The sequence below is a fragment of the Corynebacterium sp. HMSC034H07 genome, assembly GCF_001815175.1.
In the GTDB taxonomy this organism is placed as follows: Bacteria; Actinomycetota; Actinomycetes; order Mycobacteriales; family Mycobacteriaceae; genus Corynebacterium; species Corynebacterium hiratae.
The window spans coordinates 144,914-193,985 of the sequence record NZ_KV819499.1 but is presented as its reverse complement, the minus strand read 5'-3'; the positions used below and the strand labels follow the sequence as shown (position 1 = coordinate 193,985).

At 59.8% G+C, this 49,072-nt stretch carries 45 protein-coding genes and 1 tRNA gene; 13 read left to right on the top strand and 33 right to left on the bottom strand.

Features of this window, described 5'->3' with window-relative positions:
- Positions 1-147: 147 nt before the first annotated feature.
- From HMPREF3009_RS13390 to uvrA, 26 genes are all read right to left on the bottom strand, one after another.
- A complete protein-coding gene (locus tag HMPREF3009_RS13390; protein WP_158010557.1) occupies positions 148-384 on the bottom strand; it encodes a hypothetical protein in 237 nt (78 codons plus the stop codon).
- Positions 385-621: 237 nt separating this feature from the next.
- Entirely contained in the window at positions 622-1,881 is a 1,260-nt protein-coding gene (gene tyrS, locus HMPREF3009_RS02645; protein ID WP_070679830.1) for a tyrosine--tRNA ligase, read from the bottom strand.
- A 37-nt stretch (positions 1,882-1,918) separates the two neighbouring features.
- The gene (locus HMPREF3009_RS02640) at positions 1,919-2,098 is read right to left on the bottom strand and encodes a Trm112 family protein (RefSeq protein ID WP_049154615.1); all 180 of its coding nucleotides are present in this window, start codon (positions 2,096-2,098) and stop codon (positions 1,919-1,921) included.
- Positions 2,099-2,109: 11 nt separating this feature from the next.
- Positions 2,110-2,703, bottom strand: coding sequence for a hypothetical protein (locus HMPREF3009_RS02635; protein ID WP_070679827.1), 594 nt, complete (start codon positions 2,701-2,703; stop codon positions 2,110-2,112).
- A gap of 35 nt (positions 2,704-2,738) precedes the next feature.
- A complete protein-coding gene (locus HMPREF3009_RS02630; RefSeq protein ID WP_070679824.1) occupies positions 2,739-4,304 on the bottom strand; it encodes a vWA domain-containing protein in 1,566 nt (521 codons plus the stop codon).
- Positions 4,305-4,340: 36 nt separating this feature from the next.
- Positions 4,341-5,465 carry a hypothetical protein gene (locus HMPREF3009_RS02625; RefSeq protein ID WP_070679821.1) on the bottom strand — a complete coding sequence of 375 codons (1,125 nt, stop codon included), beginning with the start codon at positions 5,463-5,465 and terminating at the stop codon, positions 4,341-4,343.
- A gap of 89 nt (positions 5,466-5,554) precedes the next feature.
- Positions 5,555-6,592 carry an ornithine cyclodeaminase gene (locus tag HMPREF3009_RS02620; protein ID WP_070679844.1) on the bottom strand — a complete coding sequence of 346 codons (1,038 nt, stop codon included), beginning with the start codon at positions 6,590-6,592 and terminating at the stop codon, positions 5,555-5,557.
- Positions 6,593-6,606: 14 nt separating this feature from the next.
- On the bottom strand, positions 6,607-8,160 hold the full coding sequence (locus HMPREF3009_RS02615) for an amino acid permease (protein WP_070679817.1): 1,554 nt from the start codon (positions 8,158-8,160) through the stop codon (positions 6,607-6,609).
- 215 nt (positions 8,161-8,375) lie between these two features.
- Positions 8,376-9,800 carry an argininosuccinate lyase gene (argH, locus tag HMPREF3009_RS02610; RefSeq protein WP_070679814.1) on the bottom strand — a complete coding sequence of 475 codons (1,425 nt, stop codon included), beginning with the start codon at positions 9,798-9,800 and terminating at the stop codon, positions 8,376-8,378.
- A gap of 32 nt (positions 9,801-9,832) precedes the next feature.
- Positions 9,833-11,047, bottom strand: a complete 1,215-nt coding sequence (locus tag HMPREF3009_RS02605; protein ID WP_046648520.1) for an argininosuccinate synthase — start codon at positions 11,045-11,047, stop codon at positions 9,833-9,835.
- Positions 11,048-11,123: 76 nt separating this feature from the next.
- Positions 11,124-11,609 (bottom strand): arginine repressor, encoded by a 486-nt coding sequence (locus HMPREF3009_RS02600; RefSeq protein WP_046648521.1) that lies wholly within the window; start codon positions 11,607-11,609, stop codon positions 11,124-11,126.
- A 4-nt stretch (positions 11,610-11,613) separates the two neighbouring features.
- Positions 11,614-12,531 (bottom strand): ornithine carbamoyltransferase, encoded by a 918-nt coding sequence (gene argF, locus HMPREF3009_RS02595; RefSeq protein ID WP_049154610.1) that lies wholly within the window; start codon positions 12,529-12,531, stop codon positions 11,614-11,616.
- Positions 12,528-13,706 carry an acetylornithine transaminase gene (locus HMPREF3009_RS02590; protein ID WP_049154609.1) on the bottom strand — a complete coding sequence of 393 codons (1,179 nt, stop codon included), beginning with the start codon at positions 13,704-13,706 and terminating at the stop codon, positions 12,528-12,530. The genes argF and HMPREF3009_RS02590 overlap by 4 nt, the downstream gene beginning before the upstream one ends.
- Positions 13,703-14,638, bottom strand: a complete 936-nt coding sequence (gene argB / locus HMPREF3009_RS02585) for an acetylglutamate kinase (RefSeq protein ID WP_070679811.1) — start codon at positions 14,636-14,638, stop codon at positions 13,703-13,705. The genes HMPREF3009_RS02590 and argB overlap by 4 nt, the downstream gene beginning before the upstream one ends.
- Positions 14,639-14,657: 19 nt before the next feature.
- Entirely contained in the window at positions 14,658-15,815 is a 1,158-nt protein-coding gene (argJ, locus tag HMPREF3009_RS02580; protein WP_070679809.1) for a bifunctional glutamate N-acetyltransferase/amino-acid acetyltransferase ArgJ, read from the bottom strand.
- Between the two features lie 76 nt (positions 15,816-15,891).
- Positions 15,892-16,935: an N-acetyl-gamma-glutamyl-phosphate reductase gene (gene argC / locus HMPREF3009_RS02575; protein WP_070679806.1), complete on the bottom strand. Its 1,044-nt coding sequence runs from the start codon at positions 16,933-16,935 to the stop codon at positions 15,892-15,894.
- 101 nt (positions 16,936-17,036) lie between these two features.
- Complete coding sequence (locus tag HMPREF3009_RS02570; RefSeq protein ID WP_046648527.1) at positions 17,037-17,489, bottom strand: hypothetical protein; 453 nt, start codon at positions 17,487-17,489, stop codon at positions 17,037-17,039.
- A 214-nt stretch (positions 17,490-17,703) separates the two neighbouring features.
- On the bottom strand, positions 17,704-20,217 hold the full coding sequence (pheT, locus tag HMPREF3009_RS02565) for a phenylalanine--tRNA ligase subunit beta (RefSeq protein ID WP_049154604.1): 2,514 nt from the start codon (positions 20,215-20,217) through the stop codon (positions 17,704-17,706).
- Positions 20,218-20,244: 27 nt separating this feature from the next.
- Positions 20,245-21,291 (bottom strand): phenylalanine--tRNA ligase subunit alpha, encoded by a 1,047-nt coding sequence (pheS, locus tag HMPREF3009_RS02560; protein WP_070679803.1) that lies wholly within the window; start codon positions 21,289-21,291, stop codon positions 20,245-20,247.
- Between the two features lie 96 nt (positions 21,292-21,387).
- Positions 21,388-22,188 (bottom strand): TrmH family RNA methyltransferase, encoded by an 801-nt coding sequence (locus tag HMPREF3009_RS02555; RefSeq protein ID WP_070679841.1) that lies wholly within the window; start codon positions 22,186-22,188, stop codon positions 21,388-21,390.
- Positions 22,189-22,301: 113 nt separating this feature from the next.
- Complete coding sequence (locus tag HMPREF3009_RS02550; protein WP_053089068.1) at positions 22,302-22,778, bottom strand: TM2 domain-containing protein; 477 nt, start codon at positions 22,776-22,778, stop codon at positions 22,302-22,304.
- 206 nt (positions 22,779-22,984) lie between these two features.
- Positions 22,985-23,368, bottom strand: a complete 384-nt coding sequence (gene rplT, locus HMPREF3009_RS02545) for a 50S ribosomal protein L20 (protein WP_005323264.1) — start codon at positions 23,366-23,368, stop codon at positions 22,985-22,987.
- Between the two features lie 56 nt (positions 23,369-23,424).
- Positions 23,425-23,619 carry a 50S ribosomal protein L35 gene (gene rpmI, locus HMPREF3009_RS02540; protein ID WP_010190075.1) on the bottom strand — a complete coding sequence of 65 codons (195 nt, stop codon included), beginning with the start codon at positions 23,617-23,619 and terminating at the stop codon, positions 23,425-23,427.
- Positions 23,620-23,655: 36 nt separating this feature from the next.
- Positions 23,656-24,177 (bottom strand): translation initiation factor IF-3, encoded by a 522-nt coding sequence (infC, locus tag HMPREF3009_RS02535; protein WP_080975058.1) that lies wholly within the window; start codon positions 24,175-24,177, stop codon positions 23,656-23,658.
- Between the two features lie 253 nt (positions 24,178-24,430).
- Positions 24,431-25,357, bottom strand: a complete 927-nt coding sequence (locus HMPREF3009_RS02530; protein ID WP_158396629.1) for a serine hydrolase — start codon at positions 25,355-25,357, stop codon at positions 24,431-24,433.
- Positions 25,357-28,194 carry an excinuclease ABC subunit UvrA gene (uvrA, locus tag HMPREF3009_RS02525; protein WP_070679800.1) on the bottom strand — a complete coding sequence of 946 codons (2,838 nt, stop codon included), beginning with the start codon at positions 28,192-28,194 and terminating at the stop codon, positions 25,357-25,359. The genes HMPREF3009_RS02530 and uvrA overlap by 1 nt, the downstream gene beginning before the upstream one ends.
- Positions 28,195-28,270: 76 nt before the next feature.
- Here uvrA and HMPREF3009_RS02520 point away from each other — a divergent pair, with 76 nt between their 5' ends.
- From HMPREF3009_RS02520 to HMPREF3009_RS02505, 4 genes are all read left to right on the top strand, one after another.
- Positions 28,271-28,873, top strand: a complete 603-nt coding sequence (locus tag HMPREF3009_RS02520; protein ID WP_049154601.1) for an MBL fold metallo-hydrolase — start codon at positions 28,271-28,273, stop codon at positions 28,871-28,873.
- 95 nt (positions 28,874-28,968) lie between these two features.
- Complete coding sequence (locus tag HMPREF3009_RS02515) at positions 28,969-29,892, top strand: DoxX family protein (protein ID WP_049154600.1); 924 nt, start codon at positions 28,969-28,971, stop codon at positions 29,890-29,892.
- Between the two features lie 176 nt (positions 29,893-30,068).
- The gene (locus HMPREF3009_RS02510) at positions 30,069-32,309 is read left to right on the top strand and encodes a HelD family protein (protein ID WP_070679797.1); all 2,241 of its coding nucleotides are present in this window, start codon (positions 30,069-30,071) and stop codon (positions 32,307-32,309) included.
- A gap of 10 nt (positions 32,310-32,319) precedes the next feature.
- Positions 32,320-33,336, top strand: a complete 1,017-nt coding sequence (locus HMPREF3009_RS02505; RefSeq protein ID WP_070513280.1) for an App1 family protein — start codon at positions 32,320-32,322, stop codon at positions 33,334-33,336.
- A 91-nt stretch (positions 33,337-33,427) separates the two neighbouring features.
- Here the strand turns inward: HMPREF3009_RS02505 and HMPREF3009_RS02500 are convergent, their stop codons facing one another.
- The 4 genes from HMPREF3009_RS02500 to HMPREF3009_RS02485 all read right to left on the bottom strand — a co-directional run bounded on the left by HMPREF3009_RS02500 (position 33,428) and on the right by HMPREF3009_RS02485 (position 37,107).
- Complete coding sequence (locus HMPREF3009_RS02500; RefSeq protein WP_046648537.1) at positions 33,428-33,868, bottom strand: universal stress protein; 441 nt, start codon at positions 33,866-33,868, stop codon at positions 33,428-33,430.
- 139 nt (positions 33,869-34,007) lie between these two features.
- Entirely contained in the window at positions 34,008-34,454 is a 447-nt protein-coding gene (locus HMPREF3009_RS02495; RefSeq protein WP_010190093.1) for a universal stress protein, read from the bottom strand.
- A gap of 110 nt (positions 34,455-34,564) precedes the next feature.
- A complete protein-coding gene (gene uvrB / locus HMPREF3009_RS02490; protein WP_070679794.1) occupies positions 34,565-36,658 on the bottom strand; it encodes an excinuclease ABC subunit UvrB in 2,094 nt (697 codons plus the stop codon).
- Between the two features lie 86 nt (positions 36,659-36,744).
- Complete coding sequence (locus HMPREF3009_RS02485; RefSeq protein ID WP_046648539.1) at positions 36,745-37,107, bottom strand: DUF4259 domain-containing protein; 363 nt, start codon at positions 37,105-37,107, stop codon at positions 36,745-36,747.
- Between the two features lie 104 nt (positions 37,108-37,211).
- Here HMPREF3009_RS02485 and HMPREF3009_RS02480 point away from each other — a divergent pair, with 104 nt between their 5' ends.
- A complete protein-coding gene (locus tag HMPREF3009_RS02480) occupies positions 37,212-38,588 on the top strand; it encodes a DUF4185 domain-containing protein (RefSeq protein ID WP_070679792.1) in 1,377 nt (458 codons plus the stop codon).
- A 14-nt stretch (positions 38,589-38,602) separates the two neighbouring features.
- On the opposite strand, the gene coaE is transcribed toward HMPREF3009_RS02480, so the two are convergent.
- Positions 38,603-39,217, bottom strand: coding sequence for a dephospho-CoA kinase (gene coaE, locus HMPREF3009_RS02475; RefSeq protein WP_049154593.1), 615 nt, complete (start codon positions 39,215-39,217; stop codon positions 38,603-38,605).
- 73 nt (positions 39,218-39,290) lie between these two features.
- Positions 39,291-40,751: a 30S ribosomal protein S1 gene (gene rpsA / locus HMPREF3009_RS02470; protein ID WP_010190105.1), complete on the bottom strand. Its 1,461-nt coding sequence runs from the start codon at positions 40,749-40,751 to the stop codon at positions 39,291-39,293.
- 241 nt (positions 40,752-40,992) lie between these two features.
- Between rpsA and HMPREF3009_RS02465 the strand changes: the two genes are divergently transcribed.
- Positions 40,993-41,733 carry a class I SAM-dependent methyltransferase gene (locus HMPREF3009_RS02465; protein WP_049154592.1) on the top strand — a complete coding sequence of 247 codons (741 nt, stop codon included), beginning with the start codon at positions 40,993-40,995 and terminating at the stop codon, positions 41,731-41,733.
- A gap of 60 nt (positions 41,734-41,793) precedes the next feature.
- Positions 41,794-42,264 (top strand): RDD family protein, encoded by a 471-nt coding sequence (locus HMPREF3009_RS02460; protein ID WP_049154591.1) that lies wholly within the window; start codon positions 41,794-41,796, stop codon positions 42,262-42,264.
- Between the two features lie 16 nt (positions 42,265-42,280).
- Here HMPREF3009_RS02460 and polA read toward each other — a convergent pair whose 3' ends face one another.
- Positions 42,281-44,932 (bottom strand): DNA polymerase I, encoded by a 2,652-nt coding sequence (gene polA, locus HMPREF3009_RS02455; RefSeq protein WP_049154590.1) that lies wholly within the window; start codon positions 44,930-44,932, stop codon positions 42,281-42,283.
- 91 nt (positions 44,933-45,023) lie between these two features.
- Between polA and HMPREF3009_RS02450 the strand changes: the two genes are divergently transcribed.
- From HMPREF3009_RS02450 to HMPREF3009_RS02425, 6 genes are all read left to right on the top strand, one after another.
- A tRNA-Leu gene (locus tag HMPREF3009_RS02450) sits at positions 45,024-45,097 on the top strand.
- 67 nt (positions 45,098-45,164) lie between these two features.
- Positions 45,165-45,440 (top strand): hypothetical protein, encoded by a 276-nt coding sequence (locus tag HMPREF3009_RS02445; protein WP_046648545.1) that lies wholly within the window; start codon positions 45,165-45,167, stop codon positions 45,438-45,440.
- Between the two features lie 136 nt (positions 45,441-45,576).
- On the top strand, positions 45,577-46,392 hold the full coding sequence (locus HMPREF3009_RS02440) for a DUF368 domain-containing protein (protein ID WP_070513265.1): 816 nt from the start codon (positions 45,577-45,579) through the stop codon (positions 46,390-46,392).
- 3 nt (positions 46,393-46,395) lie between these two features.
- Positions 46,396-47,280 (top strand): ABC transporter substrate-binding protein, encoded by an 885-nt coding sequence (locus tag HMPREF3009_RS02435; RefSeq protein ID WP_049154587.1) that lies wholly within the window; start codon positions 46,396-46,398, stop codon positions 47,278-47,280.
- Positions 47,273-48,226 (top strand): amino acid ABC transporter permease, encoded by a 954-nt coding sequence (locus HMPREF3009_RS02430; protein WP_070513263.1) that lies wholly within the window; start codon positions 47,273-47,275, stop codon positions 48,224-48,226. The genes HMPREF3009_RS02435 and HMPREF3009_RS02430 overlap by 8 nt, the downstream gene beginning before the upstream one ends.
- A complete protein-coding gene (locus HMPREF3009_RS02425; RefSeq protein ID WP_049154586.1) occupies positions 48,226-48,990 on the top strand; it encodes an amino acid ABC transporter ATP-binding protein in 765 nt (254 codons plus the stop codon). Before HMPREF3009_RS02430 ends, HMPREF3009_RS02425 begins: the two co-directional genes overlap by 1 nt.
- The last annotated feature ends 82 nt before the right edge of the window (positions 48,991-49,072 follow it).

Here is a 49,072-nt window from a genome sequence, read left to right as displayed (position 1 = left end):
AGCCCAAACCTAACAAACAGACAAACCACACCGCATGATGCGAACACATCACGCACACACCACACGGACTGGCTATCCAAAAATTACATAAAGAAAAAAAATCCAACCAACCCCCAACCCGACGGGGCAAAAAGGGAGCTGGCCTAGTCAGAAGATTTCAACCATATGCCCAAACAACTTAATATTATTTACAATGACGCCGCTTAAAGGAAAAGCGCCATCCGGCATACACCAACCGCGATACGCATACGGCGTATCGCAGCCAAAATGATAAAAATCAGCCAACAAAAAAGTACATTGGCACACTATTGAGTTCTCAAACATCATCCGCACACCCGTCACATCGAATTCATCTACTCTCTGCTCTGAGCGGCTGGAGTTCATACTCTAGCTAACAAGTTTATCCCTTGTCAACTAGGAGTTAATCTCCGTGTCACCAGCGTCTCGCGGCGACTTCGATAAATATACGCACAGCCCCAAGCTTCAACAAATCGCCTGGTTAACAGCACTTTCCTTAACCTTCGGCGGCCGGTGCAGATACTCTGTCCCAGAAACGACGAATCCCGCCGCACAAGGCGACGGGATTCGCATGCAGTCATCTAGCGAAGTCGAGAGCTCTAATTAGTTCAGCTTGGCACCGGCAAAGTTCTTCTTACCGCGACGAAGCACCAGCCACTTACCGTGAAGCAAGTCTTCGTCCGCCGGCTCCCAGTCATCGGCTTCAATACGCTGGTTATTGACGTAGGCGCCACCTTCCTTGATGGTGCGTCGAGCCGCGCCCTTGGAATCTGCCAGACCAGAAGCAACCAACAGATCAACGATGGAGCGCGGTTCACCGGCAGCTCCCTCGGCCACGGTGGTTTCAGAAAGCGCACCCGCCAGCGTCTGCTCATCAAGGTCAGCAAGCTCTGCTTTACCGAACAGCGCTTGAGCAGCAAGCTCGACAGCCTTGGTGGCTTCCGCGCCGTGGACCAGTGTGGTCATCTCCTGGGCGAGACGGCGTTGTGCCTCGCGACGGAAAGGTTCATTAGCAACCTTCTCCTCGTATTCAGCGATCTCTTCCTTCGACAGGAAGGTAAACCACCGGAGGTAGTCAATAACCACGGAGTCACCGGCATTGAGGAAGTACTGGTACCACGAGTAAGGCGACGTCTTTTCCGGATCGAGCCAGAGCTTTCCGCCGCCGGTAGACTTGCCAAACTTTTGCCCCTGGGCATCCGTCACCAACGGGACGGTGAGTCCGTGAACCTTGACGCCCTTGACGCGGCGATTGAGGTCGACGCCAGACACGATGTTGCCCCACTGATCGCCACCGCCAATCTGCAGGACGCAGCCGTACTCCTCGTGGAGGTGAACGTAGTCATTGGACTGGAGGAGCATGTAGGAGAACTCGGTGTAGGAAATACCGTCGGACTCCAAGCGGCGCTTGACGGTATCACGGTCCAACATGGTATTCAGCGAGAAGTTCTTGCCGACATCACGCAGGAAATCGATGACGGTCATCTGCGAGGTCCAGTCAGCATTGTTGACCATGGTGGCTGCGTTCTCGCCCTCAAAGTCAATAAACTGACGTAGCTGTTTCTTGATAGCCACCATGTTCTCGTTGATGGTCTCCTGCGACAGCATGGTGCGCTCCCCTACGTCGCGTGGGTCACCGATTTGGCCCGTTGCGCCACCGGCCAAAGCAATCGGGTGGTGGCCAGCTTTTTGGAAGCGGCGCAGCATAATCATCGGAACGAGGTGACCAGCATGGAGGGAGTCACCGGTTGGATCAAAACCGCAGTACAAGGTAATGGGCTCTTCGCAAGCCTCGCGCAGTGCGTCAAGGTCGGTGGACTGGTTAATGAGGCCGCGCCACTGCAGCTCATCGATGATGTTCATGAATGCTCCTTGGAAAGTCGATTCGGTGCTGTGAGAATTAGTTCTGGGGTGGCCACGGTACTGCGTGGTCTACCAGCATGACGGGAATGTCGTTCTCAATGGGATAGGCCACGCCGAGGCGTTCGTTGACCAAAACCTGTTCTTCGGCCAGATAGTTCAGCGGACCTTTATCCTGCGGACATACCAAGATGTCGAGCAGCTTCGAATCGAGACTCATAACCGCTAACCCTACACCTCCTTGGATTCGATGGATGGAAGGGTCCCGCCGTATTCGAGTTTGAGAGCCATGGAATGGTTGCGCAGGTTGCGTACCGAGTTTTGGGCAATGGCGTCTCGAATCTCACCCATCTCTCGGCCTAGGATCCCCAGCGATTCGCTCATTTCCTCGACAGCCACTGGATTCTTCAAGTCCGTGACGTCGAGGTAAGAATTCACCAGCTCCTTAGAGTGTTCTTCAATCATGTCCCGCACGAGGGCTTGCTGGTGTGGGGCATCGTCGAGGCGGTGCCAATTGTCTAGGACCCACACGGCCGAGTCATCGAACGAGTCCCACGCTTTCTTAACAGGTCCGGGCACTTGGGACTGCTTCAGGTTGTATCGGACGCCCTCCAATGAGCTAATCAGTTGACCTGCACCCGAGGTGGGGGCCTCAATAGCTTTCTCCTGCTTTGGCGGCGTCACGAATCCCGCAGCCGCACCTGTGCAGACCGCGACCAGTGGCCACAAGAAACCTAAACCGCCACCAGTCAACACGTGAAGGACGATAACGAGCGCCGTTACCGCAACGCCGACGACGATCTTCCGCGAGTTCAGTGTGTTCATAAGGTGTAGGTCCTCCTGGGGATAGGTGGAGATTTTTACTGGTAAGCGCGGATTTCCTCGAAGGCCGCGGCGAGGTCACCGTTGAGCGCATCGAATGTCTTGCCGCCCGTGAGCTGAGCAAGCTCCTCCATCTCTTGAATGTTGGCTTCACCATACAAGATGACAAAGACCGGGATCTCCTTTTTCTCTGGGGGAAGCTGCTCATAGGCCTCCTTAAATTGTGCAAAAGTACGCCCACGCGTCACTTCGCCATCAGTCATGAGCACCACGGTCCCAATCTCGCCGCTGCTGGTGTCTACCTCGTTGAAGGCATTGAGCACAGCCTCGAACGTCGCCGTATCGCCATCCGCCACGAGTCGATCTACGCGATCAGCAAGCTCTTTTGTGGTTGCCGGGTTCTGCAAATCGACTCGCGCGCGAGTCGGCTGCTGCGGCTCAGAAGAATATGGGATGAGCTTGATCTGCTCACGGTTACGGAAGGCTACCTGGCCTTCGCCGTCTGGAGAGCCGTCAGCTGAGCCGTCGATCAGCGGGCGCAGACTATTCTTGAGCAAATCAATGCGCTCGCCCTCCATGGAGCCCGAGGTATCCAAGACCAGCGCCGTGTTGCCAGGGTTACGCAGCTCGTGAGCAAAGGCATCCTCCAGTGCGCTTACGGTTTGTTCATTGGCCGGGTACGGCAGCTCGAAGATGGTCCCGGGCATGTCAGAATCGTCCACACGCAGGTGGTAGCTCCTCAGCTTCTCTGGGTGTTCAGCAAACCATTCGGCAAGTGCCTGCACCTTACCTTCAGCCTCCTCGTCCGGGGAGCTGGCGAGAGCCGACAAAGGGTAGTCCGCCGAAATCACGCCGTCGGAGGGGATGACCACCTCAAGATCGACGCCCTCATCCTTGAGCTGGTACAGCACTGATTCATAGTTAAGGATGGCGTCGGCCTGCTCCGGATGCTCGCGGAACCTATCAGCCAGCCAACCCGACGATCCCGACGTTAAAGTCTGGTTACTGAAGAGTTTCTGGACCTTGCCCGTGGCCTGGCGGATATCCTTCTCCGTAAGCGCGCGCCCGGTGTCCGCGAAAGCAGTGGTCGCAGCCGATAGCGCGGAGAAGCCCGAGTTTGAGGTCGAAGGATCGGTCATACCGAAGGTAATCCCCGAGTCAGCAATCTCCTGCCACGTTGGTTGCTTCGTGGTCCAGCCCTTTTCCTTAGCCACGGAAGGCTGCACACCGAGTACCACGGGGGATCGCGCCACACTGTGTTCTTTGCGCAGCTTCTCATCGGCACCAATGATGCGCGCATAACGATTGGTGGCAAACCACGTGGCATCATAGGATCCGTCGAAACCGCCTTGTTTCAGGCTGCGGGAATTCGCCAGCGTCCCATCCTCGGTGGTCATGGTGATATCGAAGCCGAGGTCCTGGGAGGCGTCGTCAAGCACCGGCTCCAGAGGCTTAAGCTCCGTGGCCGCCACAATGTTGAGGCCACCGCTGAAGGACGAGCCGGAACCCGGCATATCCACATCATCGAACAAGTCACCTGCCGAACAAGCCGTCAGCGCCATGGCGCTCAGCATGACGAGCAGGACTTTTAAAGACCGAAACATTCCCTTGTACCTTCCTGATGCTTTCCTTGCGGGGCCTTAGCCAACCACTCGCAAAATCTCTTCATAATCCGCCCACCGCAGTGGGGTGGTATCGCCACCATCCACCGGGATCTGGTAGTTATCTGAAGGCTCAATATCGGCAATGAAGTCCGAATTCTGCGAGCCCAAGCCAAGGTTCTCCGCGACTGCTGGGATTGCGTCATTCATTGCTGTGACGAACAATGCGCCCTCCTCAGTGAGTGGAAGAACGATGCTGCTTAGTTTCGTCGCCGGTTTCAACGCCAACAGCGTATAGCCGGATAGGTCCTTGCCCGCACGTTCTAGGTACACGTACTGCTCCGCGGTGGTCAATACCATAGGCATTTCGCCCTTATCCACACGGAGGAAAGCATCGAGGATGCCCTGATCAGTGGTTTCGCCATACCCCTGATCAGCAACGAGGCGGCGCATGATGTCATCCGCCTGCGCGTTGATCTTCTCCTTGTTATCGCTGCCCAGGTCCTTTTCCGCATAGTTCGCGGCCGCGGTGTGTACGACCCGGGCATAGCGCAGTGCGGCAAAGGACTGGTCCACCTGTGGCACGGCCACATCCACCACGCGCGGCGAGCCGAAGGACGGACTGATGTCCCGCCAGCGAGTGTCTTTCTGGGACATCTCCACCAGCGTCTCCATGTCCAAAGCCGCCTGGTTGTCGTATCCCGCAACCAAACCGTGGTCCCTCATGTCCTCGACAAGCTCGCTATGTACCAGCACCAACAGCGGCTTACCAAAAAACATCGGGGATAGGTCATCCCTTCCGGCTAAATCCGGATGGGCATCGCGCACATCGGAGGTCCATGTAGCGCCGTTAGGATCCGCGAGCACAAAGTCATAATCTTTGTCCAAGCTACTGCTTCCCTCAACGAAGTCCCGTGCCGGCAGGATATCGAGCTCGAGCTCGATATCGTGCTTTTCCATCGCCTTCGTTGTGGCTGGGTCCTTAAAAACAGCCTCCAGCTCCGGGCTAATGGCGCCCTTAACGTGATGCGTGCCTGTGGAAAAGCCAAAGCTCGGAAGGGAGCTACCTCCGCGCCCCACCACGATGGATGCCACAGCAATCACGAGGAAAACCGCGGCGATCACGAAGGACTTGGTGCGCTTCTTCGACGATGAGCTGCTCATGACCTAAATCATAAAGTGATTTTCTTCCCACCGCTGGATTCACGGCGGGGCAAGGGGCGAAACAGGCACCCCCTTGCCTTGCGCTCTGGCTAAAGAAGGGAAGGTACGTTCGCGACCAAGGAGAAAAGATCCTTGGGGTCGTCGGGGTTCGCGATGATGTCGATTTCGGATTCCAAATCTGTGCCCTTGACAGAATCGCGCAGGTAGCGGAGAGCCGAAAAATCATTGATAGCGAATCCGACATCATCGAAGAGCGTGATCTGCTCGTCATTATCGCGCCCGGTGGCCTGGCCGGTGAGTACCTGATAGAACTCGACCACGGGGAAGTCCTCCGGCTTCTGCTGAATCTCTCCTTCGATGCGTGTCTGCTCTGGGAATTCAACAAAGACCTTGGATTTATCCAGGATGGAGCTTTCGAGCTCGGTCTTGCCCGGGCAATCACCACCGACGGCATTGAGGTGCACGCCCGGTGCAACGTGGCGCTCGGCCAGAATCTGGTTTTGAGCCTTGTCCGCAGTGCAGGTGGTAATGATATCCGCGCCCACAACGACCTCGTCAACGCTCGAAACGGCCGTAATGTTGAAGCCCAGCGGTTCCAGATTGCGTCGGAATTTCTCTACGGCCTCAGGGTCAATATCGTAGATGGCAATGTCATCGATTCCCATCACTCCGCGGAAGGCAAGGGCCTGGAACTCGGACTGGGAGCCGGCACCCACCATGGCCATGCGCTTAGAATCCTTGCGGGCTAGGTACTTGGCCACCATGGCGGAGGTCGCGGCCGTGCGTAGTGCAGTAAGAAGCGTCATTTCAGCTTCGAAGGTGGGGTATCCATTGTCGACGTCTGCCAACACGCCGAAGGCAGTAACCGTTTGAAAGCCGCGGGCGGGGTTGGACGGGTGACCGTTAACGTATTTGAAGGAGTACTCCTTGCCATTGGAGGTCGGCATGAGCTCGATAACACCAAAGGGGGTGTGGGAGGCAACGCGCGCAACCTTGTCGAAGCGCTCCCATTCGCGGTAGTCGACTTCAAGGTAGTCCACCATCCCGGTGATGATGTTCTCGACGCCTTCGCGCTGAATCCAGCGCGCCATATTCTCTACATCAACAAACTTAACTACAGGCTTCATCAAAGTCTCCATTCTTAGTTCTTGTCTTGGTTCTTGCTGTTCTGTGCGTTTCGGTTCCTGGGGTGAAGGTCCGTTTGCGGTGCGGCCGGGAAGCGCGAGGTCGGCAGGTGCTTGGCCTTCCTCTCCGCCGCAATCGCGTAGATCCGCTCACGCCAGGCAAACCACATTGCCGCAAACACTGGGATGAGAAGTAGCGTTGAGGCCAAAGCGAAGGTTCCGATGGGGTAATCGAAAGCCATGAGGATGATGACCACGCCGATGAAAGCGAGAACGGACCAGTCACCAGCTTGGCCGAATGGCGAGCGGTAGTTCGGGCGGGTATAGCGCCCCTTCTTGGCCAGCTGCACGAACTTGATGTGTGACAAGGCCACTGCAGCCCACGACGCCAGTGTGCCCAGCGCCGCCAAGTTCAGCACGATTTCGAAGGCCATTTCAGGCACAACATAGTTGAGGAACACACCGGCAAGGCCGACGAAGGCGGCCATCACGATGCCACCATAGGGCACACCGGACTTGGACATACGCGCGCCGAACTTCGGCCCGGAGCCGGCAGTAGACATGTTGTACATGATGCGGCCCGTCGAATACAGTCCAGCGTTCAGCGAGGAAATTGCCGCGGTGATGACAACCAGCTGGAAGATCGGTGCGGCATAACCAACGCCGAGGGATTCGAAGAAGGTCACGAACGGCGATACTTCCGCAACGTAGCTGGTGTACGGCAGCACCAGGGTCAGCAGCAGCACACTACCGAAGTAGAAGACCACGATGCGGAACAGGACGCTGTTGACCGCGCGTGGGATGTGCTTCTCCACGTCCTTGGTCTCACCGGAGGTGGTGCCCACCAGCTCGATACCGGCGTAAGCGAAGACCACACCCTGGATGACGATGACTGCGGGAAGCAGGCCATTGGGCAGCCAGCCACCGGCATCGGATATCAGGCTAAAGCCCGTCGGGTCACCATTCGGGTGACCCATAATCACCACGCCGATAGCCACGACCATGAAAATCAACAGCGCGATGATCTTGATCATGGAGAACCAATACTCCAGTTCACCGAAGATCTTCACCGACAACATGTTGAACAACAGGATGCTGCACACCACGCCGAGAGCGAGCAACCACTGCGGGACAGCGTCGAGCCAGGAAGTGTACTGGCCAAACCACTTGATGTAGATGGCCACGGCTGTGCCGTCGGCCACCAAGGTCGCAGCCCAGTTGCCCCAGTAGAGCCATCCGGTAACGAAGGCAGTCTTCTCGCCGTAAAACTCACGCGCATAGGACACGAAAGAACCCGAACTTGGGCGGTAGACAATGAGCTCTCCGAGCGAGCGCAAGATAATGTAACCGAAGAAACCGCAGACCAAATACAAAACTGCGAGAAATGGTCCAGCGGTTTGCAAACGGCTGCCGGTACCGAGCAACAAACCGGTACCGATCGCAGAGCCGATGGCAATCATCTGGAGCTGGCGATTGCCCATCCCCTTCTGAAGTCCGTGGTCTTCCGAAGCATAGACCGCTTTCTCCTTCTCGTGAGACTCCGTGTTGGGCGGGCGAAGTGTATCAGCCATTAGGAAGGTAGTCCTTTCAAAGTTGCGAACGTGCCTTTCTTCACATTCCCTAAGAAAACGTTATAACAACCTAATGAGACTTCCGTCACTTCAATACCCCCACAGTGCAACCCAGCACATCGCTGCCCAGTAGTAATAGGTTCGTTTTCTACCCCCACACACAAAAGAACCGCATGGCCTGAAAAGACCATGCGGTTACTCATTCTCTGTGCGGACTAGCGCAGGGCAGTTTTCGCCCACTCCCGCGCGGCGCCAGCGCGCTCGCGAACCTTGTCACGCTGCTCCACCACGCGAACGCCAGCGGTGCCGCCCTTGGTGGAGCGGGATGCCACTGCCCCATCGATGGTCAGCACCTCACGAACTTCCGGAAGCAGGCGCTTGTCGACGCCCGCCAGTTCCTCATCCGTAAGATCCACCAGATCCACACCGCGAGACTCCGCGATCTGCACGCAGGCACCGGAAGCTTCATGCGCCTCACGGAATGGCACACCCTGGCGCACCATCCATTCGGCCAGGTCGGTGGCCAAAGTAAAGCCACGCGGGGCCAGCTCACGCATGCGGTCTTCATGGAAGGTCAGGGTTTCCACCAGCCCAGTCATGGCAGGCAGCAAGAGGTTCAGCTGCGCCACCGAGTCCACGATGGGCTCCTTATCCTCCTGCAGGTCTCGGTTATAGGCCAAAGGCTGCGCCTTGAGCGTTGCCAACAGGCCGGTGAGGTTACCGATGAGTCGGCCGGTCTTACCGCGGGTCAGCTCCGGAACGTCCGGGTTCTTCTTCTGCGGCATGATCGAGGAACCAGTCGACCAGGCATCATCCAGGGTGACGTAGCCGTACTCCGGGGTGCACCAGTAGATGATCTCTTCCGACAGTCGGGACATGTCCACCGCGATCTGGGTGAGCACGAAGGCCGTCTCGGAGGCGAAGTCACGCGCTGCCGTACCGTCTAGCGAGTTCTCCGCGGAAGAATCGAAGCCCAGCTCCTCGGCAATCGCCTCCGGATCCAGGTGCAGCGAGGAGCCCGCGAGCGCACCAGAACCATAAGGGGACACCGCCAAGCGCTTATCCAGATCTTGCAGGCGCTCGATATCGCGCAGCAGCGGCTGGGCATGAGCGAGCAGCTCGTGTGCCAGCAGCACCGGCTGCGCCGCCTGGGAGTGGGTCTTGCCCGGCATAATGGCATCCGGGTGGGCCTCGGCCTGGCTAGCCAGAGCCTCCACCAAATCCGTGACCTGAAGTGCGATATCGCGAATGGCATCGCGAATCCACATCCGGAACAGCGTTGCCACCTGGTCATTGCGGGAGCGCCCAGCGCGCAGGCGGCCGCCGACCTCAGGTCCTACGATGTCGATGAGACCGCGCTCCATCGCACCGTGGACGTCTTCATCCGTCGGCAGCGGGGTGAATTCACCAGAAGCGACCTTCTCCCCTAGTTCACTCAGGCCGTTAAGCATGGTGTCCAAGTCGGCGTCGGATAGCAATCCGGCCTTGTGCAGGACCTTGGCGTGAGCCTTGGAGGCCAGCACGTCATAGGGGGCGAGGACCCAGTCGAAGTGGGTGGATACGGACAGGGCAAACATCGCCTCGGAGGGGCCGCCCGAAAAGCGGCCACCCCACAGCGCACCCTCGTTAGTCTTATGCATCGATTCCTTACCTTGACCTTGGCTGTGCTGGTTTACTTACCGGTGGGGAAACCGCCGTCGCGGTCACGCTGGTTCGAGATCTGCGTCGACAGACCGTGCAGCTGGACAAAGCCCTTGGCCGCGGTTTGATCGAAGGTATCGCCGGTGTCGTAGGTAGCCAGGTCGAAGGAGTACAGCGACTGGCCAGAGCGACGGCCATTGACGGTGGCGGTGCCAGCATGCAGAACCATGCGGATATCGCCGGTGACGTTCTCCTGGGTGGACTCGGTGAAAGCATCCAGGGAGCGCTTCAGCGGCGAGAACCAGAGGCCATCGTAGACCTCCTCGGACCAGCGAGCGTCCGTGAGGCGCTTGTAACGGGCCAGCTCGCGTTCCACGGTGACGTCTTCCAGCGCCTCGTGAGCCTTGATGAGCACCATGGCACCAGGGGCCTCGTAGACCTCGCGAGACTTGATGCCTACCAAGCGGTCCTCCACCATGTCGAGGCGGCCAATGCCCTGGGCACCAGCGCGGCGGTTAAGCTCCTCGATAGCCTGGAGGACGGTCACCGGCTTGCCGTCAATAGCAGTGGGAACACCCTTGTCAAAAGTGATGGTCACCTCGTCCGGGGCATTGCCCAGGTCCGGCTGCTCGGTGTAGGCGTACAGGTCCTTCGTCGGCGGGTTCCACAGGTCCTCTAGGAAGCCGGTCTCTACCGCGCGGCCCCAGACGTTCTGGTCAATGGAGAACGGGGATGCTGCGGACTGCTCAATCGGCAGGTTAATTTCCTCGGCGAAGGCGATAGCCTTATCGCGGGTCCAGGCGTAGTCACGCGCCGGGGCGATGATCTCCAGAGCCGGATCCAACGCGCGGAAAGAGACCTCAAAGCGCACCTGATCGTTACCCTTGCCGGTGCAACCGTGGGAGACGTGGGTGCCGCCGTGAGTCTGAGCAGCCTCAACGAGGTGCTTGACAATGAGCGGGCGGGAGATGGCCGATACCAGCGGGTACTGCTTCATGTACATGCCGTTTGCCTTGATGGTGGGCAGACAGTACTCCTCTGCGAACTCATCCTTGGCATCAACGACGATGGACTCGACCGCACCGCAGTCGAGGGCGCGCTGGCGCACGGACTCCATGTCCTCGCCACCCTGGCCGAGGTCAAGAGAGACGGCGATGACTTCGCCGCCGGTCATCTTGGCCAGGTAAGGAATGGCGACAGAGGTATCGAGACCGCCAGAGTAGGCAAGCACAACGCGTGCAGTCATAGTAATTTGCTCCTTTAAGACAAACAGGTGCTAAAAAATCGAACTTATTTATATTATACAGACTTACGTATAAATGTTAAATGCTGCGGTTGGTGAGTTTCTCACCAAGCTCGCGGCCGGTCAACCCTTCGCGCGCGAGGACGAAGATCGTGTCATCGCCCGCGATGCAGCCGACCACGTCTGGAAGTCCCACGCGGTCGATGAAGGAGGCCAAGTACTGCGCAGCGCCCGCCGGGGTGCGCAGCATGGCGATGTTGCCAGAGAAGTCATGGGACACCACCAGTTCATCAAGCATGCGCCGGAGCTTCTCTCGCGGGCCGTTGAGCTGATCTTCGAATTGCTCCAACTCACCGCCCACCACGTAGAAGGACCGCCCGCCATCGCGCTTGACCTTCTTGGCTCCCAGCTCATCGAGATCACGCGACAACGTAGCCTGCGTGATATCAATCCCCTCATCGAGCAGGAGCTCTGAGAGCTGAACTTGGCTGGTGACCCGGGTGCGATCCAAGATCTCCAAGATCTTGGCTTGGCGGGCGTTGCGTGTAGTTGGGGTCGTAGTCATTCGTTTAGTTCTCCTTTTGAGCCGCAAGGAGCCAGACCAGCAGCGCCTTCTGCGCATGGAGGCGGTTTTCTGCCTCGTCGAAAACGCGCGACTGGGGCCCATCAATTACCTCAGCAGTTACTTCGTTGCCGCGGTAGGCCGGCAAACAGTGCAGGAAGATTGCCTCGTCCTTAGCGCGGGACATCACATCCGCGGTCACCTGATAGGGCAAGAACGGTGTGCGGCGGTCCTTGCCGTCATCCTCCTGGCCCATGGACACCCACGTGTCTGTAATGACAACATCAGCGCCGTCCACGCCGTCAAGGGAATCGGTCACCGTCACCGTACCGCGCTTTCGGGCACGCTCAACAAACTCCGCCTGCGGCTGGAAACCCTCTGGGGCAACAATGGTCATCTCCATGCCGGCAGTAGCAAACCCCAGCATGTAGGAATTTGCCATGTTGTTGTTGCCATCCCCTAGGTAGACGGCCTTCAGTCCAGTAAGGTCCCCGAAGTTCTCACGGCAGGTCACCAAGTCCGCCAAGATCTGGCAGGGATGGAGATCATCGGACAAGGCGTTGACAATCGGTACCGTCGCAGTCTCCACCATGTCCAGAAGGTTTTGATGCGCATATGTGCGCCACACGATCGCCTCAACGAAACGGGAGAGCACCGCTGCGGTGTCCTGGTAGGTCTCCCCTTTGCCCATCTGCGTCGACTTAGTTTCCGTCACGATGGCGTGGCCGCCCAGGTGAGCAATTCCCGCCTCAAAGGAGAAACGCGTGCGCGTCGACGTCTTGTCAAAAAGCACCGCCACCGACTTCGGCCCCTCTAACGGGCGCTCGGAGAAGGGATCCTTCTTGAGCCTTAGAGCCAGGTCGAGCACCTCGGCTTGCTCCTGCGGCGTGAGGTCATCATCGGCCAAGAAATGGCGCACACTCATGCAACTTCCTCCAGTACCTTATGCAGGCGTTCCACCGCCTGGGTGAGTTCTTCATCGGTGATCACCAGCGGCGGGGTCAAGCGTACGACCTCGCTACTTGGGGCGTTGAGGATTAGTCCATGCTGCAAACCTGCAGCCACGACGTCCTTGGCCACCGACTTATTTAATACAACACCTAGCATAAGCCCTCGTCCCCTCACCGACTGCACCGCAGGGGATTTACCAATCTCCTGCCGCAACCACTCGCCCTTGCGGGTGACTTCGGCGAGGAAGGGGACGTCGACAAGCTCCAGCACCGTTGACGCCGCCGCACACGAGACAGGATTGCCGCCAAACGTCGTGCCGTGGGAGCCCGGAGTGAAAAGGTCTGCGGCCTGACCACGCGCAATGGTGGCACCGATAGGCATGCCAGCACCCAGCCCCTTCGCCATGGTGATGACATCCGGGAGGATGCCTTCATGCTGGAAGGCGAAGAAGTCACCGGTACGCCCCACACCCGTTTGCACCTCATCCACGACCATGAGGATGCCGTGCTTGGTGCAGAGCTCACGCACCGCCGTCAGGAAACCTTCAGGTGCCGGGATGACACCCGTCTCCCCCTGGATGGGCTCCAAGATAATGGCGGCGGTGTCCTCCGGATCTTGCTCCACCAAAGCGGTCAGGTAGTCGATGTCGCCATAGGTATAAAACTCCACTCCGCCCGGGAAAGGTTCAAAGGCTTTGCGTTTGCTGGGCTGCCCAGTCATGGCCAAAGAACCCATTGTCCGGCCATGGAAACCATGGTGCGCCGCAAGGATGCGGCGGCGGCCGGTCAGACGAGCCAGTTTAAAGGCCGCCTCATTCGCTTCCGCGCCAGAGTTGGAGAAGAAGACGCGTGCCTCGCTATCTCCCACCTTGTCCAGGAGTTTCCCGGCGGCTTCAACCACGGGCTCGCTGGCAAAAAGATTGGACACGTGGCCTACGGCGGCCACCTGGGCGCTCACCGCTTCGACGATCGCCGGGTGGGCGTAGCCCAGCGAGTTCACCGCGATACCGGCGAGCATGTCGATGTAGTCTTTACCGTCTTCATCGGTCACCGTGGCCCCCTTACCGGACACGATGGCAACGGGTGGGGTTCCATAGGTGTTGCTGAGCACCTGACCCCAACGCTCTGTCAACTTGGTCTGCGCGGTCACTTGTTATCGTCCTTCCTGAAGACCGTTCCCTCCGGGTAGTCCTCGCGGTTATAGTCATTGGGCAGCACCATCGTGCCGATTCCTCCCATAGTCAACAGCTCCAGCAGCACGGCGTGGGCGATGCGCCCGTCGATGACGTGCGCGGCACTGACTCCGCCTTCCACGGCCATGAGGCAGGACTCCATCTTCGGGATCATTCCGGAATCCAGGCCTGGGAGGAGCGCGCTGAGCTTGTCAATCTCGATCTTCGACACCAAGGAGTCGCGGTTCGGCCAATCGGTGTACAGGCCCTCCACATTTGTGAGAATCACCAAGCGCTCGGCGCCCAACGCTCGCGCCAAGGCCCCGGCCGCGATATCTGCGTTGATGTTGTACACCTCGCCTTCATCACCGGGCGCGATAGTAGACACAACCGGGATACGCCCGGCCTCAATAATGTCCATGACGGCGGTGGGATCGACGCTGACGATCTCTCCCACCATGCCGATATCAGTCGGCTCACCATCGACCTGGACGAGCCGCTTGCGCGCCTTAAACAACCCAGCGTCCTCACCCGAGGTACCCACGGCATACGGGCCATGTGAATTAATGAGGTTGACCAAGCCACGCCCCACCTGACCAAAGAGGACCATGCGAACCACGTCCATGATCTCCGGAGTGGTCACACGGAAACCGCCCTTGAATTCGCCTTCAATTCCCAGCTTGCCCAGCATGTCGTTGATCTGCGGCCCACCGCCATGGACCACCACGGGCTTGGCGCCCACGGTGCGCAGAAAAACCATATCGGCAGCGAAGGCGGCCTTAAGGGAATCATCCACCATCGCATTGCCGCCATATTTTACGACCACAATCTTGTCGCGGTAGTGCTGCAGCCATGGCAAGGCCTCCGCGAGCACAGTGGCGCGGTCAGCATTACTTAGTCCCTGAAGCATTGTTCCTCCTCGCGCGTTCTTAAGAGCTGTACGCGGAGTTAATCTCCACGTAGTCATGAGACAGGTCGGTGGTGCGGACAAAAGCTGTGCCGGTTCCCCCGGTGCCCAAGTCCACGCGCACATCAATATCAGCCCCGGAAAGATCAACGTCGCGCGCGCCGGGCGCACCAGTGGAACCGACGCACACTGCTTGGTCATTGAAGAACACGGAGATGTTGTCCGGATCCATCTCAGCATCCGCCATTCCTACGGCGGCGAGCACGCGGCCCCAGTTCGGGTCCGATCCGAACATGGCGCACTTGAAGAGGTTGTCGCGGCCCAGAGTGCGCGCGGCGTTGAGCGCCTGCTCATCAGTAGCGGTGCCTTCCACGATGATCTTCACGCGCTTGGTCACGCCCTCGGCGTCGGCTTGAAGCTGATCCGCGATATCGGCGCACACCGCGAGAACCGCAGCATCCAACTCCTCCTGGCTAGGTTCTTTCCCGGAAGCACCGGAAGCCATGATAATGACCGTGTCATTCGTCGATGTGGAGCCGTCCACATCGAGCGTATTGAAAGTCTGATCACTCGCTGCCTGCAGCGCCGAGTGCAAGGCCTCGGAGGAGGTAACAGCGTCGGTGGTGATGCACACCAGCATGGTGGCCAGTGACGGCGCCATCATGCCTACGCCCTTGCCCATCGCACCCATGCTCCAGCCCTCGGCCTCAATGAGTGCTTCTTTAGCGACGGTATCGGTGGTCATGATGGCCTCGGCCGCGGCCTTACCGTGAGCTGCATCCGCGCCAAGATCTCCGGCAACCACTTCGACGCCAGCCAATGCCTTATCCATGGGAAGGAGCTCTCCAATCAGTCCCGTCGAGCACGCCGCGATGTTGGCGGCAGGGATACCCGTGTGCTCAGCGGTGGCTGCCACAATCGCCGCGGCGTCCTTGTCTCCCTGTTCGCCGTTGCAGGCATTCGCGTTGCCGGAGTTATAAATGACGGCCTGAACAGTGCCATCCGCCACTGCTTCGCGGGAAAGCTTCACGGGCGCGGCCACCACGCGGTTGCGCGTGAAGACCGCAGCGGCGTCGAAATTAGGACCCTGGTTAACCACGAGGGCCATGTCGGGTTTTCCGGAGGGCTTGATTCCGGCTGTCGTGGCGCCAGCCAGGAATCCTGCAGGGGCGGTAATCATGTCGAGTTTCTCCTAGTTCGTGTGGAAGTGAGTTGAAGAAGGCGGTGCGGAACGCTTGGGAAAGTAGGGGTGCCCCTTAAGGGGCAACTGCTGCCTGTGGAAGGCCCAGGGTTTCTTCCCATCCCAAAGTCAGGTTCATGCACTGGACAGCAGCGCCGGCGGTGCCCTTGCACAGGTTGTCCAGAGCCGCGGTAATCACGAGACGGCGGGCGCGCTCATCCACGTGTGCTTGGATATGGACCATGTTGCTGCCCACCACGTTTTGCGTTTCTGGCTGTTGGCCCTCAGGCAGGACGAGGCAGAATGGTTCATCAGCATAAAAGTCACGGAAGGCCTCGGCGACTGTGCGCTTGTCGACGCCCCCCTTCAACGGCGCCGTAATCGTCGCCAGAATGCCACGAGGCAGCGGCGCCAGCACCGGAGTGAAACTCACAGACACCGGTTGCTGCGTAAAAGGCTGTAGGTTTTGCAGGACCTCCGGGGTATGCCGGTGTGTCCCGCCTGGCTTATAGGCTTTGAGGTTGCCCATAGTTTCCGCACCTAGCTGTGCCACGGAGGCCTTCTTGCCTGCCCCGGACACCCCGGTGATTGCTATCACCGACAGATCTGGCTCAATCAGATCCTGCGCCACGGCCGGCAGCGCACCCAGGGTAATCGTGGTGGGAAAACAACCAGGAACGGCAACGCGGTTGCTGCCTTTAAGCTGCTCACGGTTGCCGGGAACCTCCGGAATTCCATAAGGCCAAGCACCGGCGTACTCACCACCATAAAACTCGTCCCAGTCATCCTTGCTGCGTAGGCGGAAGTCAGCCGCACAGTCAATCACCGTGACGGACTCCCCCAGCTGGCGGCCGATCTCCGCGGAGTGCCCGTGCGGCAAACCGAGGAACACGATGTCATGGCCAGCTAGAATCTCCGGCGTGGTGTCCTCGATGACGCGGTCCGCCAGTTGCGGCAGGTGCGGCATGAGCTCAGATACTCGCTGACCTGCGTTGGAGTGCCCGGTGAGCGCGCCGATGCGCAACTCACCCGAGAGGTATGCTGGGTGCGACAGCAAGAGACGGAGGATTTCGCCACCTGCATAGCCCGTAGCTCCGGCGATTGCTACTGAAATAGTCATGCAGCTACTCTAGCAAATAATGCATTCCGCCGTATGTTATTCAGAAAAAATGCGCCGAAGAGCTCGGCGCACAGGTGAGGAAAAGTAGGATTCAGGAAGGTTTACATGACGCGGGACGAGACGTTCCCCAGTCCCTCCGCACCCGATACGGCGGTCTTTCCTGCATAGCCTAGGTAGCCATGCGGGCCGACGAAGTGGATACCGCCCTGGGCATCCGCGATGGCTACAACCTCATTGAACTGGTGAACCTGGCCTGGCTGAAGGCGCTTGAAGCTCGTGGTTGTCAAGCCCTGGTTGAAGCAGTCAGCCTTGGAGCGACCTGCGTGGTAGAAAAAGCGCGGCGCCAACCGGCCCGGCGGGTTGCACTGCGGGCTAGTGGCACGTGCCCCTTCAGACAGGCACGCGACGTAGGTTCCTTCGATGTTCGAAGCTTCACAGTTGACGGTGCCATCGGCGTTGGAGAAACCTTGGGACAAGTCAGCGGAAGCGTGTGGGGCGATGGTCAGTGCGCCGACAACGGCGGCGGTGGCTGTGAGACGAGAAATAAGACGCATGGTGTGAACAATCCTTTCGGTGTGGCTTGGTCTGGAAACTCAGCACCTTTGCTGCACCCTTGAGGTTATGAGGCAGAGCACACCCCTTCCAGCGCTAGGGGATCTCTCCCCACGTCAGCACCTGCCCCAACGCGCGCAAACCCGGCTAAACAAAAGCCCGGCTAACCTCCCACAGGGCTAACCGGGCTTAAAGCACTAGCGAAGCAACAGAGTCTTAGGCGCGCATCTGTGCGCCAAGGCGCTGCTTGGCCAACTCCGCAGCGGCGAGGCGGTGCTCGTTGGCCTCTTCATCAGTCAGAGTGCGGTCACCAGCACGGAAGAGAAGCTGGAAGGCTAGGGACTTCTTTCCTTCGCCGAGCTGCTCGCCACGGAAGACATCGAAAAGCTCCACGGACTCGAGGAGATCACCAGCACCCTCCTCGACCACACGGCGAACCGTCTCCGCCGGGGTTTCCTCGTCCACCACCAAGGCGATGTCCTGGTGCAAAGCCGGGAAGGAGGACAGCACGGGGGCGGGGAACTTCTCATCCAGCGGCAGGGCTGACACATCGAGCTCCATCGCACACGTGCGTGCCGGCAGCTCCAAGGCCTCAAGGACCTGCGGGTGCAACTCACCCGCGTAGCCGACGACCGTCTCCTCATCGCTTGCGAGGACGATTGCAGCACAGCGACCCGGGTGCCACGGTAGCTGCTCAGCTGCCTTCACTGCGATGTCCACGCCAGCGGAGCGAGCAACCTGGCGCGCAGACTCAATAGCATCCGCGTAGCTGTAGGCGCGGCCCGCTCCCCACGGCCCTTCGTGTTCAATGTTTCCGGTGGCCACCGTGGCTACGTGCAACGGCTGCAGCGGCAAAGAATCCAGCAGGTCGGTGACCACGGAGTCCTCCGGGCGCGACTCCACCGACGGCATGGGAGAAGAATCAGCGCGCTTGAAGGCCACCTGCTGGAGGCCGAACAAGGCCAGATCACTGCGGCCACGGGCAACGTTGCGGGCGATAGCCTCAAGGAGATTGGGCAGCAACGTCGTGGACAGGATCGCCTTGTCTGACTCGAGCGGATTCTGCACGGACACGGTCTGGCGGCGCGCATCCTCCTTGTCCAAGCCCCACGTGTCGAAGGTGTCGTTCGCGATGAACGGCGACGGGAGAACCTCGGCGTAGCCCGCATAGGCCAACCCATGTCCGATCGCACGGCGACGCTTCTGCGCCGGAGTTAGGCCGCGACCGCCCACCGGGGTGGGCAGGATGGTCGGAATGTCTTCCAGCCCTTCCAGGCGCAGGATCTCCTCAATGAGATCAACGTCCATTTCGATGTCCGTGCGCCAGGAGGCGGGGATGACGGAGAGCTCCTCCTCACCGGAGACCTCGCAGCCGACCTCCGTGAGGCGCTTCACCACGGTCTCCTGGGAGTAGTCCACGCCGGCGTACTCGCTGGGCTTGGCAGCGCGCAGGGAGATGGGCTCGCGCTTGGCGACGTCTCCCACGAGCGTCCGCCCAGCCTCGATCGTGCCGCCAGCAATCTGCTGAAGCAGCACGCACGCCACGTCCAGCGCTACCTCAACGATGGCCGGATCTACTCCGCGCTCGAAACGGCGAGAAGCCTCCGAGGAGAGCTTGTGGCGGCGGGATGTGCGGGCCACGGTGATCGGATCCCAAATGGCCGACTCGAAGTAGACATCAGTCGTCTCGTCAGAAATTTCGGAGGTGGTGCCACCCATGACGCCCGCCAAGGATTGGATACCGTTGTCATCGCAGATGACCACGTCGCCCTCCGAAAGCTCCCGCTTGACGTGGTCGAGGGTCTCGAACTTCTCGCCCTCGTTGGCATTGCGCACAACGAGGTTGCCCTTGATCACGTCGGCGTCAAAGGCGTGCATCGGCGCGCCCAGAAGCAGCATGACGTAGTTCGTGACGTCGGTAGCCACGTTGACGGCGCGCTGACCGGAGAGCATGAGCTCGCGCTCCATCCAGAACGGGGTACGCGCTGCCGGGTCAATACCGGTCACCTTGCGCAGACCAAATCGCTGCGCCTTGGTTTCCTCCCTCAGGTCAACGTCGATAAGCGTGCCCTCCGGAGCCGGCACGACGGAGGTGTCGATGCCAGCCACGCTCGGATCCTGCGCCACGTCGGGGAAAGTGAGATCAAATGCGGAGGCAATTTCACGCGTCAGGCCACGCGCAGACAAGGCATAGCCACGATCCGGGGTGATGTTGACGTCGAAGACGGTATCGGACAGCCCAATAAGGGGGCGGGCGTCCTCACCAATCTTGTCGGCAACCTCCTCCCCTAGCACGATGATGCCGTCTGCCTTGGGGCCGAAGCCCAGCTCAGCTGCGGAGCACATCATTCCGTTGGAGATATGGTCGTAGGTCTCGCGGGCGGCAATCTTGAATCCTCCCGGCAGCTCAGCACCCGGAAGGGAGACCACGACGTAGTCGTTGAGGCGGAAGTTGCGGGCGCCGCAGATAATGCCCTGCAGCTCCCCCGTCCCATTGGCCTGGCCAACGTTGACCTGGCAATAGCGAATTGGTTTCTTGAACTGGGTGAGCTCTTCGATCTCTACAACCTGACCGATAACCAGCGGGCCCGTGGTTTCCGGAAGGACCTCGTAGCCCTCGGTTTCAAAACCTACGCGGACAAAGCCAGAGTCCAGTTCCTCAGAGGACACGGTCCAGCCGGAATTAGCGTTGCCCAGAATTCGGGTAACCCAGTCTTGGGAAATAAGCATTTTTCTTTCTATCCTTTCTCTGGGTTCCTATGCCTGCACGCCAAATGGCAGGGTGAAGCGGACATCGCCTTCGACCATGTCGCGCATATCGGTCAGACCATTGCGGAACTGCAGGGTGCGCTCGAGGCCCATGCCGAAAGCGAAACCGGTGTATTCCTCGGGGTCAATGCCTACCGCACGCAGGACGTTGGGGTTGACCATGCCGCAGCCTCCCCACTCGATCCAGCCGGCGCCGCCCTTCTTGTTAGGGAACCAGACATCGACCTCAGCGGAGGGCTCGGTAAACGGGAAGTAGTTCACGCGCATGCGGGTGGTAGTCTCCGGGCCGAAGAGCACCTTGGCCAAGTGCTCCAAGGTGCCGCGAAGATGAGCCATGGTCAGCCCCTTGTCCACGGCAAGGCCTTCCACCTGGTGGAAGACAGGAGTGTGGGTGGCATCGAGCTCATCGGTACGGAAAACACGGCCCGGGCAGGCAATGTAGAGCGGGACATCGCGGTCGAGCATCGTGCGCACCTGCACCGGGGATGTATGGGTACGCAGCACCTGCTTGGAACCTTCCTTGCCCACGTGGAACGTGTCCTGCAAGGTGCGGGCTGGGTGGTCGGGCTTGAAGTTCAGAGCGTCGAAATTAAAGTACTCTGCTTCTACCTCAGGGCCCTCCGCGATTTCCCATCCCATGCCCACAAAGACGTCCGCGATGCGCTCCGACAGCGCTGTGATGGGGTGCAGGGCACCGGTCTGCGCGCGGGTGGTAGGGACGGTGACATCGACCTTCTCCGCCTTCAGCTGCGCGGCGCGGGCCTCCTGCTCCAGCACTTCACGAATCTGGGCAAAGCGCTTTTCCACCTTGCCGCGGGCCATGTTCACTGCGCGTCCAGCATCCTTGCGCTGGTCCTTCGGCAGCTGTCCGAGCGATTGGCGGGCCTGCGGGATATAGCCGCTATCACCAAGGTGCTCGCGACGGGCGGAGGTGAGCTCGTCGAGGCTAGATGCAGCTTCAAAGGCGGCAATGGCCTTCTGCGCGGCGGCCTCGAGAGCCTCTTCGGTCAATTCGATCTGAGGTGTATCGGACACGTGCCTTGATTACCTTCTTCTCGCACAAAAACTAACGCGAGCTATCTTACCGTGCTGCCTGACTTCTGTGGCCACCACCCGGGCACGTCGGCGGCGCTAGCTGCTCTGCTGCTTCGCGGACTCATAAAGGCAGATGCTGGCGGCCGTGGCGAGATTCAGGGACTCCGCCCGGCCAAGAATCGGAATACGCACCCGCATGTCCGCCTCATCCTGCAGGTCTCCCAGGCCATGCGCCTCGTTGCCAAAAAGCCACGCGGTGGGCTGGGACAGGTCCGCATCGGCGAGGTCCACTTCACCGTCGGCAGCCGTGGCCAACACTTGCAGACCGGAGGAGCGCAGTTTACCCAGTACATCCTTGATATTGGGGTCTCGGGCCACGGGCACATGGAAAAGTGATCCGGCCGACGCGCGCGCCACCTTACAGCCCAAGGGATCCACGGTCTCCCCGGCAAAGATGACGCCATCGGCACCCATGGCATCCGAAGTCCTGATGAGCGTTCCCGCGTTGCCCGGCTCCGCCGTTAAGACAGGAACAGACACTAGCTTCGGTTTGCCGGCCAAAATTTTTCCAGCGGTCCACAGCACTGGGCGGCACACGGCAAAGAGACCAGTACTCGTGGCGGTATCGGACAGGTGTCTTGCCGCCTTATCCGTAATGGGATGCACATACACGTCCATGTAGCCGCAGGCTTGGACAATGTGCGCGAAGCGCTCGGCGGCCTTTTCCGTCACGAAAACATCCGTAGCGGCACCGGTGGACACGGCCGCGTCCACGGCATTTTCGCCCTCAATGATGAAACGCTCCGCCTTTCGGCGGCTGGCCGCCCGGTGCAATTTGGCGGCATTAACCACGCGCGGCGTGCGTTCAGTAAAGGCAGAGGAAAAATCCAGATTCATGCATTTGACGGTACCCACCGAACCAGACATTGAAAAGTCCCGCTCCCCCAGCAAGTTTGAGTGGGTAGCGGGACGGTTGGTCTCCACGTCATCTACGCGGATACGGGTGGGCATTATTTCTTTAGCGGAACTCCGTCGGCGTCCTTATCAAAGCCAGATAAACCACCGGCGATGAATACGAGCTCGACCCACTTCCAGATCACCAAGGCACCGATGAGGATAAAGCCAATGAGGATAAAAGAGGTAACGAATCCTACGATTGCAAGGCCCAACTGCCACATGCCGCGCTGCGTGCGACCAATATAGAAGTTATGAACCCCCAATTCGCCCAAGAAGAAGCACAGGAGCAGCGCTACCAACCATGACTTCTGCTCGCCGCCCGGGTGTGGCTGCTGGCCATAGTTTGACTGGTATGCATCCTGCTGTGCGGGCAGATTCTGGGACTGCTGCGAACCGCCATACGGAGCCGAGCTGTAACCGTACTGATCACTGGATGATCCGAAGGGGTTCGACTGCTGCGACTGTCCGCCATAAGAGCCACCGCCATAAGCATCGCCATTGGGCTGATACGCGCTATTCGGGTTGGTCATAACTATCTCTCCTTCGCACCATGTGCCCCTAGGGCAGGCCCAGAAGCCAACGACTACCTTGATTTACACAACAACGAGCAATGTAACACAAACCACAAAGAGGAGCAGTACGCCCGCCGGCCTAGCGGGTGCTACTCCCCACAACAAGAAACCCACCGGTCCTCCATAAGAGGGCGGTGGGTTCGTGACGTTTCTACGCTCGATGCTTACGCAGCCTTCGGTGCGTTAACGTCCTCCGGCAGTGCGGCCTTGGCGGCCTCGCACAGTGCGGAGAAAGCCTCGAAGTCGTTGACGGCAAGTTCAGCGAGAATCTTGCGGTCGACCTCGATCTCAGCCAGGCGCAGGCCGTGGATGAGGCGGTTGTAGGTGATGTCGTTCATACGAGCGGCAGCATTGATGCGCTGGATCCACAGCTTGCGGAATTCAGACTTACGGGCGCGACGGTCGCGGTAAGCGTAAGTCATGGAGTGCAGCCACTGCTCCTTGGCCTTACGGTAGAGGCGGGAGCGCTGGCCGCGGTAGCCCTTAGCGGACTTCAGGATCGCGCGACGCTTCTTCTTGGCGTTAACTGAGCGCTTTACTCGTGCCACAGTAATACTTCCTTATCTTGATTGTGAGTGTGTGGGGATGGGAGTTTCGGCGCTGACTATGCGCGGCCGAGAAGGCGCTTGACGCGCTTGGTGTCTGCCTTGGCGACGTCCTCGGTGCCCTTCAGACGACGGGTGCGCTTGGAAGGCTTGCCTTCCAAGAGGTGGCGGCGGTTAGCCTGCTCGCGACGCAGCTTGCCGGAGCCGGTCACCTTGATGCGCTTGGCGGTGCCCTTGTGAGTCTTCTGCTTCATGAGAATTAAATCCTTAAATCCTAAGTGGAGCGTGGTCTACTTCTTGCCTTTGCGGACGGGCCCAAGGACCATGGTCATATTGCGACCATCCTGCTTGGGGCGCGACTCCACGACGCCGACCTCTGCGACATCGTCAGCCAAACGCTCCAGCAGGCGGAAACCCAGCTCCGGACGCGATTGCTCGCGGCCACGGAACATAATGGTCACCTTGACCTTGGAGCCCTTCTCCAGGAAGCGCACCACGTTGCCCTTTTTGGTCTCGTAATCGTGATCATCAATCTTCGGACGGAGCTTCTGCTCCTTCACCACGGTTTGCTGCTGGTTCTTACGGGACTCGCGGGCCTTCTGAGCCTGTTCGTACTTAAACTTGCCGTAATCCATGATCTTGGCTACGGGCGGCTTAGCGTTCGGGGCAACCTCGACCAGGTCAAGATCGGCTTCGTACGCAAGCTTGCGAGCATCGTCTGTACGGACAATGCCCACCTGTTCACCACCGGGGCCAACAAGACGGACCTCGGGTACTCGGATGCGCTCATTAATGCGAGCTTCAGCGCTGATTGTGGTTCTCCTCGATTGTGGGGGCTAGTAGTGTGCCTACCGTGACCACAAACGAATAAATCCCGGTGCCAAAGGCATCCAGGAGTTTCTTTTCAAGCACGCGCCAATGTATGGCGCCTACTCTTAACCTTTATCCTGCGGCGAAACTAGTTTCCGGCGCGGCTTCGGGTGGGAGAAACTCCGCTTGCGGCCCAAGTACCTCCTGGAGGAGGCGCTACGGGCGGTAGTGCGCACTACTTTAACACCTGATTTTTCAGGAACCAAATCGGCGTGCCGATGTCGTTCCTGCAGTCTGCGTTGCCGTGGGCGGTGCGCAGCCCTCCACCGGTTTAAGCGCGCCAGCCTCCAAGGCCTCAGTTACGACTCGGTCCACTCCAGCAGCAAGAACGTTGAGCGCAGGAATTGCTTCTTCGGCGTACTCACCCGGCATAGTGACTTCAATGGCCAATCCCACCGTGGACTCTTTACTCGAGCCCGATGGGGTGGTTTCCCGCACACCAATTTGGCGGTGGGTATAACCGTCGTCGTACTCGGATAGTCCCCACCCGCCCTTGGCGCGGGTGTTCGGGAGCTTGTCCAATCCGTTGTCTTGCCACTCCACAATGTCATCCATTGCGTCATAGACCTGTTCTGCTTCCGGAATACACGGTAAGTGTGCGCCAAACTCTGCCTGGTCTTCCAGCAGCCACGTGGAGTAGCCAAAAGGTTCCTCGAACTCCCCGGTCGAACCATACTCTTCCAAGAGCGCCGTTACTGCGCTCCCAGCATCGCCCTCAGTCCATCGCACGTGGGACCACAACGCGTAGGCAGCATCATTGTCGGATTCCTTAATCGCGAGGTCGACGAGCTCCGGGCTAGCGCCGTCGCGCAGCGCGGCAATCGCGATAGGAACCTTCACCGTCGACCACGCAGGCTCCTCACCGCGTAATCCGGCGTTGACAGTCCCTTCCCTATCCGCCACCGCCACGCCGGCGCGGACATTGAACTCCTTCTCTACTTCAGAGACGACATCGCGTAATTCGGCGCGCACGTCATAGCTGGCGGGTGCTTCCACGCCTGATGATTCTTCGGGAGCCGGCGGCGATGTGTCTTCCGCTGGGCCGGAACACCCCGTCATGGTGGCTGTCGCAGCAATGCTGATGGCTAGTGCTGCCGTGCGGGTACTTCTGTGGCCCAACATCACACCAGCTCCTTGAGGAACCCTCCCGTATAGGAGCCTTCCACCTGCGCCACGTCTTCTGGCGTGCCTTGGGCCACGACGGTGCCGCCGCACGAGCCGCCTTCCGGGCCCATGTCCACGATCCAATCGGCGGCCTTAATGACGTCGAGGTTGTGCTCGATGATGATCACCGAGTTGCCCTTATCAACCAGGCCTTGAATGACGAGCATGAGCTTTCGGATGTCCTCGAAATGCAGTCCGGTGGTTGGCTCGTCCAGGATGTAAACCGTGCGCCCATTCGTGCGCTTTTGGAGTTCGGAGGCCAGCTTCACGCGCTGCGCCTCACCACCGGAAAGCGTCGTGGCGGCCTGACCCAAGCGAACATATCCCAGGCCCACCTCCACCAAGGTGTTGAGGTAGCGGTGGATCGACGTGATGGGTTCAAAGAACTCGGCTGCCTCCGAGATCGGCATGTCGAGAACCTCGGCGATGTTTTTGCCCTTGTAGAGGACCTCCAGGGTTTCGCGGTTATAACGGGCACCGTCACAAACCTCGCACGGCACATAAACATCGGGCAGGAAGTTCATCTCGATCTTTATGGTGCCGTCGCCCTGGCACGCCTCACAGCGTCCGCCCTTGACGTTGAAGGAGAACCGGCCCGGCTTGTAACCGCGTACCTTAGCCTCCTGGGTTTCCGCGAACAGATTACGGATCTTGTCGAAGACCCCTGTGTAGGTTGCCGGATTCGAGCGCGGGGTGCGGCCGATAGGGCTCTGGTCCACCTGCACCAGCTTGTCTAGGTGTTCCACGCCTTCAACGCGCTTGGCGCGACCGGGTACTTGGCGGGCACGGTTGAGTTTGTTGGCCAAGGTCTTGGCCAAGATCTGGTTGACCACGGTGGATTTACCGGAGCCGGACACGCCTGTCACACACACGAGCACGCCCAGCGGAATCTCTACATCAATGCCCTTGAGATTATTCTCGCGCGCGCCGACCACCTTGAGCATGCGCTCAGGGTCAATCTCACGGCGCGTATCCGGGACCGCAAGCTTCTTCTTTCCTGACAGATACTGCCCCGTCAGGGACTCCTCCACAGATTCGATGCCGGCGGGCTCGCCCTGATAGACCACCGTTCCGCCGAATTCGCCGGCCCGCGGTCCAACGTCGACAAGCCAGTCCGCCTCCCGGATGGTGTCCTCATCATGTTCCACCACAATCAAGGTGTTTCCGATATCGCGCAGGCGCTTCAACGTGGCGATGAGGCGCTGGTTATCGCGCTGGTGCAGACCAATGGAGGGCTCATCCAGCACGTAGAGGACTCCCGCCAGGCCGGAGCCAATCTGGGTTGCGAGGCGAATGCGCTGTGCTTCGCCACCGGACAACGTGGAGGCGCCGCGGTCAAGGGTGAGGTAGTTCAGGCCGACGTCGAGAAGGAAGCGCAGGCGAGCCTGGATCTCCTTGAGCACAGCACCAGCAATGATCTCCTCGCGGTGGCCCAACACGAGAGAGTCGAGGAACTCCGCCGCCTCCTCGATGGACAGTGCCGTCAAGCCGGCGATGGACTGCTCGCCATGCGCGGTGGAGGCCAAACGCACCGCCAAGATTTCCGGCTTCAGGCGGGTACCGCCACAAGCGTTACACGGCACACGGCGGGTGTACTGAAGGAGACGGTCCTTCTGCGACTCGGAATCCGCCTGATCGAGCTTGCGCTCCAAGAAGCCGATAGCTCCCTCGAACGGCGCTGACCAGTTGCGCTGGCGGCCATAGCGGTTCTTGTAGCGCACACTGACTTCCACATCTGTGCCATAGATCAAGGCGTGGCGCTGCTCCTCGGTGAGCTCGGAAACCGGGGTGCGCGGATCAAAGTCCAGGGCCTTCGCTAGACCTTCGACTAGTTTGACAAAATATCGCGCATTGGGGCTCGACGTCCACGGTTGGATGGCTTCGACAGCCGGGGCATCCGGATCCGGGATCAACAGATCCACATCCACTTCAAGGCGCGTGCCCAAGCCATCGCACACCGGGCAGGAACCAAAGGGAGCATTGAAAGAAAAGGCGCGCGGCTCGTATTCCTCGATGGTCAGGGTGTGCCCGTTGGGGCAGGCAGCCTTCTCCGAATACGTGTGGGTGAGCTCTTCACGGTCAACGAAATCAAGGGTGACCAGGCCATCTGCCAACCGTAGTGCCGTCTCAACCGAATCCGTAAGCCGCTGCTTTTGAGACGACTTGACCTGCAGGCGGTCCACGACGACGTCGATGTCGTGCTTGATCTGCTTCTTCAGCTTCGGCGGGTCACTGAGCTGGTAAAGCTCCCCATCCACCCGAACACGGGAGTAACCCTGGGCCGCGAGGTCCGCAAAGAGGTCAACGAACTCGCCCTTACGTCGACGAACGACCGGTGCGAGGACCTGGAATTTCAGCTTCTCCTCGTGACTTAAGACTTCATCAACAATCTGCTGCGGGGTTTGGCGCTCAATGACGGCATCACACTCAGGACAGTGCGCAGTGCCCGCGCGGGAGAAGAGCAAGCGCAGGTAGTCATAGATTTCGGTGATGGTTCCCACCGTCGAGCGGGGGTTGTGGTTCGTGGACTTTTGGTCAATGGACACCGCTGGGGATAGACCGTCGATGAACTCAACGTCCGGCTTATCCATTTGGCCAAGGAACATGCGCGCGTAGGAGCTCAAAGACTCCACGTAGCGCCGCTGGCCCTCGGCGAAGATGGTGTCAAAGGCGAGTGAGGACTTGCCTGAGCCCGATAGGCCGGTAAACACCACCAGGTTATCGCGCGGGATATCGATGTCCACGCCCTTGAGGTTGTGCTCACGCGCACCACGTACGACCAAACGATCAGCCACTAGTTGTTGCCTTCCTACACAAAAGAATGTGTGTTCAGAGAGTTCTCATTCAGAATGTACCCGTATGGTTGGACTTATGAACAACGCGCTTGAGCTTCATAAAATTTCCGTGTCCGAGATGGACAACAATTGCTACCTGCTGTGCGCGGGTGACGAGGCGCTGCTTATCGACGCCTCCGCTGACGCCCCCGCGCTGCTCGCTTTAGCCGCCGACCACGGAGTAAAGATCTCCGCGGTGCTGACCACGCACCGCCACTGGGATCACGTACGCGCACTCAAGGAAGTCTTGAATGAAACCGGTGCCGTTCACTATTCCTCTTTCTTGGACTCCCCCGCTTTGCCCGCGCCCGTCGACGTGGAACTGGAGCATGGCGATACGCTTCCTTTCGCCGGTTACGATCTGCCCGTCATTATCCTGCGCGGACACACCCCGGGCGGAGCAGCAATTGCAGCGGAGATTGATGGCGTTACCAACCTCTTCGTCGGTGATTCCCTCTTCCCCGGCGGCGTGGGCAAGACCACCTCCGAAGGGGACTTTGTGCGCCTCTACAAAGATGTCACGCAGCGGCTCTTTGACGTCTATCCGGACGACGCAATTGTCCGCCCCGGGCACGGGGCTCCCACCACGCTCGGCGCGGAACGCCCGCACATGGACGAGTGGTGGGAGCGCCGCTGGTAACTACGTGTTAACTGCTGCGCTCACAGCAGCAGTTGTTTAACGCGCGTACTATGGTGTGGCGAACGTCTTTACAGATCTATTGAATGGAGCACGTTATGATTCGTAAATTTGCCCGTCCTATGCTGGCCTCCGTGTTTGTCTGGGATGGTGTGGATACGCTCCGCAACACCTCGGAGCACGTCGCGGACACCGAGTCCGTGCTCAAGCGCCTGCGCAAGGTGCTGCCCCGCGAATACGCAGGTTACATCCCCAATGACCCAGAGCTGGTTACCCGCGCGCTCGGCGGCGCGAAGACCGCTGCGGGCACGAGCCTCGCGCTGGGCAAGGCTCCGCGCACCTCGGCTGCAGTGCTCGCGCTGACGCACGTACCCAACCTGGTCGGCAATGCTTTCTGGACCGCGGATTCCAAGAAGGACAAGGAAGCACAGCGCAACAGCTTCATCACCAATACCGCTCTGCTTGGTGCCCTCGCCATCGTTACGCAGGACACCGAAGGAAAGCCCTCCGTGCGGTGGCGCGCCGCTAAGGCCTCTGAGCGTGCAAACAAGAAGATTCAGCAGGCGCTACCGGGCAAGTCCGAACAGCAGAAATTCGCGGAGGACTTCTCCAATCGCGCAAACGAGATTTCTTCCGATGCCACGGCCAAGGCCAATGACTGGTTTGAGACCGCCAAGGACTACGTTGAGGACAACCGCGATGACTGGGAGTCTGCCGGCCGTGACTTCATCGACTCCGCGCGTTCCTTCGTCGAGGATACCGCTGAGACGGCACGCGAGTTCTTTGAGGACAACAAGGATGACTGGCTCGACGCGGCCCGTGACAACACCGATACCGCCCGCAAAGGACTGGTCAAGGCTGCTGGCAAGGCACAGGATCGTGCCGATGAAGCCCTGGCTAAGGTAGATTCGCTCGATGGCAAGCGTGCCCAGAAGAAGGCTCGCAAGCGCGCCGAGAAGCTGCAGAAGGAAGCCTCCAAGAAGCTGGATAAGGCTTTCAAGAAGTTCGGTGACCGCTTCTAAGCTCTCCGTCCTTCGCTGCGGATAACTCCGCAACACACCACGACAATCGCCGCGGTGGAGAGAACAACGGCTCAGCTAGTATGCTGGGCCGTTGTTCTTTTTCCTGTCCACTCTTCCCCATCTCCCTTACTTCCCGTCTGTCCACGAGAAGCCTTCATACGCACCCAAGGAGCCTTGTGTCTGAATCTTCACCCGCGACTCACACCGGGAAACCCGGCGCCCACACGAACGAGCAGAGCGCGGAAATAGCTAGCGAGCAAGCATATGTCGATGGCCTCTTCGAGCGTCTGGACAACGAGGTTCAAGCGGCCAACGAGCGCTTGAACGAAGTACAAGCTGCCGTCGATCCGCATACCCCGGACGCCGATGCACTCGTGCGGCGCGAAACCGAATACCACGGACTGCAAGCAAAGTTGGACCGGCTTAACGTCGCCCAGCTCGGCTTAGTTTTTGGCCGCATCGACATTGATGCACCCGGTGATAACCCCACCCCGGAAGGCCTGGACCGGCGCTACATCGGCCGCATGGGGCTCGACGCCAGGGAGGAGAACTACCGGACCCTCCTTCTGGATTGGCGTGCGCCGATGGCGCGCCCCTTCTACCTCGCCACTACAGCGCACCCTGAAGGCGTCCATGTCCGCCGGCATATCCGGACCACTGGGCGCACGGTTACTGGAATCAGCGACGAGGTCTTGGAGGGAGAATCCTCTGCTGACAGCAGCGATGTCGCAAGCGAGTCCGCCCTCCACCACGTGATGCAGCGCGCCCGCACCGGGCACATGCCCTCCATCGTGGAGACCATTCAGCGCGAACAGGACGAAATCATCCGTGACAGCACGCGGGGCGTCATGGTGGTCGAAGGCGGACCAGGAACCGGCAAGACCGCTGTTGCACTGCACCGCGTGGCCTACCTGCTCTACACCTACCGTGAACAGCTCGCCGCCACGGGCGTGCTGATCGTGGGCCCCAACTCCACCTTCCTGGAATACATTTCCCGCGTGCTCCCGGAACTTGGTGAAACCGGTGTCGTGCTTTCCACCATCTCTTCCCTCTTCCCCGGCATCGAGGCTACTCACTCGGAGTCCTTGCTCGCCCGCGAGATCAAGGGCTCCGCTGCCATGGTGGAAATCCTCGGCAACGCGGTCAAGGATTATCAGCGCCTACCGGAGCAGCCGCAAACACTCGAGATCGATCGGCTCGAGCTCACCGTCACCCCAGCTATGGTCAAAGCGGCGCGTACCCGCGCGCGGCGCTCACGCAAGCCGCACAACGACGCTCAAGCGGCATTTGCGGAACACCTCATCGAGTCTCTGGCCCAGCAGATGGCCGAACGCATCGGTTCTGACCCGCTGGGAGGTGCCAACCTGCTCTCCCGCGCGGACGTGGATCAGCTCCACGATGACCTCGCCGAAGAACCACAGGTCACAGAACTCATCGACGAGTTCTGGCCCCATCTCACGCCTACCGAGGTACTCGCCAATCTCCTGAGTAGCGCCGAACGAATCGATACGGCAGCCTACGCTTATGATGACGAAACCCGCGGTGCCCTCTACCGCGAAGACGGTACGTCATGGGCGGCCTCCGACGCCGCGCTTCTCGACGAGCTCGCGGTCCTCATCGGCATGCCCGACCCCGAAGCAGAGCGCGCCGCCGAGGAGAAAGAATGGCGCGAACAGGTCGCGGAGGCAGAAGACGCCCTCGATATCCTGAGCTCCTCTGATTCCACTGACAACGATGATGACATGTTCGAAGCCGAGATCCTCTCTGCGCACGATGTCATCGACGCCGAGCACCTCGCTCGCCGTCACGAGGTGCGGGATTCCCGCACCACCGCCCAGCGGGCCCGCGAAGACTACACGTGGGCCTACGGGCACGTCATCGTTGACGAAGCCCAAGAACTTACCCCCATGGAATGGCGCATGATTTTCCGGCGTAGCCCCTCGCGATGGATGACGCTCGTGGGCGATACGTCCCAGACTGGAGCACCCGCCGGTGTGGATGACTGGGGCGAGACGCTCGAGCCTTTTGTTGGAGAGCGCTTCCGACTGCACGGGTTGACGGTCAACTACCGCACCCCACGCCCGGTTACGGAATTGGCCAATCGGCTGTTGGAAGAAATCAACCCTGAGGCCACGCCGAGCATCGCGGTGCGCGATGGTGTTGACGTTGTCTGGCACGACGACGCCACCGATACGGAGCCGAAGACATTCCAGGATGAGGACGGGCGCCTGCGCGCCGTGATCACGGCTGCCAACGTCGAGGAGATCAAAGGCCTCGAGTTTGATCACGTCACGGTGGTCAACCCCGATGACATCGTGGCAGCCTCCCCACAGGGTTTGCACAACCTCTATGTTGCGCTCACGCGTGCGACGCAGTCCTTGACCATCACCGGCCGTTATGCGGAGGTTTTCGGATAGTCTGGTGCCCATGGCTCTTTCCGATATCGCCCGCAAAGTCGAATTCACTGTCAATTCCCTCTCGCTCAAGCGCTCGGCGCGTAAAGGGTGGCAGCCCAGCATCACTGGCTATGCCGGTTACGGTAATGAAGAATTCGTCCGTGTTCTGGGCCGTGTCCTCATGCATGACCCGACGGCTGAAGAAACGGATACCTGGGCGCAGCGTGGCTACCGCCAGTTCTTCACCATTCAGGTCACAGACCACGAGGTCGAAGTCACGGTTGGTGGGAAGACGGTATCGGGAACCACGAACGACAACGGCTACATCGATATCCTCGTCTACAACCACGGCCTAGAGCCCGGCTGGCACGAGGTCACCATCCGTGCCAAAGGCGCGGACGCGGTGACCTCGGAAGTGCTCATCGTGGACAAGGACACCACGTTCGGCGTGGTCAGCGACATAGATGACACCATCATGGTGACGTGGCTCCCGCGCGCAATGATTGCAGCATGGAACTCGTGGGTTAAACGCACCAATACCCGCACCCCCGTCGAAGGTATGGCACGGTTCTACCGGGAAATCGCCCAACATCACCCCGATATCCCCTTCATTTACCTCTCCACCGGCGCCTGGAACACCTACGACACCTTGGTTAACTTCATGGCGGAGAAGGGCTTCCCGCGTGGTCCCCTGCTGCTGACAGACTGGGGTCCTACCCCCACCGGCCTCTTCCGCAATGGTCAGGAGCACAAGCGCGTGCAGCTCCGCAACCTCTTCATTGCTTTCCCGAAGCTCCGCTGGCTGCTCATCGGCGACGACGGTCAGCACGATCCTCTTACCTATGCAGACGCGGCGGCGGAGCACCCCAACCACGTAGCGGCCGTGGCGATCCGCAACCTCAGCCCACAGGAGCAGCTGCTCGCACACGGTTCGCTCGCGCCTTTGGTGAAGGTCAACGAGCAGACCTCCTTCGATATCCCACTCATTCAGGGGACGGATGGCAACGTTCTTGCCCGCGCTTACCGCGAGCTGCGATTGAGCGACTAAAGCTCGTTAGAAACAAAACGGCGCGCAGGCCCAGAGACTTCCTCAATGCTAAGGACTTCTCCGGAGCATGCGCGCCGTGACGACTAGCGTCCTAGCTCACAGTGTGAACAATCATAACGTCACAGTCAGACTGACGTGCGACATCCGCCGGAACCGAACCGAGGAGGCGGCCGGTCAGGGAGTTAATTCCGCGGTTACCGACGACGAGCAGGTCTGCCTTGTTGTCGTTGACGATGGACATCAGGGCCTGAACCGGGGTTCCCGGGCGCACAGCGGTCTCCACCTTCGTCACGCCGAATTTCTCTGCGTGTTCCTTGCCGGAAGCGAGGTTGGCCTGGGCCTTCTCATCACCGAGAATCGTCACGGAATCCTGGCGCAGCGTCTTGGAAGCCTGCTCCTGATTCTCGTAGTAGGCGCAACCGATGATGAGGGTGGCATCGAAGGCTGCGGCGATCTTGGCGGCACGCTCCACTGCGAGCAAGGAGGACTTGGAACCGTCGGTACCGACCACGATCTTGTTGTAATCGCTCATGATGACCTTTCTTCGCTGGCCCCAACCGTGGGGCCACCGCTTGACAAAATTTTAAAGCTTTTGCGCACCAGCTAGTCTAACAACGCTGGCGCGTTCACGTCGATCAGCGCGCACGAGGATACGGGCGCGGTGCACTACCCTAGTCAGTGGTGTTGACCACCACGACGTCGGCGTGGGCCTTGCGCGTGAGCTCTGTCGCTACGGAGCCAAACACACGACCGCGCACCGAATGAATTCCCTTGTTGCCCACGACGAACATATCAACGTCGTAGTCCTTGCCCACCTCGAGGAGCGAATTCACAGGATCACCGGACTTAGCAATGATTTCAATGCGCTTCGCACCCTCACCGTGCGCGATCTCCGCGGCATTGCTGAGGAAGCTTTCCGACATCTCCTCGCTCACCACCGGTACTCGGGCGTCCTCCGAATTCGGGGCGCCGAGCATCGAACCAGAGTGGTTATAGAAAGCGGACACGATAATCAGCGTCGCGTCATAGGCGCGCGCCATGGATGCGGCAGAACGGACAGCGCGCATGGAAGTCTGAGAGCCATCGGTTCCGACGGCGATGACGTTGTAGCTCAGCATGATTCTCCTTATAAGTAGCGATTAATCCTTAACAGTATGACACGGCCTTCTACGCAGAGATTGGTTTTACCCGCATATTGAGTAGGCAAATTTCAGCACTGGGCGCGCCATTAGATCCCGGCCTCCTTAAGACCGCGTTGCTCCTTTTTCAGATCAGCGATCTCATCGCGCAAACGCCCCGCCAACTCGAACTTGAGCTCTCGGGCAGCCTCTCGCATTTGGGTCGTCAGGTCGTCGATAAGCGCCTGCCCCTCGTCGGCTGCCATGGAGGACACATCCGGCTTGTCGACGATGGCCGTGGGATCCGCGTCTTGCCCCTGCTCATCGGCGTTCTCATAGACCTGGTCCAAAATGTCGGCGATCTTTTTGCGCAGCGGCTGCGGGTCAATGCCGTGCTCCTTGTTATACGCAATCTGCTTCTCTCGGCGACGCTCGGTCTCCTCGATCGCCTCCTGCATCGAGTCCGTAATTTTATCCGCGTACATGATGACCTCACCGGAGACGTTTCGGGCGGCGCGGCCAATCGTCTGAATAAGCGAGGTGGTGGAGCGCAGGAAACCTTCCTTATCGGCATCCAAGATCGCAACGAGTGAAACTTCAGGAAGGTCGAGGCCCTCACGCAGCAGGTTGATGCCCACGAGGACATCGAACTCACCCAAGCGCAGCTGGCGCAACAGCTCCACGCGCTGGAGCGTGTCAATATCCGAGTGGAGGTAGCGCACCTTGATGCCGTGTTCCAGCAAGTAATCTGTGAGGTCCTCCGCCATACGTTTGGTCAAGGTCGTGACTAGGACGCGCTCCTGCTTCGCGGTACGGGCGCGAACCTCATCGATGAGATCATCAATCTGGCCCTTGGTGGGCTTGACCGTCACCTTGGGGTCTACGAGGCCGGTGGGGCGAATAACCTGTTCCACGAACTCGCCGCCGGAAGCCGTCATTTCGAAATCGCCCGGTGTGGCCGACATGTAGACGGTTTGGCCGACGCGCTCCTCAAACTCATCGAAGGTCAACGGCCGGTTGTCTACGGCAGAAGGAAGACGGAAGCCAAACTCCACGAGGTTGCGCTTGCGCGCCATATCGCCCTCAAACATGCCGCCGATCTGCGGGACGGTCACGTGAGACTCATCGATGATGGTGAGGAAGTCCTCTGGGAAATAATCCAAGAGCGTCGCCGGCGCGGAACCGGCGGGGCGGCCATCAACGTGGCGCGAGTAGTTCTCAATGCCGGAGCAAAAGCCCACCTGCTCAATCATCTCGAGGTCGTATTCGGTACGCATGCGCAGGCGCTGCGCTTCGAGCAACTTGCCGCGGTTCTCCAGCTCGGCGAGGCGCTCCGCGAGCTCCTCCTTGATGTCCTCAATGGCACGGGCCATACGCTCTGGGCCTGCTACGTAGTGGGTCGCGGGAAAAATCCGCACCTCATCGACCCGCTCCAGAACATCACCCGTGAGCGGATGGATGTAATAGAGCTCGTCCACGTCATCACCAAAGAACTCGATGCGTACCGCACGCTCTTCGTAGGCGGGGATGATATCCACGGTATCGCCCTTGGCGCGGAAGGTTCCGCGCGTAAAGCCCACGTCATTGCGCTCATACTGAATATCGACGAGCAGACGCAGGAAGCGATCGCGGTCAATTTCCTCCCCTTCCTCGAGCACGACGGAGCGGTCAAGGTAGGACTGCGGGGTGCCAAGGCCATAGATGCAGGACACTGAGGAGACGACGACGACATCACGGCGAGAGAGCAGGGCCGACGTTGCCGAGTGGCGCAGGCGCTCCACGTCCTCGTTGATAGAGGAATCCTTCTCAATGTAGGTGTCCGTCTGCGCGATATAGGCCTCCGGTTGGTAGTAGTCGTAATAGGATACGAAATACTCAACCGCGTTGTGTGGCAGGAGTTGGCGCAGCTCATTTGCCAGCTGTGCTGCCAGTGTTTTATTTGGTGCCATCACCAGTGTCGGGCGCTGCTGCTGTTCAATGAGCCACGCAGCGGTCGCTGACTTACCGGTGCCCGTGGCACCCATGAGGACGACGTCGCGCTCTCCGCGGTTGAGGCGTTCGTTGAGTTCCGCGATCGCCGCAGGTTGGTCACCGGCGGGCTGGTACTCGGACTCAACACGAAACTCGGCCGAGCGGCGCTCAACTTCGCCGACTGGGCGGTGTTCAGAGACCGGCAGGATAGGGTGTTCAGCAGCAAAAGCCATGCCGACCAGTCTAACGCGGCGCGGACGAAACCGGCTAGGACCGCGACTTCGACCCCAGCGTCACACTGCCGCGTGAGGACAGCGGCTTAGGGCAGTGCCGCACGCGTGGTGCGCAGCCACAGCTCGAGCTCACCGGTGGTCTCCCAGAGCGCATAGATTGCGGATTTGTCCGGCTCCATCGCCGTGTTGATCCGCTTGCGCAACCACGCCCGAGTCTGCGGTGTGCGCAGCGCCTTAACAGCGTCAGCGCTGATCCCCGGGGGCAGCTTGTCGGCCGGCGCCGTGGCCAGCGCTCCCAAGGCGATGACAATCTCGGCGTCGTCGATATCAATGGGCGAATCCACGCAGCTCTTTTTGAATGCATCGAGGTCGAAGGAACCATCACGAATATCCGCGAGCACTTCGCACGCGGCATGATTATCAAAAGGCCCAACGTCCCAGGTTCCCATGAAGGGGAAGAATAAACCGCATACATGAACGGGATGGGAGCAGCAGGTAAATTTTGCCCGCCATATCCTTTAAAAGTTCCTGCTTTCCTTTAGAATCGGCTGGCATGAAGTTCCGTTCCCTTGCCAGCACCCTGACGATTGCCGGGCTGCTCCCCCTCGCCGTACTACCCCAGACGCCTTCGGCCTTCGCCGCGCCGTGTACGCCCTACTCAAAGTCCGGTAGTTTTACCTCCACTCCCAAGGCTTCCGGTCCCGCCGGAGGATCCTCTCTCGGTGGGCTCGATACGCTCTTCGGCAGCTCCTCCCGTTCGGGAAAGCCAGGAGAGTCTGCAAATGGCCAGCGCAGCAACTATAACCAGCGCCAAATCACTGACGGGCCGACCCAGATCGTGCAGCTGATCACCGGTTCCGGTTCGCCCAACCGCACGGATCAAAAGTTTGGTATCTCCGGGACCGATCTGGGCATCGCCTACTCTGATAACGCAGGTCATTCCTACTACGTCTTCGGTGACTCCATGGACTGCGTCGGCGAAGGCGATGGCTGGCGCTCCAACCTCTTGCTGCGCACGACGGACCACGACTATGGCGACGGCCTGCGTCTCGAGGAGGCACTGACTACTGGCGGCTGGTCCACCAATGGCCGGGCAAAGGAATTCATTCCTTCGCAGAAGGTTGGGGACGCCGATACCAACGGTGAGCGCACCACGATTCCCACGGCGGGGATCGTCGTTGACGGCGTGCATTACGTGGACTACATGTCCGTGCGCTCCTGGCACGACCCGAACACTGGCTGGTCCACCAACTATGCGGCGACGGTGAAGTCCACTGATGGCGGAGTCACCTGGCGCGCGGTTCCGGAGGCCACACGCACCAACGCCAGCCACGGTGCGAACGCGCCCATCCCTGGCGGGGCCAACTATCGCGCCGGTTTTGAGAAACTACAGCAATCGGCCTACATCGAGCACGGGGACTATGTCTACCGCTTCACCACGGGCAACGGCCGCCGCGGCCCCGCTTACCTATCGCGCGCACCAAAGTCGGAATTCCCCAACGAACGTGCCTTCAGCTACTACTCTGATGGCTCCTGGGTAAAGGACCCCGCACAAGCTAGCGAAGTGCTTGACGGTAAGGTCTCAGAGCTCTCCGTCGCCTACAACCAGTACTTGGGCAAGTTCGTCACCATGTACGGGGTGGAAGGTGAAGGCATCGTCATGCGCACTGCGGATAGTCCGGAGGGACCGTGGTCGCCACGCCGCATGCTAGTCAGCGCCGAGACCACAAAGGTCGTCAGCGGCGAACCTCTCAACGACACCTACGCGCCCTTCGTGCTGCCAAACCAGGATGATCAGCACCTGTATTACACGCTAACGTCGTGGCGCGACTACAACACCATGCTTATGCGCACGGACCTCGATTTTGTGGGTGAAGACATGGAAAACAATGACCACATCGCCGTCTCAGACGTCGTAGCAACGCGATAGTTAGAAAGAGATTCTTAGCTATCGGGTGAGCCTAGGAGTGCACGCAGCTTCTCGACGACCCCCGCGACCTGCCCATCGAGCGCTTCGCGGGGGCCGTTGTTATCAATGACGAAGTCGGCGGCGGCACGGCGCACATCGTCGGGGAGCTGCGCGGCTATGCGGCGGCGTGCATCGGTTTCCTCCAGGCCGCGGTACTCGACTAGTCGGCGTACTCGCTCCTCTGCGTCGACGTCGACGACGATGGTGGCGTCCATGTCTCCGTGGAGCCCTTTATCGACGAGGAGCGGCATGTCATAAACCACGAACTCGGCACCGCCTTGGCGCGCTGCCTCGAAGCGTGCCTGGGTTTCTTCCTGGATACGCGGGTGGGTAATGGAGTTGAGAACAGCGGTTTTCTCGGCGCTGGCAAAAGCGCGGGAGGCCAAGAGACCGCGATCAAGGCTCCCATCGGGGAGCAGAATGTCCTGCCCAAAGGCCTCCGCCAGCTCAGTGAGTGCCGGCTGGCCTGGCTCAACGATGTCACGGGCGATGCGGTCTGCATCGACCAGTACCCAGCCTTCCTGCACGAGGAGCTGCGCTACGGTGGATTTTCCGCTGCCGATTCCGCCGGTAAGTCCAATCAGTTTCATACCGGCTTAGGATACGCGAAAGGCCGCCTCTCCCCCAGCGGGAAAAGACGGCCTTTCCTAAGAAGCAATGTCCTTAGTTGCCAGCGAGCTTGTCGCGAAGAGCAGCGAGCTGCTCGTCGGATGCGAGGGAGCCGCCAACCTCTGCCTGAGAATCGGATGCCGGAGCTGCATCCTGAGACTCGGAAGAGTAGTTGGAGTTGGCAGCGGACTCGGCGGCCTCAGCGGCTGCAGCACGGTTGCGCTCGATCTGAGCGGTGTGCAGGTTGAAGCGACGCTCGGACTCGGCGTAGCGAGCCTCCCAAGCCTGGCGCTGCTCGTCGTAGCCCTCGAGCCACTCGTTGGTCTCCGGGTCGAAGCCCTCCGGGAACACGTAGTTGCCCTGCTCGTCGTAGGAGTCAGCCATGCCGTACTTGGACGGATCGAACTCGTCGGTGTAGTCCTCGTCTGCCTGCTTAACGGACAGGGAGATGCGGCGACGCTCGAGGTCGATGTCGATGACCTTGACCATGACTTCCTGGCCAACGTTGACAACCTGGTCCGGAACCTCCACGTGGCGCTGAGCCAGCTCGGAGATGTGGACGAGGCCCTCGATGCCCTCCTCGACGCGAACGAAGGCGCCGAACGGAACGAGCTTGGTGACCTTGCCCGGGACGATCTGGCCCACAGCGTGAGTGCGGGCGAAGACGCGCCACGGATCCTCCTGGGTTGCCTTCAGGGACAGGGACACGCGCTCGCGGTCCAGGTCAACGTCGAGGACCTCGACGGTGACCTCGTCGCCCACGGTGACAACCTCGGACGGGTGGTCGATGTGCTTCCAGGACAGCTCGGAAACGTGAACCAGGCCGTCGACACCGCCGAGATCGACGAAGGCGCCGAAGTTGACGATGGAGGAGACAACGCCCTTGCGGACCTGGCCCTTCTGCAGCTGGTGCAGGAACTCGGAGCGGACCTCGGACTGGGTCTGCTCGAGGTATGCGCGGCGGGACAGGACAACGTTGTTGCGCTGCTTGTCCAGCTCGATGATCTTGGCCTCGAGCTCCTGGCCGATGTACGGCTCCAGGTCGCGAACGCGGCGCATCTCAACGAGGGAAGCCGGGAGGAAGCCACGGAGGCCGATGTCCAGGATGAGACCACCCTTGACAACCTCGATGACGGTACCGGTAACCGGCTCTTCCTTGGCGTGCAGCTCTTCGACGGCGCCCCAAGCGCGCTCGTACTGTGCGCGCTTCTTGGACAGGATCAGACGGCCTTCCTTGTCCTCCTTGGTGAGAACAAGAGCGTCGATCTCGTCGCCGACCTCGACAACCTCATCCGGGTTGACGTCGTGCTTGATGGAGAGCTCGCGGGACGGGATGACGCCTTCGGTCTTGTAACCGATGTCGAGCAGGACCTCGTCGTGGTCAACCTTGACCACGGTGCCCTCGACGATGTCACCATCGTTGAAGTACTTGATGGTGGCGTCGACAGCTGCGAGGAAGTCCTCTGCGGTTCCGATGTCGTTGATCGCAACCTGAGGGGTGTTAGAAGTTGGCATGTAGTTATGCTCCGAATAAACGTAGGAGATCGTAATTGGACAGTTACGCGTCTCTTGAAAAGCGTCATTAAGCAGCGTAAATACGCAAGGCTTAAGATGGATTCCAATCCCGACTCGCAGCCGTGCCAAGCTCTCCTACAGTAGCCCAGCGCGTCCCGAGTCATAGACACGCCCGTACAACCCTACATCCTCGCAGCTAAAACGGCAAATACGACACGAAAAAGAAATTGGGAGAGGAACAATGTCTTCAGCATCTTTTTCTGCATCCGCAGCCAATCGTGAGTTTTGGGATGATGACGCCGACTCCTACCACGCGGAACACCCCGAGTATCTATCCTCTTTCTATTGGTGCCCGGAGATGCTGCATGAGGCTGATGCGCAGCTGCTTGGCGACGTCTCCTCCGCTACCGTCCTCGAGCTCGGCTGCGGCTCCGCGCCGTGCACGCGGTGGCTGCAAGGACGCACGCACTTTGCGACGGGCTTCGATCTCTCGTCTGGAATGCTCTCCCATGCTGAGACTGGCCTGCCACTCGTTCAAGCAGATGCCTTGGCGCTTCCCTATCGCGATGAAGCCTTCGACGTCGTCTTCTCCGCCTTCGGCGCCTTGCCCTTCGTGGCCGACCTAGACCTAGCTCTGCGCGAGGTCCACCGGGTCCTGCGCCCACGTGGCCGCTTCGTCTTTTCTGTGCCACACCCGATGCGCTGGGTCTTCCCCGACGATCCCCAGGTCCTCACCGCAGCGCTGTCCTATTTCGAGCGCGCCTACCTCGAGCAGGATGCCAACGACGAGCTCACCTATGCCGAGTTTCACCGCACGATGGGTGATTGGGTGCGAGCGCTCCAGGTGCGCGGTTCATTTGAAATTCACAACCTCATCGAGCCCGAGTGGCCAGAGGGCCTCGACATCACTTGGGGCCAGTGGTCTCCTGAAAGGGGAGCCATTTTCCCCGGTACCGCCATCTTCGTCTGCGACGCGCGCTAAGCCGGATACCGCCCACCCTGTTGCCGAGTCTGCCGGTCGCAGCGAACTAAGCTGGCAGTCATGCTTCAAGAACGCCTCGGGATCTTTCTGCGCCGCACGGTGGCGTGGTGGATCGACGCCTTCCTTGCCGCCGCCGTGATCGTGGTGCTCAAGTGGCTCATCAACCTCAGCACCGATGGCGCCCTCACAGGCAGGGCGGGCGCCATATATGACATCGTCGCCCTCGCCCTCGTCTTCTACGTCTACCGTGTGTGGGCGGAGGCGACAAAGCAGACCTCCCTGGGTAAGTGGTCGCTAAAGCTGGAGGTCATTGCTGAGCATCCCGGCATCGCCAGCGCTGCAATTCGCAACAGCTGGCTACTCCTCACCCTTGTTGCACTGACAGGACTCCCCTATGTTGAGGCAACCATTTTGGCCATCCTCGGATTGAGCGTCCTGCTGCTGGGACAAACTCCCTTCGATCTCCTCGCCGGGTGCTTGGTGGAGCGCCGCACGCCCACCGAGGACGAGCGTGCGGTGGGCTTGACTTAAATCCCTAAAGCGCTCTCTAGTGCGCTGCGGCGTCCCAGTTCTTCCCCTCCCCCACGGAAACCTCGAGGGGCACGGTCAACTCGATAGCCTTGTCCATCTCGCGTTCTAGGATGCTCTGGACTTCCTCGGTTTCACCTGGAGCTACCTCCACAACGAGTTCGTCGTGAACTTGGAGGAGCACGCGTGAAGCCATGCCTTCCAAAGCCTTGTCCACGCGGATCATGGCGACCTTGATGATGTCTGCCGCCGTGCCCTGGATGGGGGCGTTGAGGGCCGCACGCTCGGCGTTTTCGCGCGCCACGCGGTTGTCGGAGTTGAGCTCCGGCAGGTAACGGCGGCGCCCAAAGACCGTGGAGGTGTAGCCATCCTTGCGAGCCTGCACGACAACCTCATCGAGGTAACGCTTCACACCACCGAAGCGTTCGAAGTAGCTCTCCATAATCTCCTTGGCTTCGCGTGCCGGGATACCTAGCTGCTGTGACAGACCATAAGCGGAGAGACCATACACAAGGCCATAGGACATGGCCTTGACGCGGCGGCGCAGCTCCGGTGTGACCTCATCCACCGGAACGTCAAAGACCTTGGAGCCGACGTAGTTGTGCAGATCCTCGCCCTCACGGTAGGCCTCGATGAGCCCGGGGTCAGCGGAGAGATGAGCCATGACGCGCATCTCGATCTGCGAGTAGTCCGCCGTAATCAGGGTTTCATAGCCTTCCCCCACCACGAAGGCCGAGCGGATCTGGCGGCCCGCCTCCGTGCGCACCGGAATGTTTTGCAGGTTCGGCTCCGTGGAGGACAACCGGCCTGTTGAAGTCACAGTCTGGTTGAACGTGGTGTGGATGCGCCCATCCGGCTGGATGGTCTTGATGAGCCCCTCCAGCGTCGTTTTCATCTTCTGGTACTCGCGGTGCGCCAGCAGGTGATCCAAGAAGGGGTGCGGGTGGGTAGCAGCGAGCTGCTCGATTTCCTTAGCCGCGGTGGAATAGCCCGTCTTAGTTTTCTTCGTCTTCGGCATATCGAAGGTCTCAAAAAGCACCGCCTGCAGCTGCTTCGGAGAGTTCAGGTTGAGGGAGTCGTCGCCAGCCAACTCACGGGCAGCGCGCTCCTGCTCGTTAACCTGCTCGATGAAGGCATCGCGCTGCGTCTCTAAGACGTCTCGGTCTACTGCGATGCCCGCGGCTTCCATGCGCGCCAGGATGCTCACCAGAGGCAGCTCAAGGTCGGTATAAAGCTCGAAGGAATCAATCTCCTGCAGTTGACTCGTCAACTCTGCCGCGAGCTCCATGATGGCGCCGGCCTGTTCAACCAGCTGATTGTCATCCAAGAGGGAGAGCTGCTCCGTGGCGGCCCCGAGGGACTTCTGCAGATGGCGCTGGTACACGTCCGTCAACGCATACGTGCGCTGGCCGGGCCGCAAAATGTAGGCAGCAAGTGCAGTGTCGTGGGCAATTCCGCGCAGCTTAATCCCACGCCCCGCCAGCATGTGCCAGGCCGCCTTTGCCTCGTGGAGGTACTTCGGCGCGTCGGACTCCAACCAGGCGGCCAGTGCGGCGTCATCGGCCGCGTCCAAGTCCCCCAATTCAATCTGGAGTCCTTCAAAGGAGGAATCGACGAGTGCTAGTGCTGCGGCATCACCCGCGCCCGGTGTTCCGTCGCCTTGCACGAAGACCGCTACGTGTTCTTTGTCCTCGAGCCACTCAGTCAGCGGAGTGTCCACCACGGTCACGGTCACTTCCGGGGTGTCCTCTAACGCAGCAGCTTCAGCTGCAGCGTCATGCGGGACGGCGTTGAGGACCCGCTCGCGCAGATTCGTGCCGAATTCCAACTCGTCGAAGCGAGCTGCCACCTCGCTAGCCACAGCTCCCTTAAAGCCGAGGTCCGCCGGGCCAACCTCCAGGTCCATGTCCGTCACCATTTGGGTGAGCTTCCGGTTGAGCTTGACCTGCTCGATGCGGTCGCGGAAGTTCTGCCCCGCCACGCCCTTTATCTCTTCGGCATGCTCGATGAGGCCATCCAAAGAGCCGTACTGCGTGATCCACTTCGTGGCGGTCTTCTCCCCCACCTTCGGGACAGACGGCAGGTTATCGGAGGGGTCCCCGCGCAGGGCTGCGAAATCTGGGTACTGCTCGGGGCTGAGGCCATACTTCTCTTCTACTGCCTCCGGGGTAAAGCGATGCAGCTTGGATACCCCTCGCATGGGATAGAGGACGGTCGTGGAGTCGTCGACAAGCTGCAAATAGTCGCGGTCACCGGTGACCAGGAAGGTCTCATAATCCGCGCCGGCCTGAGTGGACAACGTGGCCACGATGTCGTCAGCTTCGAAGTTATCGCGCGACAACGTGGTGATACCGAGGGTGTCCAAGACCTCTCGGATGAGCTCGACCTGGCCGCGGAACTCTTCTGGGGCCGCCTCCCGCTGCGCCTTGTATTCAGGGAACATCTCCGTACGGAAGGTCTTACGGCCCACATCGAACGCTACAGCGACGAAGTCCGGCTTTTCCTCAGTCAGAATGTTCGCCAACATGGAAAGAAAGCCATACACCGCATTGGTGTGCTGTCCGCCCGAGGTGGAGAAGTTCTCTGCGGGCAGTGCATAAAATGCGCGAAAGGCCATGGAGTGGCCATCAATGAGCAAGAGTCGAGGCTGAGAAGTAGTCACCCGGCCCATCCTAACGTGTTGCGCTCAATGACACCGTCGAGGGCCACAGGCAGGCAATTAGGTTCGAATTGGTCCGCTGCGCTAGTATCGTTGCTTGTGCGCCCCTGTAGCCCAATTGGCAGAGGCAACGGATTCAAAACCCGTGTAGTGTGAGTTCGAGTCTCACCAGGGGCACAATTCCACCCCACGACAGAGCCTGTTGTGGGGTGTTAGCGTTTTCAATGGAAAGGAACCCGTCGCCATGCGTCGCACTATCATCGCTGTGAGCACCGCCATTGCCCTCACCGTAGGCGGCACCGCCGCTGCTACTGCTGCCGAGTCCAGCGCGGACAAGCAGATATCCACCAAGGTTGAAGGCTCTTCTTACTATCAAGAACTGCGCAAGTCCACGGCTTCCTCCAACGATCCTCAGCTGAATAATTTCTACGCAGTGCTTCTCGACGGCCTCGTCGGCCTCACTGTCTTCGCCATCCTGGGTTCGATCTACGGTGAAGTATCCAAGCGCCTGCCGATGTAAAAGGCGTATAACCTTCTACTGACTGAATAGTTTGCATAAGCCTGCGTTGTGGTGAGAGAATAAAAAGTCATCTGCTCACCCGCTCTTCCCGGCACGGCAATCCCACCGGGTAGACAGTCAAGGTTACTTTCGGTTTATGCATTATCTTTTCAACGCCATTCGCGGCGCCCTTATTGGCATGGCCGAGTTAGTCCCCGGAATCTCCGGCGGCACCGTTGCGCTCATCGTCGGCATCTATGAGCGCGCTTTGCATAACGCCAATGATCTCATCTCCGGCCGTTTCAAGAAGGTCGAATGGGGCTTCCTCGTCTCCGTAGCCGTCGGCATGTTCGCCGCCGTTTTCGGCTTCTCCACGATCCTCCATAACTTTGTGGAGGGCCAAGTTTCGCTATCCAGCGCGCTCTTCCTCGGCATGGTCGCCGTGTCTATCATCGTGCCGCTGAGCATGATGTCGCGCGTTTCACCCGCGTCCATCGCCGCGCTTGTTATCGCCGCCGTCGCAATCTTCTTCGTCACCGGCTTCACCTCCACCCCAGTGGAAGACCCCAACCTGCTCGTGGTTTTCCTAGCGGCCATGGTGGCTGTGTGCGCGCTCGTTCTTCCCGGTGTGTCAGGCTCCCTCATTTTGCTGACCATGGGCCTCTACGCGCCGATTATCGGTGCGGTCTCAGACCGCAACATGGTCGTCGTGGGTGTCTTCGCACTCGGCGCGGTGTGTGGCCTCGCAGCTTTCGTCAAGGTATTGAACTACCTGCTGGATAATCACCGCGATGTCACCCTTGCAGCCATGGCTGGTTTCATGCTCGGCTCCCTGCGTGCGTTGTGGCCGTGGGGCGCTGACCAAGACGCCTCCACACCACTGATCCTGCTTATGTTCGCGATTGGTGGCATTATCGTGGCCATTTTCATCGTTGTGGACCGGCGCAAAGCCGCTAGCTACCAAGAGAGTTAAAGCATGAGAAAGAAAACGGCCATCATCGTGGGCGCTGCCGGGTTGCTAGCATCCGCAACCCTCTCCGGCTGTGTTACCAACGTGGAGCCGGCGCTGCCGGAAGGCTGGTCTGCGCCCAACGTGGACGAAGTTCCCGAGATTGCCGCGATGTACGAGGATGCCGATGGCGTCCTTACAGTAGGCACGAACCCGCCTTTTGCGCCTTTCGAATTCAAGGATTCCGACGGCTCGATCATCGGCCTAGAGATGGACTTGGCCAATGCCGTCGCCCAAGTATTGGGGCTTGAATTTCAGCCGGTGGAGCAAGACTTCTCTATGATTCTGCCGGCGGTCCAAGCCGGACAAATCGATCTGGGCGGTTCCGGATTCACCGATACCGATGAGCGGCGCGAGAACTTCGATTTCGTCGATATTCTTTATGCCGGCATTCAGTGGGCGAAACTCACCGATGGCCCCAATGACGTGGACCCATCCAACCCCTGTGGCCTCACCGTCGCGGTGCAGCGCACCACGGTATCGGAGACCGACGATCTGCGCCCCAAGCAGGAAGCCTGCGACGGCGACCTGACCATTCTTCCCTATGACACGAGCGATAATGCCGCCCTAGCGGTCCTGATGGGGCGCGCTGATGCTCTCTCAGCGGACTCCCCCGTTTCTGCCTGGGCTGTTAACCGCTCAGATGGACGTATGTCCATGGTCGGCGAAATGTTCGACGCGGCACCCTACGGCTTCGCCGTGCCCAAGGATTCTGACCTCGGACCCGCCGTGGCCGCGGCACTCCAACACCTCATCGACACCGGAGCCTATGCAGAGATACTCAATAAGTGGGGCGTCGACGAGGGCCTCGTCGAGCACGCAATGATTAATGAAAGGCCGATCAATGACTAACTCCTCTCTCCCGGCAGCGTCGGAGTCGTCGGCTTCGACTACCCCAGAAAAGATCGAAGCCCGCCCACTGCGCCACCCCTGGCGCTGGGTCTTCGCTACCCTCCTCGCGCTGCTTGCAGTGTGGTTCATCATCTCCTCGGCGCGCAATGAGGCCTTCGGGTGGGGCACGTATTTCCAGTATCTCTTCGATACTCGGATTGCCACCGCTGCGCTGCACACCATTGCCATTACGATCCTGGCGATGATCATCGGCGTCGTGGGCGGCGCTGCCCTCGCGGTGATGCGCATGTCCCCCAACCCTGTGCTGGGAGGCGTGTCGTGGGTCTTCCTGTGGCTCTTCCGTGGCACGCCAATCTACGTACAGCTAGTTTTCTGGGGTCTACTTTCAGCCCTCTACCAATCCATCAACCTAGGATTCGCGGAGATTTCCCTCACCGAGGTGCTCACTAACGCATTCCTTCTTTCCGTTTTGGGCTTGGGCCTCAACGAAGCCGCATACATGGCGGAGATTGTCCGCTCCGGTATCTCCTCCGTTCCGGAAGGCCAGAAGGAAGCCAGCAAGGCCCTGGGAATGGGCTGGTGGATGACCATGCGCCGCACGGTGCTGCCGCAGGCTATGCGCATCATCATCCCGCCGACCGGCAATGAGTTCATTTCTCTGCTCAAGACTTCCTCCCTTGTGGTTGCCATTCCCTACACCGCCGAAATCTTTGGCCGCGCTACGGATATCTCCGCTGCGCTCTTCGAGCCCATTCCGCTTCTGATGGTGGCCGCGACGTGGTACCTGGCCATCACCTCTCTGCTCATGGTGGGCCAGTACTTCCTGGAGCGCCGCTTTGAGCGCGGCGCCACCCGCGAGCTCACCGGCCGCCAGCTGGCCGCGCTAGCGGATGCCGAAGGAACTATCCCCCGCAACGTCTCTGTCATCCCGGAGGTAAAGAACTAATGACCACCCCCATGATCTCCGCGCAGAATGTGCACAAATCCTTCGGCCAGCTCGAGGTTCTTAAAGGAATCGACCTCACCGTCATGCCCGGCGAGGTCACCTGTCTCTTGGGTCCCTCCGGTTCCGGCAAGTCCACCTTCCTGCGCTGCTGCAATCACTTAGAGAAGGTCACGGCCGGCCGACTCTACATCGACGGCGAGCTCATCGGTTTCCGCGAGCGCAACGGCGTCCTCTATGAGATCTCCGAGAAGGAAGCCGCCGCCCAGCGCCAGGATATCGGCATGGTCTTCCAACAGTTCAACCTGTTTAGCCACCGCACCGTGCTGGAAAACATCATCGAGGCACCGGTCCAGGTAAAGAAGCAGAGCCCAGAGCAAGCCAAGAAGAAGGCCATGGAGCTGCTGGAAAAGGTTGGCCTCGCGCACAAGGCGGAGGCCTACCCGGTGCAACTGTCTGGTGGTCAGCAGCAGCGTGTCGCCATTGCCCGTGCGGTTGCCATGGACCCGAAGCTGATGCTTTTCGACGAGCCCACTTCCGCCCTCGACCCCGAGCTCGTCGGTGAGGTTCTCCGCGTCATGAAGGAGCTTGCCGCCGATGGCATGACCATGCTCGTTGTTACCCACGAGATGGGCTTTGCCCGAGAGGTCGCCGACACCATTGTCTTCATGGATGGCGGCAGCGTCGTCGAAACCGGCACCCCGGAGCAGGTCTTGGACAACCCGCAGCACCAGCGCACGAAGGATTTCCTCTCTTCGCTGCTCTAGCACGGAACACCGCCGCCGCAACTGCCCTAGTTGCCAAAGTTATTGCCTCTGACTCAAGATCTGGCAATAACTTCGTCAACTA

Excerpts from the sequence above, each read along its gene's own strand:
- polA (WP_049154590.1), bottom strand. The coding sequence starts at position 44,932 with ATGGGCCGGGTGACTACTTCTCAGCCTCGACTCTTGCTCATTGATGGC.
- HMPREF3009_RS02600 (WP_046648521.1), bottom strand. The coding sequence starts at position 11,609 with ATGACTACGACCCCAACTACACGCAACGCCCGCCAAGCCAAGATCTTG.
- HMPREF3009_RS02460 (WP_049154591.1), top strand. The coding sequence starts at position 41,794 with ATGCTTCAAGAACGCCTCGGGATCTTTCTGCGCCGCACGGTGGCGTGG.
- HMPREF3009_RS02570 (WP_046648527.1), bottom strand. The coding sequence starts at position 17,489 with ATGCGTCTTATTTCTCGTCTCACAGCCACCGCCGCCGTTGTCGGCGCA.
- HMPREF3009_RS02640 (WP_049154615.1), bottom strand. The coding sequence starts at position 2,098 with ATGAGTCTCGATTCGAAGCTGCTCGACATCTTGGTATGTCCGCAGGAT.
- HMPREF3009_RS02630 (WP_070679824.1), bottom strand. The coding sequence starts at position 4,304 with ATGTTTCGGTCTTTAAAAGTCCTGCTCGTCATGCTGAGCGCCATGGCG.
- HMPREF3009_RS02615 (WP_070679817.1), bottom strand. The coding sequence starts at position 8,160 with ATGGCTGATACACTTCGCCCGCCCAACACGGAGTCTCACGAGAAGGAG.
- HMPREF3009_RS02485 (WP_046648539.1), bottom strand. The coding sequence starts at position 37,107 with ATGGGAACCTGGGACGTTGGGCCTTTTGATAATCATGCCGCGTGCGAA.
- tyrS (WP_070679830.1), bottom strand. The coding sequence starts at position 1,881 with ATGAACATCATCGATGAGCTGCAGTGGCGCGGCCTCATTAACCAGTCC.
- HMPREF3009_RS02425 (WP_049154586.1), top strand. The coding sequence starts at position 48,226 with ATGACCACCCCCATGATCTCCGCGCAGAATGTGCACAAATCCTTCGGC.
- rpmI (WP_010190075.1), bottom strand. The coding sequence starts at position 23,619 with ATGAAGCAGAAGACTCACAAGGGCACCGCCAAGCGCATCAAGGTGACC.
- HMPREF3009_RS13390 (WP_158010557.1), bottom strand. The coding sequence starts at position 384 with ATGAACTCCAGCCGCTCAGAGCAGAGAGTAGATGAATTCGATGTGACG.
- HMPREF3009_RS02515 (WP_049154600.1), top strand. The coding sequence starts at position 28,969 with ATGATTCGTAAATTTGCCCGTCCTATGCTGGCCTCCGTGTTTGTCTGG.
- coaE (WP_049154593.1), bottom strand. The coding sequence starts at position 39,217 with ATGAAACTGATTGGACTTACCGGCGGAATCGGCAGCGGAAAATCCACC.
- HMPREF3009_RS02605 (WP_046648520.1), bottom strand. The coding sequence starts at position 11,047 with ATGACTGCACGCGTTGTGCTTGCCTACTCTGGCGGTCTCGATACCTCT.
- pheT (WP_049154604.1), bottom strand. The coding sequence starts at position 20,217 with ATGCTTATTTCCCAAGACTGGGTTACCCGAATTCTGGGCAACGCTAAT.
- uvrB (WP_070679794.1), bottom strand. The coding sequence starts at position 36,658 with ATGGCTTTTGCTGCTGAACACCCTATCCTGCCGGTCTCTGAACACCGC.
- HMPREF3009_RS02550 (WP_053089068.1), bottom strand. The coding sequence starts at position 22,778 with ATGACCAACCCGAATAGCGCGTATCAGCCCAATGGCGATGCTTATGGC.
- HMPREF3009_RS02505 (WP_070513280.1), top strand. The coding sequence starts at position 32,320 with ATGGCTCTTTCCGATATCGCCCGCAAAGTCGAATTCACTGTCAATTCC.
- rpsA (WP_010190105.1), bottom strand. The coding sequence starts at position 40,751 with ATGCCAACTTCTAACACCCCTCAGGTTGCGATCAACGACATCGGAACC.
- HMPREF3009_RS02465 (WP_049154592.1), top strand. The coding sequence starts at position 40,993 with ATGTCTTCAGCATCTTTTTCTGCATCCGCAGCCAATCGTGAGTTTTGG.
- HMPREF3009_RS02495 (WP_010190093.1), bottom strand. The coding sequence starts at position 34,454 with ATGCTGAGCTACAACGTCATCGCCGTCGGAACCGATGGCTCTCAGACT.
- HMPREF3009_RS02500 (WP_046648537.1), bottom strand. The coding sequence starts at position 33,868 with ATGAGCGATTACAACAAGATCGTGGTCGGTACCGACGGTTCCAAGTCC.
- HMPREF3009_RS02440 (WP_070513265.1), top strand. The coding sequence starts at position 45,577 with ATGCATTATCTTTTCAACGCCATTCGCGGCGCCCTTATTGGCATGGCC.
- HMPREF3009_RS02620 (WP_070679844.1), bottom strand. The coding sequence starts at position 6,592 with ATGAAGCCTGTAGTTAAGTTTGTTGATGTAGAGAATATGGCGCGCTGG.
- HMPREF3009_RS02555 (WP_070679841.1), bottom strand. The coding sequence starts at position 22,188 with ATGAATCTGGATTTTTCCTCTGCCTTTACTGAACGCACGCCGCGCGTG.
- HMPREF3009_RS02430 (WP_070513263.1), top strand. The coding sequence starts at position 47,273 with ATGACTAACTCCTCTCTCCCGGCAGCGTCGGAGTCGTCGGCTTCGACT.
- HMPREF3009_RS02530 (WP_158396629.1), bottom strand. The coding sequence starts at position 25,357 with ATGTTGGGCCACAGAAGTACCCGCACGGCAGCACTAGCCATCAGCATT.
- HMPREF3009_RS02480 (WP_070679792.1), top strand. The coding sequence starts at position 37,212 with ATGAAGTTCCGTTCCCTTGCCAGCACCCTGACGATTGCCGGGCTGCTC.
- HMPREF3009_RS02625 (WP_070679821.1), bottom strand. The coding sequence starts at position 5,465 with ATGAGCAGCTCATCGTCGAAGAAGCGCACCAAGTCCTTCGTGATCGCC.
- argC (WP_070679806.1), bottom strand. The coding sequence starts at position 16,935 with ATGACTATTTCAGTAGCAATCGCCGGAGCTACGGGCTATGCAGGTGGC.
- argJ (WP_070679809.1), bottom strand. The coding sequence starts at position 15,815 with ATGATTACCGCCCCTGCAGGATTCCTGGCTGGCGCCACGACAGCCGGA.
- HMPREF3009_RS02435 (WP_049154587.1), top strand. The coding sequence starts at position 46,396 with ATGAGAAAGAAAACGGCCATCATCGTGGGCGCTGCCGGGTTGCTAGCA.
- argF (WP_049154610.1), bottom strand. The coding sequence starts at position 12,531 with ATGAGTGTGCGCCATTTCTTGGCCGATGATGACCTCACGCCGCAGGAG.
- argH (WP_070679814.1), bottom strand. The coding sequence starts at position 9,800 with ATGCATAAGACTAACGAGGGTGCGCTGTGGGGTGGCCGCTTTTCGGGC.
- HMPREF3009_RS02445 (WP_046648545.1), top strand. The coding sequence starts at position 45,165 with ATGCGTCGCACTATCATCGCTGTGAGCACCGCCATTGCCCTCACCGTA.
- argB (WP_070679811.1), bottom strand. The coding sequence starts at position 14,638 with ATGCTTCAGGGACTAAGTAATGCTGACCGCGCCACTGTGCTCGCGGAG.
- HMPREF3009_RS02520 (WP_049154601.1), top strand. The coding sequence starts at position 28,271 with ATGAACAACGCGCTTGAGCTTCATAAAATTTCCGTGTCCGAGATGGAC.
- HMPREF3009_RS02635 (WP_070679827.1), bottom strand. The coding sequence starts at position 2,703 with ATGAACACACTGAACTCGCGGAAGATCGTCGTCGGCGTTGCGGTAACG.